Origin of the sequence: Flavihumibacter sp. ZG627 (genome assembly GCF_000814325.1) — a bacterium.
GTDB lineage: Bacteria > Bacteroidota > Bacteroidia > Chitinophagales > Chitinophagaceae > Flavihumibacter.
The window spans coordinates 1-57671 of sequence record NZ_JPHF01000009.1 but is presented as its reverse complement, the minus strand read 5'-3'; the positions used below and the strand labels follow the sequence as shown (position 1 = coordinate 57671).

Annotated in this window: 49 protein-coding genes (1 of these 49 running past the window's edge); 22 read left to right on the top strand and 27 right to left on the bottom strand. The window is 43.3% G+C overall.

The features are described 5' to 3' along the window. On the bottom strand, positions 1-523 hold the 5' portion of the coding sequence (ric, locus tag HY58_RS15315) for an iron-sulfur cluster repair di-iron protein (RefSeq protein ID WP_039133908.1). It extends 440 nt beyond the left edge of the window; only the first 523 of its 963 coding nucleotides appear in the window; its start codon is at positions 521-523; the stop codon falls past the left edge of the window. A gap of 172 nt (positions 524-695) precedes the next feature. Between ric and HY58_RS15310 the strand changes: the two genes are divergently transcribed. Continuing rightward, positions 696-1079 (top strand): SRPBCC domain-containing protein, encoded by a 384-nt coding sequence (locus tag HY58_RS15310; RefSeq protein WP_039133905.1) that lies wholly within the window; start codon positions 696-698, stop codon positions 1077-1079. A 5-nt stretch (positions 1080-1084) separates the two neighbouring features. On the opposite strand, the gene HY58_RS15305 is transcribed toward HY58_RS15310, so the two are convergent. Both HY58_RS15305 and HY58_RS15300 read right to left on the bottom strand, forming a co-directional pair. Then, positions 1085-1288, bottom strand: a complete 204-nt coding sequence (locus tag HY58_RS15305; protein ID WP_039133902.1) for a hypothetical protein — start codon at positions 1286-1288, stop codon at positions 1085-1087. 195 nt (positions 1289-1483) lie between these two features. After that, positions 1484-4339 (bottom strand): S8 family peptidase, encoded by a 2856-nt coding sequence (locus tag HY58_RS15300; protein WP_172644669.1) that lies wholly within the window; start codon positions 4337-4339, stop codon positions 1484-1486. A gap of 132 nt (positions 4340-4471) precedes the next feature. Between HY58_RS15300 and HY58_RS15295 the strand changes: the two genes are divergently transcribed. Next, positions 4472-5278 (top strand): M57 family metalloprotease, encoded by an 807-nt coding sequence (locus tag HY58_RS15295; RefSeq protein WP_039133897.1) that lies wholly within the window; start codon positions 4472-4474, stop codon positions 5276-5278. A gap of 130 nt (positions 5279-5408) precedes the next feature. On the opposite strand, the gene HY58_RS15290 is transcribed toward HY58_RS15295, so the two are convergent. The 5 genes from HY58_RS15290 to HY58_RS15270 all read right to left on the bottom strand — a co-directional run bounded on the left by HY58_RS15290 (position 5409) and on the right by HY58_RS15270 (position 9897). Further along, on the bottom strand, positions 5409-6716 hold the full coding sequence (locus tag HY58_RS15290) for an O-acetylhomoserine aminocarboxypropyltransferase/cysteine synthase family protein (protein ID WP_039133894.1): 1308 nt from the start codon (positions 6714-6716) through the stop codon (positions 5409-5411). A 66-nt stretch (positions 6717-6782) separates the two neighbouring features. Further along, positions 6783-7205 carry a hypothetical protein gene (locus HY58_RS15285; RefSeq protein WP_039133890.1) on the bottom strand — a complete coding sequence of 141 codons (423 nt, stop codon included), beginning with the start codon at positions 7203-7205 and terminating at the stop codon, positions 6783-6785. Between the two features lie 15 nt (positions 7206-7220). Continuing rightward, on the bottom strand, positions 7221-7802 hold the full coding sequence (locus HY58_RS15280) for a YceI family protein (protein WP_039133887.1): 582 nt from the start codon (positions 7800-7802) through the stop codon (positions 7221-7223). 92 nt (positions 7803-7894) lie between these two features. Further along, positions 7895-9250: a hypothetical protein gene (locus tag HY58_RS15275; RefSeq protein ID WP_052324190.1), complete on the bottom strand. Its 1356-nt coding sequence runs from the start codon at positions 9248-9250 to the stop codon at positions 7895-7897. Between the two features lie 44 nt (positions 9251-9294). After that, entirely contained in the window at positions 9295-9897 is a 603-nt protein-coding gene (locus tag HY58_RS15270) for a YceI family protein (protein ID WP_052324189.1), read from the bottom strand. Positions 9898-10166: 269 nt separating this feature from the next. Here HY58_RS15270 and HY58_RS15265 point away from each other — a divergent pair, with 269 nt between their 5' ends. After that, a complete protein-coding gene (locus HY58_RS15265) occupies positions 10167-10502 on the top strand; it encodes a four-helix bundle copper-binding protein (RefSeq protein ID WP_039133884.1) in 336 nt (111 codons plus the stop codon). Positions 10503-10829: 327 nt separating this feature from the next. On the opposite strand, the gene HY58_RS15260 is transcribed toward HY58_RS15265, so the two are convergent. Beyond that, a complete protein-coding gene (locus tag HY58_RS15260) occupies positions 10830-11036 on the bottom strand; it encodes a hypothetical protein (protein ID WP_039133881.1) in 207 nt (68 codons plus the stop codon). A 63-nt stretch (positions 11037-11099) separates the two neighbouring features. Continuing rightward, complete coding sequence (locus tag HY58_RS15255) at positions 11100-11750, bottom strand: YdcF family protein (protein WP_039133878.1); 651 nt, start codon at positions 11748-11750, stop codon at positions 11100-11102. A gap of 165 nt (positions 11751-11915) precedes the next feature. Between HY58_RS15255 and HY58_RS15250 the strand changes: the two genes are divergently transcribed. From HY58_RS15250 to HY58_RS15225, 6 genes are all read left to right on the top strand, one after another. Further along, positions 11916-12104: a hypothetical protein gene (locus tag HY58_RS15250; RefSeq protein ID WP_039133874.1), complete on the top strand. Its 189-nt coding sequence runs from the start codon at positions 11916-11918 to the stop codon at positions 12102-12104. A gap of 97 nt (positions 12105-12201) precedes the next feature. Further along, a complete protein-coding gene (locus HY58_RS15245) occupies positions 12202-13401 on the top strand; it encodes an ATP-binding protein (RefSeq protein ID WP_039133871.1) in 1200 nt (399 codons plus the stop codon). A gap of 1 nt (position 13402) precedes the next feature. Beyond that, complete coding sequence (locus HY58_RS15240) at positions 13403-17005, top strand: response regulator (protein ID WP_039133869.1); 3603 nt, start codon at positions 13403-13405, stop codon at positions 17003-17005. Between the two features lies 1 nt (position 17006). Further along, a complete protein-coding gene (locus HY58_RS15235) occupies positions 17007-17393 on the top strand; it encodes a response regulator (RefSeq protein ID WP_039133866.1) in 387 nt (128 codons plus the stop codon). Further along, positions 17380-18222 carry a protein-glutamate O-methyltransferase CheR gene (locus tag HY58_RS15230; protein WP_039133863.1) on the top strand — a complete coding sequence of 281 codons (843 nt, stop codon included), beginning with the start codon at positions 17380-17382 and terminating at the stop codon, positions 18220-18222. Before HY58_RS15235 ends, HY58_RS15230 begins: the two co-directional genes overlap by 14 nt. Then, positions 18195-18776, top strand: a complete 582-nt coding sequence (locus HY58_RS15225; RefSeq protein ID WP_039133861.1) for a chemotaxis protein CheB — start codon at positions 18195-18197, stop codon at positions 18774-18776. The genes HY58_RS15230 and HY58_RS15225 overlap by 28 nt, the downstream gene beginning before the upstream one ends. Here the strand turns inward: HY58_RS15225 and HY58_RS15220 are convergent. Both HY58_RS15220 and pta read right to left on the bottom strand, forming a co-directional pair. Further along, positions 18762-19994, bottom strand: a complete 1233-nt coding sequence (locus tag HY58_RS15220; protein WP_039133858.1) for an acetate/propionate family kinase — start codon at positions 19992-19994, stop codon at positions 18762-18764. The genes HY58_RS15225 and HY58_RS15220 overlap by 15 nt on opposite strands. Positions 19995-20011: 17 nt before the next feature. Further along, the gene (gene pta, locus HY58_RS15215; RefSeq protein WP_039133855.1) at positions 20012-22105 is read right to left on the bottom strand and encodes a phosphate acetyltransferase; all 2094 of its coding nucleotides are present in this window, start codon (positions 22103-22105) and stop codon (positions 20012-20014) included. A gap of 183 nt (positions 22106-22288) precedes the next feature. Here pta and HY58_RS15210 point away from each other — a divergent pair, with 183 nt between their 5' ends. Further along, the gene (locus HY58_RS15210; protein WP_082022194.1) at positions 22289-24577 is read left to right on the top strand and encodes a GH92 family glycosyl hydrolase; all 2289 of its coding nucleotides are present in this window, start codon (positions 22289-22291) and stop codon (positions 24575-24577) included. A gap of 37 nt (positions 24578-24614) precedes the next feature. Then, positions 24615-25328 carry a DUF92 domain-containing protein gene (locus HY58_RS15205; protein ID WP_039133853.1) on the top strand — a complete coding sequence of 238 codons (714 nt, stop codon included), beginning with the start codon at positions 24615-24617 and terminating at the stop codon, positions 25326-25328. A gap of 11 nt (positions 25329-25339) precedes the next feature. On the opposite strand, the gene HY58_RS15200 is transcribed toward HY58_RS15205, so the two are convergent. The 8 genes from HY58_RS15200 to HY58_RS15165 all read right to left on the bottom strand — a co-directional run bounded on the left by HY58_RS15200 (position 25340) and on the right by HY58_RS15165 (position 34638). Next, positions 25340-25525, bottom strand: coding sequence for a hypothetical protein (locus HY58_RS15200; RefSeq protein WP_156123717.1), 186 nt, complete (start codon positions 25523-25525; stop codon positions 25340-25342). 110 nt (positions 25526-25635) lie between these two features. Beyond that, entirely contained in the window at positions 25636-27780 is a 2145-nt protein-coding gene (locus HY58_RS15195) for a glycoside hydrolase family 97 protein (protein ID WP_052324206.1), read from the bottom strand. Positions 27781-27856: 76 nt separating this feature from the next. Next, positions 27857-28753 carry a DUF5777 family beta-barrel protein gene (locus HY58_RS15190; protein ID WP_039133847.1) on the bottom strand — a complete coding sequence of 299 codons (897 nt, stop codon included), beginning with the start codon at positions 28751-28753 and terminating at the stop codon, positions 27857-27859. A gap of 11 nt (positions 28754-28764) precedes the next feature. Then, positions 28765-29304, bottom strand: a complete 540-nt coding sequence (locus tag HY58_RS15185) for a YceI family protein (protein ID WP_039133843.1) — start codon at positions 29302-29304, stop codon at positions 28765-28767. Between the two features lie 4 nt (positions 29305-29308). Continuing rightward, positions 29309-29743: a hypothetical protein gene (locus HY58_RS15180; protein ID WP_082022193.1), complete on the bottom strand. Its 435-nt coding sequence runs from the start codon at positions 29741-29743 to the stop codon at positions 29309-29311. Positions 29744-29810: 67 nt separating this feature from the next. Next, a complete protein-coding gene (locus tag HY58_RS15175) occupies positions 29811-31031 on the bottom strand; it encodes a hypothetical protein (protein ID WP_156123716.1) in 1221 nt (406 codons plus the stop codon). Between the two features lie 70 nt (positions 31032-31101). Next, the gene (locus HY58_RS15170) at positions 31102-31704 is read right to left on the bottom strand and encodes an RNA polymerase sigma factor (RefSeq protein ID WP_039133834.1); all 603 of its coding nucleotides are present in this window, start codon (positions 31702-31704) and stop codon (positions 31102-31104) included. A 99-nt stretch (positions 31705-31803) separates the two neighbouring features. After that, positions 31804-34638 carry a PAS domain S-box protein gene (locus tag HY58_RS15165; RefSeq protein WP_039133831.1) on the bottom strand — a complete coding sequence of 945 codons (2835 nt, stop codon included), beginning with the start codon at positions 34636-34638 and terminating at the stop codon, positions 31804-31806. A 236-nt stretch (positions 34639-34874) separates the two neighbouring features. Between HY58_RS15165 and HY58_RS19550 the strand changes: the two genes are divergently transcribed. Beyond that, a complete protein-coding gene (locus HY58_RS19550; RefSeq protein ID WP_156123715.1) occupies positions 34875-35081 on the top strand; it encodes a hypothetical protein in 207 nt (68 codons plus the stop codon). A gap of 365 nt (positions 35082-35446) precedes the next feature. Here HY58_RS19550 and HY58_RS15160 read toward each other — a convergent pair whose 3' ends face one another. Together HY58_RS15160 and HY58_RS15155 are read right to left on the bottom strand one after the other, a co-directional pair. After that, positions 35447-37144 carry a GMC oxidoreductase gene (locus HY58_RS15160; protein ID WP_039133827.1) on the bottom strand — a complete coding sequence of 566 codons (1698 nt, stop codon included), beginning with the start codon at positions 37142-37144 and terminating at the stop codon, positions 35447-35449. Positions 37145-37171: 27 nt separating this feature from the next. Then, positions 37172-38095 (bottom strand): sugar phosphate isomerase/epimerase, encoded by a 924-nt coding sequence (locus HY58_RS15155; RefSeq protein ID WP_039134103.1) that lies wholly within the window; start codon positions 38093-38095, stop codon positions 37172-37174. 80 nt (positions 38096-38175) lie between these two features. Here HY58_RS15155 and HY58_RS15150 point away from each other — a divergent pair, with 80 nt between their 5' ends. From HY58_RS15150 to HY58_RS15135, 4 genes are all read left to right on the top strand, one after another. Then, positions 38176-39450 carry an ectonucleotide pyrophosphatase/phosphodiesterase gene (locus tag HY58_RS15150; RefSeq protein WP_156123714.1) on the top strand — a complete coding sequence of 425 codons (1275 nt, stop codon included), beginning with the start codon at positions 38176-38178 and terminating at the stop codon, positions 39448-39450. 47 nt (positions 39451-39497) lie between these two features. Then, the gene (gene cls / locus HY58_RS15145; protein ID WP_039133825.1) at positions 39498-40955 is read left to right on the top strand and encodes a cardiolipin synthase; all 1458 of its coding nucleotides are present in this window, start codon (positions 39498-39500) and stop codon (positions 40953-40955) included. 185 nt (positions 40956-41140) lie between these two features. Next, entirely contained in the window at positions 41141-41422 is a 282-nt protein-coding gene (locus HY58_RS15140) for a hypothetical protein (RefSeq protein WP_039133823.1), read from the top strand. Between the two features lie 180 nt (positions 41423-41602). Next, complete coding sequence (locus HY58_RS15135) at positions 41603-42124, top strand: pyridoxamine 5'-phosphate oxidase family protein (protein WP_072037638.1); 522 nt, start codon at positions 41603-41605, stop codon at positions 42122-42124. Here the strand turns inward: HY58_RS15135 and HY58_RS15130 are convergent. The 4 genes from HY58_RS15130 to HY58_RS19030 all read right to left on the bottom strand — a co-directional run bounded on the left by HY58_RS15130 (position 42121) and on the right by HY58_RS19030 (position 47556). Continuing rightward, on the bottom strand, positions 42121-44031 hold the full coding sequence (locus HY58_RS15130; RefSeq protein ID WP_039133821.1) for an IGHMBP2 family helicase: 1911 nt from the start codon (positions 44029-44031) through the stop codon (positions 42121-42123). The two genes, HY58_RS15135 and HY58_RS15130, sit on opposite strands and share 4 nt — an antisense overlap. Positions 44032-44289: 258 nt before the next feature. After that, positions 44290-45519, bottom strand: coding sequence for a hypothetical protein (locus HY58_RS15125; protein WP_172644668.1), 1230 nt, complete (start codon positions 45517-45519; stop codon positions 44290-44292). 157 nt (positions 45520-45676) lie between these two features. Next, positions 45677-46429 (bottom strand): LytTR family DNA-binding domain-containing protein, encoded by a 753-nt coding sequence (locus HY58_RS15120; protein WP_039133816.1) that lies wholly within the window; start codon positions 46427-46429, stop codon positions 45677-45679. 14 nt (positions 46430-46443) lie between these two features. After that, complete coding sequence (locus HY58_RS19030) at positions 46444-47556, bottom strand: sensor histidine kinase (protein WP_052324186.1); 1113 nt, start codon at positions 47554-47556, stop codon at positions 46444-46446. Positions 47557-47860: 304 nt separating this feature from the next. Here HY58_RS19030 and HY58_RS15110 point away from each other — a divergent pair, with 304 nt between their 5' ends. Further along, on the top strand, positions 47861-49003 hold the full coding sequence (locus HY58_RS15110) for a hypothetical protein (RefSeq protein ID WP_039133813.1): 1143 nt from the start codon (positions 47861-47863) through the stop codon (positions 49001-49003). 5 nt (positions 49004-49008) lie between these two features. Here HY58_RS15110 and HY58_RS19025 read toward each other — a convergent pair whose 3' ends face one another. Further along, positions 49009-51198, bottom strand: a complete 2190-nt coding sequence (locus tag HY58_RS19025) for an alpha/beta fold hydrolase (protein WP_052324185.1) — start codon at positions 51196-51198, stop codon at positions 49009-49011. Between the two features lie 84 nt (positions 51199-51282). Here HY58_RS19025 and HY58_RS15100 point away from each other — a divergent pair, with 84 nt between their 5' ends. From HY58_RS15100 to HY58_RS15080, 5 genes are all read left to right on the top strand, one after another. Beyond that, on the top strand, positions 51283-51714 hold the full coding sequence (locus HY58_RS15100; protein WP_039133810.1) for a hypothetical protein: 432 nt from the start codon (positions 51283-51285) through the stop codon (positions 51712-51714). 89 nt (positions 51715-51803) lie between these two features. Beyond that, a complete protein-coding gene (rhaT, locus tag HY58_RS15095; RefSeq protein WP_039133807.1) occupies positions 51804-52862 on the top strand; it encodes an L-rhamnose/proton symporter RhaT in 1059 nt (352 codons plus the stop codon). Between the two features lie 38 nt (positions 52863-52900). Further along, the gene (locus HY58_RS15090; protein WP_039133804.1) at positions 52901-55021 is read left to right on the top strand and encodes a bifunctional rhamnulose-1-phosphate aldolase/short-chain dehydrogenase; all 2121 of its coding nucleotides are present in this window, start codon (positions 52901-52903) and stop codon (positions 55019-55021) included. A gap of 24 nt (positions 55022-55045) precedes the next feature. Beyond that, positions 55046-56320 carry a sugar isomerase gene (locus tag HY58_RS15085; protein WP_039133801.1) on the top strand — a complete coding sequence of 425 codons (1275 nt, stop codon included), beginning with the start codon at positions 55046-55048 and terminating at the stop codon, positions 56318-56320. After that, a complete protein-coding gene (locus HY58_RS15080; protein ID WP_052324184.1) occupies positions 56320-57552 on the top strand; it encodes an FGGY-family carbohydrate kinase in 1233 nt (410 codons plus the stop codon). Before HY58_RS15085 ends, HY58_RS15080 begins: the two co-directional genes overlap by 1 nt. Positions 57553-57671 lie beyond the last annotated feature (119 nt).

Below are 57671 nucleotides of genomic sequence, written 5' to 3'. Positions count from 1 at the left end.
CCGGAAGGGTTTTAACGACATAGGAATGGTGCGTGTTTACAATATAATCTGCCAGGAAATCAATTGACCAGTCATTATAAGGCAATGGCCGTGATGTGGCAAGGTTCTGGTCTGCTGCCTGCAATTCCTGTTCAATTCTTGTTACATCCAGGCCTTTCTCGGCGCAGGCTTCTTTCACTGTCTTCTTGCCACCACAACAGAAATCAAGTCCGTATTTTTTGAATATCTGGGCCTTACGCAGATCTTTTGTCGCGATCTCTCCAAGGGTTTCCTCACCCTCATCATTCCTACGCTTACTTATTCTAACCTTCCACCACTCTGGGCCTTGCTCAAGATATTCCCAATTAAAGCAGTTGCCTCTTTCTCCCAGTAACTGATAGTATAAAGGTTTGGGGTCATGATCATTATGAATGGTTAAAGATTCTCCCGGCTCCAGTTCATCAAACCTCAAAAATATGGTTGGATGTTTTTGCCTTGGTTCAAGTTCTGTTACGTTAAGGATGTTTTCTTCGAGCGTTTGCATATCGAATATTTTAATGATTTATTCAGGGTCAAAAGTAAGAAATATTCTTTAATAAAAGTAATAAAGTACTTTTATACTGTATTATTTTACTTCCATATGACATTGGTGGAGGTAAGCTATTACTCAGAACAATTCCACGTGCTCCAATCACAGGAATTAGTAATTTCCCACCATGAAAGACTTCAAAAAGTATTATATCATCCCGGCATCACCGGTGGAGCTGTATGCTGCATTGACAAATCCGGCCACTATCCAGCTGTGGACCGGCGCACCGGCAATCATGACTACCGAGCCCGGATCAGAATTTTCCATGTGGGATGATAATATTGCCGGCAAAAACCTTGAGTTTGAGGAAGGAAAGAAGATTATTCAGCAGTGGTATTTCGGCGAAGAAGAAGAGCCCCCTTCGATAGTAACAATAAAATTACATGAGCATGCGCAAGGCAGTTCAGTAGAACTTAAGCATACCAATATCCCCGATGAGGCTTATGACGATATTACAGAAGGTTGGACAGATGTTTATTTTGCCGCGCTGTTGGAATTTTATACCCATTAGGCGATCTATTTCCGTTTTCCCCCTATAATTGGATCGCCATCCATACGAACAATAGTAGGAATAAACTTTCCAACAATATCCACTAATTGATGCTGGCTTTGCATCATCATTTCTTTATTCTTATAGGCATGAGGTACTTCATCCAGTCCCCCTCCGATCAATGTAACTTTGTGTGTATTATCCATTTCATTCCTGTCGATAATTGTCATGGCTTTACTTTAGTACTCCACCAATTGGAAGTCCATAACCCGAATGTGCATCGGGCAAAAGGGCTCCTGCAACAGTTATCGGCAACCTTGCGGCGAGGTACATGTGGTGCAAGGCAGCCTCCTCAATCTGATCCTTACCAAAAACTTCAAAGAGAGCAGCACTGCTGTTTCCCTTTCCTTTATAACCTTATCAAATCATTGTATCACGATCTTGCCAGTTCGTTGCATTATATTTCCCCCATGGATATGGTAAAAATAGATCCCTGCAGATAATCCGGCTGTATTGATATCCTGTATCCTCTCTGTTAATCTTATCTGTTTACAAATTCTTCCCTGTACATCATAGAGAGTCAATTCCAACTCATCAATTATATCTGTAAGAATGCGTAATGGTTGTCCTCTCCTTACCGGATTCGGGAATAGGAACAGGGGTTTCTCACTGAATTGGTAAACAGTTTCCGTATTAGTATAGAACTGCTGCCCATCATCGGTTATTATCACGCCCCGATAAAGATTTACACCATCACTGGCTGGAACAAAAAACCTGTTATCAGATAGAAAATTAGTCCCCGGATCAAAAATGGTTATGAAATCATTGCCATCAAATCTTTGTACCAGAATTTGTCGGACTCCATAAACGCTTCCAAGCGAAAAACTTATTATTGCTTCCCCAGGCTCGGATGCAATGGCTAGAAAGGATCGCAGGTAACATTCCAGCAACTGGTTCTTATAGTTTAATGTATAAGCTCTTCTTCCAACGATTCCATAAGGTAGAATAGGAGCTATAGTATAATATTCAGCGGGATTATTGATTTTGGGTAATACCAGAAAACTATCATTTACCACCCTGAAGGGCTGCATATACCTTCCCTCCAGCCGGAACAATTGGTATTGCTGAATATCAGGTGCTTTTTGCCAGTGTATCATAAATGAATCTGCACAATTAAAGCCTGTATTTATATGGAGTTCTCTTGAAAGACCAACCGTGTCTGAATAATATGCTTCAACTCCAGCCGTCATCCTTAACAGAATACTCCGATAAAGAGCCGGCGCTTCAAAGAAAAATTCTCCAGTGTTTATTGGTATATTATCCCCAATCCTTATCCACTGTTCCCCGCCATCAAAACTATATTCAAGTTGGCCACTTCCCTGAATAGATGATTCCCATCTGATCCTGTTTCTTGCACCACTTGTGAGGTTATCGCCACGTACAGGATATGTGAAGAGGAAAGAACCAGTTGTATCATGGTTCCACGAAAGTGCATAATCCTGTGACGAAGTTAAAAGCGAGTGCCCGCTTATCCTAATCTGGTAACTACCGGCAGGAGGTAACGGCAGTGATACCTGCTCTGAATTGTTTACACTATCACGACCCCTTATTGCGGCGCGCTCCAATGAATCAATTTTTGGTGCGGTGCTTAAAACCCACGACTGCCACAATTGCCCCGAAGCAATATTTATCAATTCAAGATCCAGATCATTCACCAACGCATGTGATGTGTTTTCTGCTGCGGCAGGGTCTGTCCAGCTAAGCGTAAGCTTCAGGTTCATTGCATTGGCAGGAACGGTGATTGTATGTGCCGATACACCATTCTTTGCAACAGTTCCCAGGAAATATTTCTCATCCTCCAGAATGCTGATCGCCTTTAGTGCATTTACGCTTCCAAACCCGGAACGGTAGTCTATGCCGGGTGCTCCAACATCATCCGCACTATTGAATAATATGGATCGTGTTAAAGAGGAAGGCGGCAACTCACCCTTACGCTTAGCATATTCCTGCTGAAGCAGAATGGATAATCCCGATACAATTGCTGCGGCGCCAGAACTTCCATCTTCCCCAAACGCAACAAGTTCAGGTTTAATGCGTCCGTCATGTGCCGGACCTTTTGAACTCTGCATAAGCACATTACCACTTGAATCCATGGCACCAATGCTGATACTGTTTTTACTCATTTTGAAGCTGCCTGTAAGATTTGCATAGCCGGCAATGCCTGCGTATATTCCTGTTGAAGAGCTGCTGTTCCCTGAATTTCCTGCGGAGAAAACATGTTGCAACCAGGGAATCGAAACAGATTGCTGGTCATATGCAGCAGCGTCGGCACCATAATAGTTCTCAATGCCTGTGCCATAGGAATGATTCTGGACAGTAATGCCAGTTTGCTGTATAGAATTGTTATTGTCAGGTAACAGATTCACAAAATCTGAAGAACTATAACCCGCAGCCCATGCCACACCTTTCCCGGTATAGAAACTGTTTCCGGCACCTGCTACAATGGTGGTCATGTTGGTGGCATGGGTGGAGGGTGTTGTTGCGGTTCCCTCACTTGCTACAAAACGATTGACAAGATCAAGGTCAGCGGTATCCATTAGATTTTCCTTAATGGACGCGATAAAGCCATTGCCGTTTAGATCGGGACGGTATCGATGCAAGGTATTTACCCTGTTGGCAGAGAGATCAAATCCTGTAAGCTCTCTTTCGGCATGGGGATGGTCTGCAATAGAGATGAAGGTTATATTGGCATCGGAGAGTGCCTGCTCACGGATCCACCGGAATGGAGCGACTAATACTATTGCATTCCCGAAAATTTTAATAAGCTTTATACCATTTGAAACTGGTTGCAGGTATCTGTCTCTGAATGCAGCCGTATCGCTAACCCTGAGCAATAACCTATTATTATAATTCTCCTTTGAATTTTGAAGAAAGCGCTCAAGCAGCGGTGGACTCATTTTCCAGTTGTCGTTAACCGGAAACACCAATCTTGCGTTTTCTTTTAGCTGGGCGTATTTTGCCTGGCTGCTGATAGATATTATAAAAATATCATGGGCTAGCTGACGAAGTACTGTTACTTCACCGGGAAGCTGGGATGACACCACAGCAAAATATTCCGTATCTGAATCAGTTAGCTGGGTATTTTTCGAGCCCTCAGCTATTTTTAAATAAGGAGCTAGAAGGGTTGTATCGGGTTTCTTCTTCTGTGCCAAAGTAGGGAAACAGTTGAAAACCAATAAGAACATGAGCGGGTAAGCCCGGGATGAAAATTTTAAAGCCATGGATCTGTTTACTATTCGACGCAACATTGTTGCATATTAGATTTGGAATATCAGTAAAAATAATATTAGTTTAATGGCGGAAAATAAGCTTTCCGGAATTTATCCACTTTCCAACTATTTAAACCAACACACATGTTAAAGCATTTTCGTACCATATCATCGGTTGCGTTACTGATGATGGTTTTTGTTTCCTGTAAAAAAGAAGCTGTCAACGAAACACAACAGCTGGAAGTTACTGATGAAGTTGTAGCCAGCATCAGTAAACTTGGTTTTTCTACCCATAATATTATGGCTGCTGAAGGTGGCTATGTTGTTGAGGGTGATATTTTCATTCCATCCAACGAGTTGAACCGCAGCCTTACTGGTGCAATTGTTCGCGTTGGTGAATCGGAGCAGTACCGCACTACTAATCTCGTTACGGGCTTACCAAGAGTAATCACTGTTTCGGTTGATTCCAAATTAAGTTCCAAATATGTAAATGCAACAGATCAAGCTATTTTAAGGTATAATGGTGAAAATTTGCAAATTACTTTTCAGCGTGTTGCCAGTGGAGGAAACATAGTTATTAAGTCAGCACCACGAAGTGCTCAGTACTTGGCATCAGCAGGGTTCCCAACTGCACAGGGAAATCCGCATAATTCAATTTTAGTAAATAACTGGTATATGGACCGTAATGGATGGGATGGCGGCACATTAGTGAGTGTGCTTGCTCATGAAATAGGCCATTGCATCGGCTTCCGTCACACAGATTATATGGACCGTTCTTATAGTTGCGGTGGTGGTCCCTCTAATGAAGGTGCTTCTACAGTGGGGGCGATACACATTCCAGGCACACCAACAGATCAGGATCCAAAGTCATGGATGCTGGCTTGTATTGGTAAAGGCGTAGATCGTCCATTTAATAACAACGACATAATTGCACTCAGTTATCTCTATTAATATCCCTAAGCTTATTTACCAGGCCGGCTCCTTTAGCCGGCTTTTTTTATAGAAAAGGTTCAGGTAAATCACCGGAATCTTTCATATGTTAACGCATTATTGTAAGCGAAATCATTCCAATTGCAAACTCTTAAGCACCTGCGGTTTTAAAAGCAGATTCTATATCATCCTTAATATCTTCAATATGCTCAATTCCTAAGGAAATTCGTAGCAGTCCCGGCTCCACACCAGCCGATTTCTGCTCCGCCTCAGTCAATTGTTCGTGTGTAGTAGTAGCCGGGTGAATTATTAGCGTTTTTGCATCTCCCACATTTGCCAGATGACTTATAAGCTCCAGGTTATTTACGAATTTGTCCGCCGCATCTTTTCCTCCCTTGATCTTAAACGACAATACTCCGCCAAATCCATTTCTCAGGTATTTTTTAGCCAATTCATGGTATTTACTGCTCTTCAATCCGGGATAATTCACATACTCCACCTGCGGATGTTTCTCAAGCCATTCAGCAAGTTCCAATGCATTGTCAACAGTTCGTTGTACACGAAGGCTTAGCGTTTCCAGTCCCTGCAGGAAAAGAAATGAATTGAATGGACTTACAGCCGGTCCTATACTGCGGAGCCCCGTTACCCTTGCACGAATTATAAAGGCGATGTTTCCAAATGGTCCATCCGTTCCAAATATGTCCCAGAACTTCATACCATGATAAGCTTCATCAGGCTCTGTGAAATATGGGAATTTGCCATTACCCCAGTTGAAGTTTCCACCATCAATTATGATTCCCCCGATACTGTTGCCATGACCGCCAATCCATTTAGTGGCAGATTCAACAATCACATTTGCGCCGAAATCTATCGGCCGGCAGAGAAAACCTGCTGCGCCAAAAGTGTTGTCAACAATAAGTGGAATATTATTCTTCTTAGCGATGTCAGATAATTTCTCAAAGTCAGGAATACTGAAACCAGGGTTGCCTATGGTTTCAACGTATAGTGCTTTGGTTCGCGCATCGATCTTGCTTTCAAAGTCAGCAGGATCATCTCCATTGGCAAACCTAACCTCAAAGCCTAACCGCTTGAAGGTTACCTTGAACTGGTTATAGGTTCCACCATATAGATAAGAGGAAGAAACAATATTATCGCCCTGCAGAAGTATGTTCTGTAATGCAATGAACTGCGCCGATTGTCCCGATGCCATGGCCAGGCCGGCAACACCTCCCTCAAGCGCCGCTACCCGTTTTTCAAACACATCAGTAGTGGGGTTCATCAGACGCGTATAAATATTACCAAACTCGCGAAGGCCAAATAGGTTTGCCGCATGTTCAGAACTGTCAAACACATATGAACTGGTCTGGTAAATTGGAACTGTCCTCGATTTGGTTACCGGGTCTGGTACCTGTCCTGCATGTACCTGCAGTGTCTCAAAACGTAAATTTTGCTTTGACATCTGAAATTGATTTTGCTTGATTTGTAGAAGGGAGGATCAATGTCTACAAATATAGTAGGAAAAATATCAACAGTCGAGTTTGGCAAATACAAAACCAGCTACAAATGCCTGGATAAAACCGTAAAGCAACCAGGTAAGGATCATCCTTACAGAAACATCTATGGCACTGAAAGTCAACCACAGAACCGGGATCAGGGCTACAATGCCATATACCAGCGCCACTTCGAAGGCCCTCAATAAGCAGGGGCCTGTAAATATTTCCTTATACCGTTCCCAGAACCAGAGCAGCGCAATGCTAATTACAATGGGGTGGCCATAATAGAGCCAGTCCATCCTGCCGGCCGGACGAAAAACCGGGCTGAGGTATTCCATCGTTACACCCGGGAATAAATAAATTGAGAGTTTCAACATTACAAAACTCATCACCAGCAATGCAATGGAAGAAATTGCAAGTGATATCAGTACTTTTTTCCAGTGTAGTTTGAACATGACTATGGGTGTTTATTAACCGGCCGCCCGAAGGCTTATTTTGAATTTTACCATTATATCTTCCTCTACTTTTATTAATCCCGCAAGTTTATTTGGAGGCTTTAACCTGAAATCGGAAAAACTGAGCTTCCTGATTCCGGAAAAACTAAGGTTATTGGGCGATGGATTACCCACCTCAAAAAGGATCTCAAATCGCTTAGTCACACCTGCCAGTTCCACTTCCACCACTCCCAATACTTTTTCGCCACTTTTTTTAAACCTGCCTACCTGGATCAGGTTGATTTTCATCTCCGGCTTTTCCTTTTCACGAAGCGTCCGCCACATTTCCTTTGTCATCACCTGCTGCTCACAATCAAACCAGCGGATCATTACTTTAAGTCCGCCTCCAAATGTGAATGCCGTATTCGGATTGTTATCCCGAAATATGGTTATAGTATCGCGATTGAGATATTGAACGGTCTGGCATTTAAAAGGAGCAACATTCGATTTTCCCTCAATGGTAAATACACTATTCTTGTCAATGATCCATCTTTCTGCAACCGGCTTTGATTCCGGAGTGAAGAATAAGTGGAACAATATGAAAAGAAGATTTGACATTAACTTGTCTTGTTGAATGTACCTGTTAAAAATAGGAAATGCCGGGTGATTCTACTACCCGGCATTTTTCCAAACACACATCAGAGAAAATATTAGAATCCGATTACTGCTTCAATTACATATCCATTGAATTTACCACCGTCCAGAATATCTCCTTCTTTCCAACCTTTGTACTTCTGGTTAACGATCTCACCTTTCAACAGGATGTTCTTAGTCAGGAACCAACCACCACCGAAAGCGGTACGATTGATCTTCACATTATCATCATATCCTGGAAGTTCTGAACTTACATTGTTGAATCTTGCACCGAGGAAAACATTCTCGCTCTTGCCTATGCGGTAGATAACATCAAGGGCAGTCTGGTTCATTTTACGCTTATCAGGGTCAGCAGCAGTTGCAGCATTGCCTTTTGCAGTTTCATAAGTACCAAACAGTTCCAGTCCTTTGTATTTACCAAATCCGTTCAGCATGATGGCGCGTACATTTCTGGTGAAACCAGGAGCGAAACGACCAGAACTGAATTTAGCTTTCAGGTCAGCACCTTTTGCTTCCATAACAGCCCAGTAGTTTGAACCTGTACGGTCACCTGCATAGAGAACGTTACGCTGACTCCTGTTGTTTATATAATATGAACCACTACCACGCAATCTGAAATCTTCAGTTACCTGCTTGTCAAATCCACCTTTCAGGAAAAGGGCAGGAAATTTTTTAGAATTATCATCAATATCAGTTGCCTGCTTGTTGATGGATGAGTTGATGGTACCGTTGGTAACACCCACCATACCGAACCAACCATTCTTCTTCAGGTAAACTTCTGCACCGATCTCCGTAGAGAACGCATCAACTATAAGGTTCTCGATGAAAGGGTTATAGATTGCATTACCACCATCTGTTCTGCGGAAATGCTGATCACCATAGTTGATCTCAAAGTGACCGATCTTGATTGTAGTGATATCCATCAAGTCACTCCAGAACTTACCTTTGAAAGGCAGCTTGTCGAACTGGATATAACCACCCTTAACCCAGAATTCATTGTGGTGACGTGATGACATATAATTTTCAAGAGCAACCCGGATACCATCTGCCAGTTGAAAGTCAATATTAAGGTTGGCTTGCGCAAGGTTGAAGCCAGGGCCCATTTGATAAAGAGGAATTTCACCTTTTGAGGCATTTTCATGGTTAAGGTTCTGGTACTGTTGTGTAAAACCTGCACCAAAACGTACACGTGGTCCTTCAAATGCTATGCTGTCTTCTTTAGAAGTTTCAAACCTGTTGATACCACGTTTATCATATGGCCTCCAGTTTGAAGGACGCCCATAGAATTCTTTTACTTCTTTGCCTGGTTCTTTAGTTGCTTCTTGTGTATCCTGGCCAAAGCTTATAATGGGAGCTGAAAGAAGAGCCGCGATGGCTATGATTTTTACTCTTCTGGCTGATAAAAGTTTCATAAGTAGTTACTTAAAAAATTTAATAAAGTATGTGTATGTTTTGTTTAGGGGGCTTTTAATACGAGATTGTATTTTACTGTTATACCATCGCCGGTTTTAATGGTTCCGAACACTGCGGTTGGGGGTTGAACTTTATAGTCTGTCATCTTCAGTGTATGCGCACCGGTAAAACTGATACTCTTGTCGGCATTCATTTTACCATGTGACACGAGTTCAACATCTTTTGATACACCGGAAATGGTCAGCTTACCCTTTGAAGTAATAATGAAGCCATTACCATTGGGTTTAATGCTGGATGAATTTGAGCTAAAACTGATATTTGGGTTTTTCGTTGTGTTAAGGGCTTTATATGTGTTTTTGTCCATCTGGTTGTGCTCACTCTTCAGGCTTTCTGCAGGAAGTACAAAACTAATAGCTCCAATTTCTTTAACACTAGCGCCATCCAGTGTAACGGTTGCGGTAACCTTTCCCTTTTGAGATTCCATCTTCCAGTCATGGATATTCGAGGTTCCTTCGATCACTGTTTTACTCATTGATCCCTGGTAGCTTGACTGGCCATTCACAGAAGAAAAAATCGACATTGAGGTGATAAATAAACCCAGCGGAAGCACCGCTTTCCTGATCAGGGTTTTTGTTAAGGCGTTCATTTTAATTCGTTTTATTCGTAATGCTTAATTGCTGGAACAAATCTATCCCAAGATTAATCCACCAGTTATGACAAGCAACCCCTGAGGATGTGACAGTTATCACTTAATTTCCTGATTATTGTTAGATAAGGTTATGACAGGGGGCTTTTGTTTTAATTGTGTACTTGATACACAAATAGTTATAAATCTGAAATTCCTGCCTTCTATTCACATACCGACTCCATCCAGTGGCATGGTTTCTGAATAATTTTCAAAAAAAACCATCAATTATGTCACATCAACAATACCAGCAATGCATTGAAGCTTGCCAGAACTGCGCAGTTGTATGTAATCATTGTGCTGTTTCCTGTTTACAGGAGGAAAATGTAAAGCATCTTACCGAGTGTATTGAACTCGATCTGGAATGTGCTATGATCTGTACAGCCGCTGCCCAGGTTATGAGCGTTAACGGTGTAATGTCTGAAGAACTTTGCAGGATCTGCGCCGATATCTGTAATCGTTGTGCCGATGAATGTGAGAAACATGCTGCCATGGGTATGGAGCATTGTAAGGAATGTGCAGCAGCCTGCAGGCGCTGCGCTGAAATCTGCATGGAAATGGCATAATAATAATACACTTATATATACGCAGGAGGTCGCCAAATATCAATTGGACGACCTCCTGTTTTATAGCCCTTGTCTATACTTTATACAATGTTTGGGTAAAAATTGCATCATCCTTGGGTTATTTTAGGCTATTGCTAGGGTTATCCTAGGCTTTTAAGTATCAAAAACCCTAGGATAACCCTAGGAAAACCCTAGGAAAGATAACAATTGTAACAACCAATGAACAGCTATTGGGTTGATAAGTGATGCTGTTTGAAAACAAAAGGGCCGACTCATACTGAATGAGACGGCCCTTTGTTAAGGGTGCAATTTGCTGACCCCTGTTATTTACCCAACATGTGTGCGGGGAGACATTGACTTAACGCCATTTTCAGATGTATTTCTAAATGGGTTGATTTGTTCAACCAGGCTTCTTCCCTTATCCTTAAGATCCTTAACCATTTTATCCTTATCCTGCTGGTTCATTCTTGAATACTTGTAGTAAGCATAGGCTGCGAGTCCCGCCAAAAGGAGGGAGGTATTACTTCTTCTCATGATTTAAATTTTAAAGTGAATAAAGTTTCAATCTATCACAGGAATTAAAATACCATGCCAGCGCTAATCTCGCATCAGGTGCTTATCAAACCCTCTTTCTACCAGTTGCTGGTATGCATCCCATATATCATCCGGGATGGGCTGTGGTACCTGGAAGCCTCTATCCGGGTAATACTTTATCCGCTGCAGGTCACCCACCATAATATGAATTACTTTTTCAAGGGGAAACTCTGTATTATGGTATTCATCAAATGATAATTGTGGGGAAGTGACCAGCAGATCTTTATCGGGCCAGTGCTTTTTAAAAGTAGCATAGCTCCGCCTTTCCATATATGGCTTCTGCACAACAATAAAGCTTTGTGGATCGAGTCCATTTTCTACTAACAGTCTTTTTGAAAACTGGATATTCTCACCAGTATTTGTTGATTTATTTTCAATAAGTATGGCCGAGGCAGGGACTCCACGACTCATTGCAATAGCTGCAAACTTATCAGCTTCCGGCTCAGTCCATATGCCCTGGGTGAGATTGCCGAGTCCCCCGGAGAACACGATAAACGGAGCCCATCCCTCTTCATAAAGATCACAGGCCCGGTCAGCAACCCTTAAGTCGTGGCTTCCCAAAGCCAGTATACAATCCGATTTAACCATTATATGGTTCAGCTGGTGGTAGTTCCACACCTTGCGGGCCAGTTCAAGTACTTCATCATTTATCATGGTTTAAACATAACAATACATTCGCTTAATTCCGCAATTGGTAAAGGATGGCCTGATAGAATTTTTGTGTTGATATAGTTTTGCCTTTAAATCTTATCGAGATGAGAATTAATATACTCTTATTGGGATTTATCCTGTAACAGATAATTGGTCATACCGATTCGGATGCAGGTGCTGAAGAAAATATTACTTTATCATGTAACCGTGGCTGGCGTTCAGAAAGCTCTTCAGGAGCAAAATGAAAATGATGGTTCAAGGTTAGAGTCGGATGGTAAAGGAGAAACAGTTAGGGTGGGGGAGAACTTAACCCGTGAGGACCGTGCTAAGAACAAGCTGGTGGAGTTTATTAAATGATAGATTGGTGTATGTACGAATAAAATACAATCCGCAGCCATAAAAAAAATCATGGCTGTCCATTAGCTTGGCCTTTTGCTTTATTTTCACACCATTAATGATATTGATTGTAGACGATAAGCAGGAGAACCTTTTTTCACTAAAGACGCTGCTTCAGATCCATGGATTTGAAGCGGATACGGCTGTTTCGGGAGAAGAAGCCCTGAGAAAGATTTTAAAAACAGAATATGAGCTTATCATATTAGACGTGCAGATGCCTGATATGGATGGCTTTGAAGTGGCGGAAGCTGTTAGCGGCTCAAGTAAGTACCGGGAAATTCCCATACTATTTCTTTCTGCTGTAAGCATCGATAAGCGTTTTATTATGAAAGGTTACCAATCGGGGGGAGTTGATTATGTAACAAAACCATTTGATCCGGATCTTCTCCTGCTGAAGGTTAAAACTTTCTGCCGGCTGTATCAGCAATCAAAGCTCCTGAATGATGCGCAGGCAACCCTTGAACATAAGGTTGAAGAGCGCACAAAGGAATTGGTAAGGATCAACAATGAACTTGAATTAAGAAATGCTGAATTACAGCAGTATGCATTCATTGCCTCTCATGACCTGCAGGAGCCTCTCCGGAAAATACAAACCTTCACAAGATTGGTAAAGGAGCAGGTTTCTGACCGCCGCGAATCGGTTCAATACCTGGAGAGGATCATAAATGCATCGGGTCGCATGCGCAATCTCATTGATGATCTCCTGAATTATTCACGGCTATCGGCGTTGCCGGTATTCTCCGAAATAGACCTTAATATGGTCCTGAATGATACTATCGCCGACCTCGAAGTATTGATCACCGAAAAGGGAGCAACCATCTATAAAGATAATCTCGTACATGCTGAAGTTAATCCGGGCCAGATGCGCCAGCTATTCCAGAACCTGCTGACCAACGCGCTTAAGTTTTCTAATCCAGGTACCCCGCCAGTTATAAATATTCGTTCCCAACTGGTTAATAGCCTTTCATTTGATGCGGTTCCCAATGAGAACGGTGAGTATATAAGGCTTACCATTGAAGACAATGGGATCGGCTTTGATGAGCAGTACCTTGGCAAGATCTTTACCATTTTCCAACGGCTCCATACAAAAGATCAGTATGATGGTACGGGCATTGGACTGGCCATTGTAAAGAAGATCGTGGAAAAACATAATGGTATTATCACGGCAACAAGTGATGAGGGGAAAGGCTCTGCTTTTATTATTATCATCCCACTGGTACAGCAAAAAATTAATAACGAATTAGCGGAGAATTTATAATATGACACTAATCCAATCTACTTTCAAGCGTAACCTGCTGATAGGCTTTGGCATTTCATTACTGCTGCTGGCCGTCAGTTCAATTGCATCTTTTATCAGTATCCGAAACCTGATGGACAGTGCCCGGCAGGTGGCACACACAAACCAGGTGCGGAAAACTATTGATGAAGTACTTATTGCTGCAAAAGAAGGAGAAGCCGGACAAAGAGGTTACCTGCTAACAGACGATAGCCGTTACATGAACCCTTACCGCGGGGCGCATGATCGGGCAAAGGATGCGTTACGCCGACTGGCTATTCTCATTTCAGATAACCCTGATCAGAAAGCAGAATTAGAAAAACTAAAGTCCCTGGCTGAAGAACGCTTTTCAAGGATGGAAATGGTCATTGATAAAAAACTGAAAACCGGTATTGTGCCAACTGATCTCTTCAAAGGGATGGTAATAATGGAAGAAATGGCAAGTGTTGTTCAGGTGATGAAAGACAGGGAGCAGGCATTGCTCGATGAGCGTACCAATAAAATGAATCGGTTTGCTGCGGCAACCCCGATGCTGATCATCGTTGCGGCAAGTCTTGCCATATTCGTCACAATATTTTCATTCTACCGGGTAATAAGTGATTTTGATTCGAGGGTGCAGATGCAGCAGGAGCTTATTAATAAAGACCAGGAAACAACTGAGAGGCTGGGTTTGATACAGGGCATTGCGGAAAAAATATCGGCAGGGAATTATACAGTGCGTGTTAATGGAGAGGGCCGCGACCTCCTTGGAAGCATATCGGGTTCACTGAATAAAATGGCTGAATCCCTTGAGTTCTCTTTTTCAAAATTGTCACAGAAAGAATGGCTTCAAAGGGGGATAGGTGAATTAAATGAAAAGCTGATTGGCGAAAAAGACCTGAATAATCTTTCTCATAATGTACTCGACTTCCTTTCATCTTATACTGATTCGCAGGTAGGGGCTTTTTACCTGGTAAATTCACAGGACAGCCTCTCCCTGGTAGCAAGCATGGGACTTAACCAGCAAGGCGTTCAACAGACAGTACAATTTGGAGAGGGCGTTGTGGGTATTGCCGCCCAGTCGGGTAAGATGCAGGTCATATCCGGACTGCAGGATTCTGAGATAGTGATAAGTTCTACATCAGCAAGCTTCCATCCCAACACAATTATAGCTTTCCCTGTTTATCATGAACAAAAGCTAAAAGCAGTCATTGAATTAGCTGCCATTAAAGAGTATCCCGAAGTAGTTAAAGAATTCCTGGGGGTTGCTCCTTTTAATATTGGGATGGCTATACATAGTGTACGTGACCATCTGAGGGTTCAGGAACTTCTTCACGAAACTCAAACCCAAGCCGAAGAGTTGCAGAGTCAGCATAGTGAATTGGAAAATATCAATGCCGAACTCCATGCACAATCAGAGAAACTGCAGGCTTCCGATGAAGAGTTGCGAGTTCAGCAGGAAGAGTTACAACAGGCCAACCTTGAATTGGAAGAGAGGAGCCGGTTGCTGGAGGAGAAGAATGAAATGATCATGGAGCGCAATATCGAAATTCAAATGAAGGCCGAGGAACTGGCAACAAGCTCAAGATATAAATCCGAATTTCTTGCCAATATGAGTCATGAATTGCGTACGCCACTTAACTCTATTCTGCTACTCTCCCGATTGCTTTCTGAAAATCATGAAGATAACCTATCTCCCGACCAGGTTGAATATGCAAAGGTGATACAATCATCAGGCAATGGTTTGCTTACTTTGATTGATGAGATCCTTGATCTTAGTAAGATCGAGTCAGGTAAAATGGAACTTGAGTATAATGATGTGAACATAAATGATCTGGTGGAGGATGTCAGTTCTATGTTTTCGACTTCGGCAACTGAGAAGGGTATCAGCTTTGACGTGAAAATCAATCCGGGTACGCCTTCATTGATAGAAACGGACCGGCTGCGTGTAGAACAGGTGCTTCGTAACCTGATCTCAAATGCCATGAAGTTTACCGCCTCAGGAGGCATCACTGTGGATGTATCTTCTTTTGACTCATCCATACTTTTTCGTGTGATTGATACCGGTATAGGTATACCAAAGGAAAAACAGGATACGATCTTTGAGGCCTTCCAGCAGGCCGACGGCTCTACCAGGCGCAAATTCGGAGGAACGGGGCTGGGACTATCCATAAGCCGCCAGCTTGCACGATTACTGGGAGGAGATGTAACAGTATCAAGTGAAGAAGGTAAGGGTAGTACTTTTAGCTTTATTGTTCCCCTTAAGAAAATGGAGAATAAAGAGCAAAGCAGGGATGAAAATGATTTTGCAATTCCGGCATACCATGAGCAAGCCAGTGAACCGGTTTCTTTTAAAGAGAAGGATGAGTTTATTGCCGATACAATACCCCAGGCTGTTCCCGATGATAGAAACAATATCAAAAAGGATGATCGTGTAATTCTGATAATAGAAGACGATACTGCATTCGCCAAATCCTTACTTGATTTCGCAAGGCGTAATAAATACAAAGCTATTGTTGCAGTTAGAGGAGATGAGGGTGTAGCGATGGCCAAAAAATATCTGCCGCTGGGAATATTACTTGATCTTCAATTACCCGTTAAAAGTGGCTGGGAAGTTATGGAAGAACTGAAATCAGACCCTGCAACAAGGCCCATCCCGGTTCACATGATGAGTTCATACCAGATGAAGACAAAAAGCATTTCTAAGGGCGCCATTGATTTCATAAACAAGCCCGTTGCCTTTGAAAAGATGAGTGATATCTTTAAAAAGATCGAACAGGCCCTTTCGCGCGAACCGAAAAAGGTTTTGATAGTTGAAGAGAACCATAAGCATGCAGAGGCACTTGCCTATTTTCTGGATACTTTTAACGTTGCATCTGAAATAAAGGACAGCATTGATGATGGAATCAAGGCATTGAATAACGATGATGTTGATTGTGTGATACTGGATATGGGCATACCATCCCGCCAATCGTATGAGACCCTGGAAGAAATAAAAAATTCGCCGGGTATGGAGCATCTTCCTATAATAATATTTACGGGCAAGAATCTGTCACATAGGGAGGAAATGCGGATCCGTCAATATGCCGATTCTATAGTTGTGAAAACAGCCCATTCGTACCAACGTATATTGGATGAGGTAACTCTTTTCCTGCACCTTGTAGACCAGAATAACAAGGAGGAAAAGCGCCCCAGGTACAGAAAAATGGGTGCGCTTGCAGATGTGCTGAAGGGGAAAAAAGTTTTGGTGGCTGATGATGACGTACGTAATATTTTCTCCCTTAGTAAATCATTAGAGCAATACGGGATGGAAGTGATTTCTGCGATTGATGGCAAGGAAGCGATGAAACAGCTTGAATCAAATGAAAAGATTGATATTGTGCTGATGGATATGATGATGCCCGAAATGGATGGCTATGAAACAACCCGGGCCATCAGGGAAAGAAAAGAATTCAGTAACCTTCCCGTTATTGCCGTTACAGCCAAGGCCATGACGGGCGATAGAGAAAAATGTATAGAAGCAGGGGCTTCTGATTATATCACCAAGCCGGTAGATGTTGATCAATTGGTATCACTCCTAAGGGTTTGGCTTTACACAAGTAGTTAAGATGAATAAAAAGCTTCAGGGCATTCTTATTATTGATGATGATAGCAGAAATATTTTTGCACTTTCTGCTGTTTTAAAAGCCCGTGGATATACATGCTATTCAGCCGCTGGTATGCAGGAGGGTTTCAATGTGCTGGCACAGAATGACTCCATTAAGATCATCCTTATGGATATGATGATGCCTGAAATGGATGGCTATGAAGCCATTCCCCGATTACGTGCAAACGCTGATTATGCTCATCTTCCTATTATTGCCGTTACAGCACAGGCAATGGCAGGCGATCGTGAGAAATGCCTTGCCGCGGGTGCCGATGACTATCTGTCAAAGCCAGTTAACATTGAGCATCTCGAGCATCTCTTAAATAAATACCTGGATGCGCGGCCTTAACAAGCATATTATTGGTGATGAGGAACTGGAGCAATTATTAAACGAATTGTTTCTTACTCATGGGTATGATTTCACTAATTACGCCCAGGCTTCCCTACGCAGGAGAGTCAATCGGCTGTTCATTGTTGACCGGATATCAAGTTTCGCAGAATTGTTCTATAAGGTGAAGACCGACAAACATTATGTTACGCATTTGGTTGAGGAGTTAACGGTGAATGTTACAGAGATGTTTCGCGACCCGCATGTTTACAAGATCCTGAGGGAGAAGATCATACCCGTACTGGCAACGCATCCGGTGATCCGTATCTGGCATGCAGGATGTTCTACCGGTGAAGAGGTCTATTCCATGGCCATATTATTGGATGAAGCCAATCTTTTGCATAAAAGCCTTTTATATGCCACCGATGTAAATCCTTCTGTGATCGAAAATATCCGAAAGGGTGTTTTCCCCCTTCACCATATGAAGCAATATTCGGAGAATTATATTCAGTCAGGAGGCAAACGTGATTTTTCTTCCTATTATACAGCAAAATATGATTGGGCCATATTTGACCAGAAGTTTAAAGCAAGAATGATCCCGGCAACGCATAACCTTGTATCAGATCGTTCTTTCAATGAGTTCCAGGTGATATTCTGCCGAAATGTTTTAATATATTTTGATAAAGACCTTCAGAATAAAGTGCTTGATCTTTTTGATGAGAGCCTTGAAAAGCTCGGTTACCTGGTTCTTGGCTCAAAGGAGAATATCAGGTTCTCACCTATTGTTTCTAAGTATGGTCAGACCGACCCACATGAAAAAATATGGAGGAAGCTAAAATCAGAAAAGTAGACGCCATCGTAATTGGTGGATCAGCAGGAAGCCTTGAGGTTATCCTGGCAATTGTTGCTGCTCTGCCTGCATCCACCAAAACAATCATTATCATTATTGTTCATCGCAAAAATGATGCTGAATCGCTATTGGAAAACCTTATTAAAAGCCGCACTTCCTTAAGAGTTCGGGAGGTAGAAGATAAAGACCCATTGCGGTATTCTACAATCTATATTGCACCTCCTGATTACCATCTTTTGTTTGAAAGCAGGAAGGAGTTTAGCCTCGACATGACTGCAAAAGTGCAGTATAGCCGACCCTCTATTGATGTGAGCTTTGAATCAGCGGCCACAATATTTAAGGATTCACTTGCCGGATTACTTCTCTCAGGTGCCAATGCAGACGGCACTGCTGGATTAATATCCATTGCTTCTAATGGCGGCATTGTTCTGGTGCAGGATCCTTCCTCCGCTGAAGTGGATTATATGCCACAACATGCCCTGGCAAATGCAAAAGTGGATTTTGTTGTAACCGCTAATGATCTTCCGGCTTTTATTGCCTCAATTTGCAAGTAAGAATGCTTTGGAGGCATTTTCTCCTGTTAGCAATTCATAACACTGCTTTACAATTTCCAGTTCTTCATTAGTAGGGATCACCATGATCTTTACCCTTGCATTTTCTTTATTGATTTCCCTGATTCCAGCCTGGGGCATTTCGTTTTTAACCTCATCCAAATCTATTCCAAGGAAATCGAGATTGCTGCATATCCTCTTTCTTATCTCGGTATCGTTTTCACCTACACCCGCAGTAAATACCAGCGCATCGAGGCCATTCAATACAGCCACATAGGCGCCTATCATTTTTTTGATGCGATAGGCATAAAGGTCATAGGCGAGGTCGGCTTCTTTATTACCAGCAGTTATTGACTTTCGGATATCCCGCATATCACTAAAGCCGGTCAATCCGAGCATGCCACTGGATTTATTCAGCAGGTTACTGACTTCCTGTGCACTGAATCCTAGTTGTTCAATAAGATGAAATATCACCGATGCATCAATATCACCCGAACGTGTTCCCATGATAAGTCCGCTTACCGGACCAAAACCCATGCTGGTATCAACCGATCGCCCTGATTCAACGGCGGACATGCTACATCCGTTGCCCAGATGAATAGTGATGATCTTTGCTGCCGGGTTGTTCAGCTTCTTCATGGCCTGCTCACTCACATACTTATGCGAAGTTCCGTGGAAGCCATAGGCACGTATTCTCTTCTCAGTATAGAATTTCGCGGGGATGGCATACCTGTAGGCCTTTTCAGGCATGGTCTGATGAAAGGCTGTATCAAAAACAGCGATCTGTTTTGCATTGGGAAAGATTTTTTCAGCCACTTCAATGCCAAGGTAATTGGCCGGATTATGCAAGGGAGCAAGGGAGAATAATTCTTTGATCTTTTCTTTTATGGGTTCTGAAATAATAGTGGTGGCCTTGAAGCTTTCTCCTCCATGTACTACCCTGTGCCCTACTGCATCGATCTCTTCAGGATTTGCAATAACACCGATCTGCGGGTCGGTCAGTAGTCGTGCAACTTCGTGTAAGCCAGCCTGGTGATCTGCCAGTGTGAGTGATTCCTTAGTAACCAACTCCTGCCCATGTTTCCATGTTTTATGTGTAATGGATGAGCCTTCGAGACCGATTCTTTCTACCAGCCCACTACAAACCGGATTCTCCTGGGGCATCCTGAATAATTGATATTTGATGGAACTACTACCTGAATTGATCACAAATATGTTCATCTTATTTACTTTATAATTTATACTTCCTGCGCCTGGATTGCGGTAATGATGACAGTGTTGAAAATATCATCTACTGTACAACCGCGGCTCAGATCATTGATGGGTTTATTCAGTCCCTGCAGCATTGGACCAATAGCCAATGCGCCTGTTTCCCTTTGAACAGCCTTATAGGTATTATTGCCCGTATTCAAATCGGGGAAGATCAGTACACTTGCCTGTCCGGCTACTTCAGAACCCGGTAGCTTCTGCCTGCCCACGCTGGGGTCCACCGCGGCATCATATTGGATTGGACCCTCCACTTTAAGGTCGGGCCGTTTCTGTTTAACTATAGCCGTCGCCTGTCTTACTTTCTCCACATCCGCGCCTTCACCCGAACTTCCTGATGAATAAGACAGCATGGCAATTCTTGGTTCGATCCCAAACCGCTGGCTGCTCTCTGCAGAGGAGATGGCTATCTCAGCAAGTTGCTCGGCAGTGGGATCAGGGTTAACAGCACAATCCCCAAATACAGAAACCCGGTCGGGCAGGCACATAAAAAATACGGATGATACAGTTGAGATGCCCGGCTTGGTTTTTACAAATTGCAAAGCGGGCCTGATAGTATGCTGGGTAGTGTGGATGGCTCCCGATACCATGCCATCGGCATGCCCTTTATACACCATCATCGTTCCGAAATAGGAAACATCGGTCATGAGATCATGGGCCATCTCCATGGTTACATTCTTGTTCTTACGCAATTCATAAAGTGTTTCTACATAACCTTCATAATGCTCTGAATGTGCTGGATTAATTATACGGATCTTTTGCAGATCAAGCGTTAATCCTAATCGCTTTACCGTTGCCGCAATCTCAGCAGGATCTCCCAGAATGGTGAGCTCTACCAGTTCCTGGTTGATTAATCTTGCAGCAGCTTTAATGATACGGTCATCATTTCCTTCCGGTAAAACAATATGTTTGATCTTGCTTTTGGCCCGTTTCGCAAGCTGGTACTGGAACATATGTGGTGTGATACCTTCGGGCTTGAAGGTGATGATCTTTTCATCAAGCGCCTTCACATCCACGTATTTTTCAAATGTGCTGATGGCCAACTGGATCTTCTTCTTATTGTCGGCCGTGATCCTTGAATTGATAGAACCAAGTTGAGTGGTTGTGCCAAATGTTCCTGTTTGTACTGATATGATGGGAAGTACTGATGGCAGGCCTTCCACAAGGCGAAGAACAGGTTTGTCGGGCTCAATACCAGCAGTTAGTACTATTCCCGCGATCTTTGGATAGTTCGCTGAGAGGTTTGCCTGGATGGCGCCTATAATTATGTCGCCCCGGTCGCCCGGTGTCACAATAAGGCAATTCTCGGTTATATAATTCAGGAAACTCGGTAGCTGCATCGCACCTGTTACAAAATTATCAACCTGATTATTAAGTTCGTTTTCACCCAGTATAAGTTTGCCCCCTATCTGTTCATAGATCTCTTTCATGGTTGGATTCTGCAGGTCCTTGTTTTCTGGTATCACTGCAAGAATGGTATCCTGGTTCAACTGTGTTGAAAGGAGATCATGTATATCATCAACCATTTCTTTTTTAACCTTATTGGCAACAACTGCCAGTACCTGAATGTCGCGGGTACGGAAATTCCGAAGGACTGTTTGAACCGAATTAATAAATTGTGCGGTGGATTTTCCTGATCCGGAAACAACGATGATCACTGCGGCATTGAGGTTCTTGGCTATGGTGATATTTGTTTCGAATTCAAAGGCCGTGCCTTCACCGAGGTAATCGCTTCCCTCAATAACGGTGAAATCATATCGCTCCTCCAGCTTCTTCACTTTGCGGATAACAGTCTCAATCAGCTCTCCTCTCGATTCGCTCTCCATCTGCCGCATGGCCTGCTGCCGGGTGAACGCATAGGTATCTTCATAAGGGATCTGTAATCCGAAATGATTAACCAGTGTTTCAATATCTATATCTTTCTTTTCTTTGGGATCATCATTAATGATCGGTTTAAAATATCCCACCTTACGGGCCTTGCCTAATAACATGTTCACCACCCCAAGGGCTACTATCGATTTTCCGCTATAGGGTTCTGCCGTAGCAATGAAAATTGTTCTGGTCATAAGTTATACCGTGGTATTTTGTGCAAAATTAATGTCGCTACACCGGTAAATTATCTAACATTCATCATGTGAGGAAATGAATAATGTTTGTGTTCGGATGTGGTGCACTGTTTTTAATCAGGTTTTTTATAGCGGGGTAGCTGTAATTTTCCGGTTTGGATAAGAGGTAAGAAAAATTTTCATATGAATCATCTGGTTGTATCAAGGGTCTTTAAATGGTCCTGTTTGCTAATAATGCTTGTATTTCTGTGCATTTCTATATCGGCACAAAATGGTTCCAAGTCAAATCTTTTACAACATGTCGATCCTTTTATCGGAACAGCCGGTCATGGCCATGTTTTTCTGGGTGCTAATATTCCCTATGGCGCTGTTCAGTTGGGTCCTTCCAATATTATGCAAACATGGGACAAATTCAACGGCTGGGATTGGTGCAGCGGATACAATTATATAAGTAAGGAGATTCTTGGCTTTACCCATACCCATCTCAGCGGAACCGGCATCGGTGATCTGAATGATATCCTGGTACTTCCCGCCAATGGGAAAGCCATGTTAAGGCCCGCCAGGTTCAATGACATGAATAGTGGTTATGGATCAGGTTTCTCCCACGAAAAGGAAAAATGCAGTCCCGGTTTCTATAGTGTTCATCTGGATAAATACAATGTAGATGCTCGTCTTACAACATCGGCAAGAGTCGGATTTCATGAGTACCGTTTCGGAAAAACAGATAATGCCCACCTCCTCGTTGATCTATCGTTCGGTATGGGATGGGATGCGGCAACTGATACTTATTTCCGTCAGCTGGATGACTCAACATTTCTGGGATATCGGTTTTCGAGTGGTTGGGCCAAAGACCAGCGGGTATTTTTTGCAATAAGGCTTTCAACAGGAGTTAAGCGTATGGAGCTTTATGAGGATACCCTAAAACTGGAGGAAACTGAGGTGCAAAGCAAGCGTTTGAAAGCATTGCTCTACCTGGATCTATCCAAAGATGCCATCGTGAAACTTAAAGTAGGATTGTCGCCGGTAAGCCCAGAAAATGCGCTAGCAAACATAGAGGTAGAGATTCCTCATTGGGATTTTGATAAAGCCCTCTCAGCAGCAGAAGAAAAATGGAATGGCGAGTTAAGTAAAATCGTTATAGACGCTGATGAGCCTGTAAAGAAGATATTTTACACATCGCTTTATCACACCCTTTTCTTTCCTGCAGTTTTTAATGATGTGACAAGAGAATACCGGGGGGCTGATAAAAAAGTTTATACCGATCCGGGATTCGATTATCATACCATTTATTCATTGTGGGATACCTACCGCGGATTGCATCCGCTCATGACCATCATTCATCCGGAGAAGGTGAATGATCAGATCCGCAGCTTCCTTGCAATTTACAAGCAACAGGGCAAGTTGCCTATATGGCACCTTCAGAGCAACGAAACCAATACCATGGTTGGATATCCGGCCGTGCCCATTATCGTTGATGCATACCGGAAAGGTTACCGCAATTATGATATCAATCTGGCCTATGAAGCCGTACGCCATTCAGCCATGCAACAAAGTGATGGTATTCAGTATGTGCAAAAGATGCAGTTTATTCCCGCCGATAGTGTTGTAGAATCTGTAGCCAAGGCACAGGAATACGCCATTTCAGATTGGTGTATTGCACAGATGGCAAAGGATATGGGAAAAATGGATGATCACAAATATTTCTGTGAACGCTCAAAATTATATACGCAGTATTTCGACCGTTCCACAGGCCATATGAGGGGAAGGCTATCCCTGGATCAGTGGCGAACTCCCTTTAATCCCTTTAATGCAGCGCACAGGCAGAATGATTACTGTGAGGGAAATGGCTGGCAATACACCTGGCTGGTGCCGCATGATGTATCCGGACTGATCAGTTTATTTGGAGGCGACAAACCTTTCCTGAATAAGTTGGATTCATTGTTCACGGTTCCGGCAGCAGGCCTTAATGCAGATGCTTCTCCTGATATTTCAGGAATGATCGGACAGTATGCACATGGTAACGAACCGAATCATCATATCCCTTATATGTATAATTATGCGGGGTACCCATGGAAGGGAGCAGATCGGATAAGACAGGTGATGGATACCTTTTATACCGACAAGCCCGATGGTATATGTGGTAATGAAGACGCTGGTGAGATGTCGGCCTGGTATGTACTTTCTGCTATTGGATTTTATCCTGTAAACCCAGCCAACGGGCAGTATGTATTTGGCTCACCCATCATTAAGGAAGCTACCATCAATGTTGGCCAGAACCGCCAATTCAATATCCGGGTATTAAACCAGGGCAGGAAAAATAACTATATTCAAAAGATACTGCTTAATGGCAGGCCGTATACAAAATCATATATACTTCACCGTGATATTGTTGCTGGAGGTAGTATGACCATCGAAATGGGCACAAGGCCATCAAAAACATTCGGACTCGCTGTTTCAGACCGGCCGAAGTAAAGCAAAACCGCCTCCGGGTATTAATGTAACATGCTATATGAATACGGAGATCATCATTTTCATTGCTGTATTATGTGCGGGTGTAATTGGATCTGTAGTATTCAGAAAACTTACGTTGCCGGCAGCCTCGACAGGTGCTGCAATTGCGGGCTGCATATTTGCAGGGGTAGGGTGGACAGGCATTTTCATAATGGGGAGTTTTTTTGTGCTGGCAGTGCTTGCAACATCCTGGAATCAGGATTTTAAGCAATCATTAGGGGTAGCAGAAAAAATACAGGGCCTAAGGACAATCTCGCAGGTTGCTGCTAATGGATTGGTTGCAGGGTTGCTTGGATTGATGGCATTTTGGATGGAAGAGTACCGTCCTCTATTACAACTATTGATTGCCGGTAGTTTTTCTTCCGCTACCGCCGATACCATTTCTTCAGAATTGGGCACGGTGTATGGGAAGAAATTCTATAATATACTATCGTTACGCAAAGATAAGCGAGGGGAGAACGGCGTAGTGAGTATCGAAGGGCTTGTATTCGGAATTATTGGCAGTAATATCATTGCGGCATTGTATGTAGCCAGCTTTGGCTGGAGTATCCATTTCCTTTGGATTATTATTGCAGGCACCCTGGGTAATCTCACTGATTCCATTCTGGGGGCTGCCCTTGAAAGAAGATCACTGATAGGAAATAACGCGGTCAATTTCCTCAATACAGTTGTTGGGGCTCTTACTGCAATGGTATTGTATTTGGCAAGTTAAGTCGGATGCTGTCAGAATTGTTCTTCCAGGGCCTTCAGGTTCTGGATGATAGCCATAAGTTGTGATTGTTCTTTGCGCAGGTTTTTCTTTCCCAGGTATAGATAGGCAAACAGCATCCATGCAGCATAAACAGCTACAAAAGTAATAATAATCATGACCGGCCTGCCCCTGAATATCTCAATGAAGTACATGCCCATTGCCAGCTTTAGTGCAATAAAGTATAGTGGCCAATTCCATTTAAGTTGCTTTTTCTGAAAGGCATAATGCCACCTGTAGGGGCGGCATCGGACTCAGCTAAACTGCTTAATCAATTCCGTCTTCTTTTTTTAAGATTGTTTATCTCTTCCCTGCTCGCTTTCTTAATGCTTATAGCAAAACCACCACTGGCAGCCATCTTTTGCTGCAGCTTTACCTTATTAGTTACAGCTAGTTTGCGGATATTATATTTCTGCGGATTGGTAATGTAATGGGCATCCTTCCCATCCTCATAAATGGTAGCAATATAATTTTCATTGGAGTCCAGAAAACCTAGCTCCACATTGGATGTCCTGGGGTTTTCATCTGTGATGCCACCAATGAACCAATCATCTTTTCCTTTTGCTTTTCTGGCTATAATAATATGATCACCTGGCTCCGCACTTAATATCCTGGTATCATCCCAATCGGCAGCCACGTCCTTGATGAACTGAAATGCATCCGGGAAACGCTCATAGTTCTCAATGATATCTGCCGCCATCTGCAGAGGACTATACATGGTAACATATAAAGCCATCTGTTTCACCAGGGTCGTCTTCACATAACGGGTATCGCCGGGCTGGTAATAGTCAAGACGGGTTTGGAAGATTCCGGGCGTATAGTCCATCGGGCCACCCATTAATCTCGTAAATGGAAGGATAGTGGTGTGGTCGGGATTATTACCGCCGAATGTTTCATATTCAGTGCCCCTTGCAGCCTCTGCGGCAATAGCATTGGGCCAGGTCCTGTTCAAACCCGTCGGGTGAACTGATTCGTGTGAATTCACCATGATTCCATATTGTGCTGCCTTGGTAATTGCCCTGTTGAAATGATCGATCATCCATTGGCTGTAATGGTGTTCACCCCGTGGAATAATATTGCCAACATACCCACTTTTCACCGCATTGTAACCATGGTTCACCATGAAACGATATGCAGTATCCATCCAGCGCTCATAATTGGTTACAGAGGAAGAGGTTTCGTGGTGCATAATGAGTCTCACTCCCTTTTGCTGCGCATAGGAATTGAGCAACGTTGGATTAAAATCAGGATAGGGAGTAACAAAGTCGAATACAAACTCCTTTGATTTGCCAAACCAGTCTTCCCAACCCTCATTCCATCCTTCAACCAACACCGCGTCAAAACCATGACGGGCCGCGAAGTCTATGTATTTTTTTACATTGGTATTATTGGCGGCATGTGTTTTATTGGGAGGTAAATTTTTGTAATCTGTGATTCCCAGGTGAACATTGTCAATGTCAGTGTAACTCCATGAACCCTGCCCGGGACAAAACATCTGCCACCATACCCCCACATATTTAACCGGTTTGATCCAATCTGTGTTTGCAATCTTGGATGGTTCATTCAGGTTGAGAATTAATTTGGAGGCAAGAATCTTTTCCGCCTTATCAGCCACAATTATAGTGCGCCATGGGGTGTTGAACGGAGTCTGTATATACCCTTTATTTCCTTGTGCATCAGGGGTGAGGTGCGATTTTAAGGTATAGCTTTTTGGATCAAGCTCAACATGCATGGCTGCATATCCAATAAGGGCCGCTTCATGAATATTGATATAAACACCATCACCTGATTTAAGCATCAGTGGTGTTTGTAATGCCATCGGAACAATAGTTTGAGAAGCATTGCCATCATAGCTTTTATCAAATAATGACGGAACTTCTGAAAGCTGGGAAGTTGTGTAATTATATTCCTCGGTGTCATAGTCGCCGGGTATCCACCATGCTTTATGGTCACCATTAAGCGAGAAACTTGTTTCCTCATCCTTAATTACGAAATAGTTGAGGTTTTTCTGCTGCGGAAATTCATAGCGGAAGCCAAGCCCATCATTAAAAAGCCGGAAGCGAACCAGCATTTCACGGTTATGCCTAGGTTGTGAAAGTTTAACGGATAACTCAGTATAGTTGTTAAGAATGGATTTTACCTCACCTAGCACCGGATTCCAGGTTTCGCTAAAACTGGAAGTTTGCTGATCCTTGCTTATAAATCCTGTCATAAAAGAAGGGCCATTTGCAATGGTCAATCCTAGTTTACTACTGTAGAGAACGGGTTTGCCCTTATAGGTAAGTGAATAGTAGGGGATGCTATCTTTTAATTCAAAAATACATTGTAACTGTCCATCAGGTGATTGAATAGTTTGGGCAAAAATATTGGTGATTAGCAACAGGGTTATTGCTAATAGGGCAAGTGTTTTTTTCATTTTAGCCATTTTATCCGGTGAGCAAAGGTTGAATGGCTAAGGTACATAGAATGTGTATTGGATACACTAAGCCTGCTTAATTTCTTCCTGTCTGGAACATTCTGCTTAGGTTAAAGCCGAACCGGATTTCGCCTTTCCAGAAATCATCTGTTGTGTCAGCCAGGTAAGCGCGTTCGTTCATCCCCAAAGCATTGCTGAAATGTAATTGGAAAACATGTCCGCCGGTTTCAATATCCAGCCCTATGCCCAGGGGTTGGTAATAGTCCTCTGCCTTCGAAAAATTGTGGTTGTAATCCAGTGTAAGCGCAAGTCGCTTTGTTAGTTTTAAACGGGCTCCTGCACCGAGAGCATAGATTGTATTGTCCATTATTCCATCATTCACATAATTCATATGCAGAAGGGTTTGGATTAGCTGTAATGAAAACCTGTTGCTGAATTTCCTGCCTAATAGTAGCTGCCCGTAATAAGACAAGCGATCACCTGCGTCAGCCTTATACCCGCTCAGGCTGATCTCGTCTGCAGTCCGGATCATTGCCCCGCCTGCAAGTACCAGCGAAAATGGGATGTTCTTATTACCGACCTGCTGTTGTACCGGCCGAAGCTTTAACAGAAGATCATACTCTTTGCGAAAGCTGCTTCTGCCAACCCCGATGGTAAAATTATCGGTTATTCCAAAGTCAAGCCCCATTCGCATGGATGCGTCATCAAGTCCAAAGAATTCCTTGATGCCATTGTTTACCTGGCCGAAACGATGAAGTATTCTCACATCGAAATTTCCTTTGTGTAACATTTCTACAGACTGTGATTGGATTACTCTTGTTGAATAGAATGCCTGGCTTATTTTTTCATTCTGCGGGATACTGTCAATCAATTCATCGATGGGAGAAATTTGATCCTGTGCCATCAGAATAGTATTGGTAGCCGGAAAGAGCACCAGTGATAAAATGAGCAGGAAGGCATTAATTGTTTTCATGTTTGTTGCAGTTAATGTAGATCGCCGGTATGAATATCTATCCTGATATTCTTATTAATATTATCGGCCACCAGGGCGGGAATACGGATCTTATAATCATCCACATTGATGGAAAATTCCGCCTGTGCTGAAACAATTCCTTTGTTTACCCTGATGCTGGCCGGTAATCTCACAGTTCTTGTTTCTCCGTGAATTGTGAGGGTTCCTTCCAGCTGCACATCATAATTTCCATCGGTTGTCCATTGTGGTGATCCGCTGCTGATTTTCCCTTTAAACTGTGCCTTCGGATAGCGATGACTTTCCACATAATTTTCATTGAAATGTTCCTGCATGAGCGTTTTCCTGAACTCGAAACCTCTCATTAGCACTGCAGCTTCAATTGTATTGTTGTCTATATCCAACAGGCAAACTCCCTGCCTGTTGGTTGCGGTTATCTTTTCGAGAGGCGCATCCGAATAAAAACCTATACTCGCGGTTCGGGTTATTAGTTTTTGACCATTCACCCAAAAGCTATTAAGGCATATGCATACGATAGTAGCTAATTGTTTCATGAGGTCAGTTTTTGTTTATTATAACACCATTGTTTAACTGAACATCAAGGAGATATCCAGTACAAACACCGCGTATTACAACATTTGCTTTTGTACCTTCATTGAGAATAAGTTTTTCACCTCCGGGTTTCAATGCGCAGCTTATCATCACAGGGTAGCTGGAATCACCTAGGATCATCAGATATTCTTCACTATTTATTTCTTTGACCGGACCCGAAACCTCGAGGATCTTACCCGTATAATTTTGCTCGGCCAGGGCTTCATTAAGATGGAATTCTTCTGCCAGTTTTTTAGCGCTCATCGAAAAATCTGCTTTCCTTTCAGTAAGGTCGGCTGGTAATTTTCTGTATTCGTATAATATATATCCCGCACCAATGGCAATAGCCATTAGCAATGGTATCATTATGGAAAGAAAGATTCGGGATCTGGGTTTTTGCATGAACGCTATTTCTGCTAATCCAATCGTATCAATAAACGATTGGGTTGCCTTGTCTCAAAAAAATCCTTTATTTAAATAGATCAAAATTATAACGTAATCCTGCCTGTAAACCTGCTGAACTAATCTCCACGCGGCCTTCCCCAATTCCATTTAAAGGAAAATTGTAGTATGGATTTAATTGGAGGACCAGCCTTGAGTTAATTTTTCTCTGATATCCCACTGATATTCCTGCACCTGTAACCGGATCAAATGATTTTGTGCGATATGTATATTCGGATTCAGCCGGAACGCCATACCGGGTATATTGGTATTTGTAGAATTCCTTTTGCATTATAGATGCCGTTATTCCCGCCATAATGAATATCGTATTGCGTTTTCGCTGAATAATATTCATGCCTATCTGTAGTGGGATCTCTATAATATTACAGTCGGCTTCAACATACTGAATCTTGAGGTTTTCATTATCATAATAAGATCCTGGTTTCGGATAATAATTTGAACCATCCGCACTATAAACTTTGTTTGTATTAATAACACCGGCTTGTATGAACATACTTCTTGATAGTTTCATTCCGATTCCCATGCCCATGCCGAACCGGAGCTTCCCTTTTCCATTAACCCCTGACACTTCAGGTGCTATACTTCCAAATAAATAAAATGGAAAGGCCTTTTGTGGCGCCTGCTTAGTTTTATCTGTTTTTTGGGAAAAAATATTTATGCCTGGGCCACCATTTATTTTTTCCGGGTATTCTATTGAGGATTTTTTTGAAAATGGTGTATACAATGTTACTGATGATGATATTATGGTTGAAAATTCATTATTAAATTGAGTATGTCTCAATTGAATATTATCGGTTGCTTCTGTTATTGCACGGTGATCAATTTCTCCAGGATTTCTTTTACCTGCTTGCTGAAATGTTATGTCTGTATTGGTCCTGTTTGATATCCCGAATTTTTTTCCATCATTAATTTTTGGCTCAAGTATAGCGTTGGCCTGCTTATACTCAGTTCCATTTATTGGACTTTCAGCTTGTTCTGGTTGGATCACACTATCAACATTCATTTTTCTTTTCTCTATTCCACTTATTTCCGTTGTCTCAGGATCTGTCTTTAATTTATCGGAATGAATTTTAGTATATGATTTAATGTCTGTAGAATCTTTTAAAGGAGTTGGTATTCCTGTTCTATAAAAGTATCCGCCTAATGCTATGCCAACTAAAACAGGGATCCACCACCAGAAAAAGAGCCTGCGCCTCTTTTTGTCCTCCGCTTCCAGGAGGGCATTCATTTTCTCCCACGCCTCGGGAGAGGCGGGTGGACCAGGTGATTCAGCGGCCTGGCGGAAAAGTTCGTCCATCTTATATTGCTCTTCTGCCATACGCGTCCTCTAACTTTTTTTCTTTAATGATCATCTTTTGAAGGTTCACCCTCGCTTTTGCAAGATTTGATTTGGAAGTTCCGGGTGATATATGCAGCAGTGCTCCAATCTCCTCATGAGTATATCCATCAATAACAAACAAGTTGAATACGAGGCGGTATGCTGTACTCAGCCTGCTTACCATAGCCATTAATTCTTTGTGTGATAAATTATGCATTGCAGTAGCCGGAACTGAGCCGCCATTCTGTAAACTGGTTACATCATTCAATTCAGTTGTAATCAGCCTTTGCCTACGTAGGTGGTCGATCGACGTGTTGATGAAAATTCTTCGGATCCATGCTTTCAGGGAATCGGTCAGGGTTTTATGCATGGGTTTGAAATGCCGGATCTCCCTGAATATTTTCAGAAATCCGTCATTGATCACTTCTACGGTCTCTTCTTCCTGTGATATAAAGCGGTGGCATACTGTAAACGCATAGCCATAGAATTGTTCGTAGAAACATTTCTGACTTTGGCGCTCCAGTGCAATACAACCCTTTATGAGGTCTTGTAAGAATTGCTCCGGTGTGTCGGCTAAATCCATGCTTGTAAAATATCAATACGGATCAAGCGATCATAGGGTTGCCTTCCTGTAAAATTAATATTTATTAGCAGATGCCGCCCCTTCTGACATTATAACTGCTTATGCCCGCTTGGTAATTGGCAGCAGGATATGAAAACATGTAAAGTGGCCGGGAACAGACTCCACGAAGATTGTCCCGTTGTGATTGGTAATGATTCGTCTGCAAATGGATAGTCCGATACCTGATCCCTGGTACACATCGCGTGCATGCAGTTTCCGGAATACTTCAAAAATCTGGTCGCGATATTCTGGTTCTATGCCAATTCCGTTGTCAATGAATCGAAAATGATGAAAGTTTTCATAAAATAATTCACTGCCCGTTAGTTCTTCTGCTTCCTTTCGCCCGGTGATTTCAGCAGTTATCGAAATCTCAGGAATACGGTTGGAAACTGTAAATTTTAAGGCATTACTGAACAAATTGTAAAACAGTTGATTCATTTGCAATCCTATAGCCTCTATTACCGGAAGTTTTCCTACCCGAACAATTGCATTCTTTTCAGAGATGGCCAGTTCAAAGTCGGTTATGACTTTATCAAGGGTGGACTGGATATCCACCCGTTGCATTAAATTGTCTGATTTGAGAAGACGGGAAAATTCAAGTAGGCTCTGGATCAGTGTCGACATCCTTTCTGCTGAATTATTGATCTTCTCGATCACGATACGCTGATCTTCGGGCGATCTTGTTTTATTTTTAAGCATATCGCTAAAGAGACGGATCTTCCTTAGTGGTTCCTGAAGATCATGGCTTGCAACATAGGCATATTGAGCCAGTTCTTCATTTGAACGCGATAACTGTATATTGGATTCAGCCAGATCCTCATTTGTTGCCTGGAGTTCCTCTATTGCTGCTGCCAGTTCTTCTGTTCGCTGGTATACCTCTGCCTCCAGGCTCCCCTGGATATCCCGCTGTCGGGTAACATCCTGGGCAGTTCCGGTAATTTTTAAAGCTTCGCCTACATCATTGAAAATTGTTTTTCCCTGGGCATGAAGAATCCTCCTCTCCCCGGTGATCCGGTTTAAAACCTGGTACTCATCCTCAAATAATCCACCCGATTCCTTACTAAGGGCAATGCCAATCCCTTTGATGATCCTCTCCTTATCTTCTTCTGCCACCGAATCAAAAGCCCGGGTTGCATTTATTTCCCTTTCATAGCCCATCCATACAGCTAACCTTTCCGACAAAAGGAAACTATTACTCATCACGTCAAAACTCCAGGTGCCTAAATCGGCCAGCTCTACGGCGCCTCTTAAAGCCATCTCGGCCTCTTCTACTTTCCTGCGGGCAAGAAATTGTTCAGTGATGTCTACTGCCATATTCAAAATTGCATAGACCTCACCCTGGATATTCTTCAAAGGCTTGTAGGTGAAATTGAAGTAGAAGCTGCTGAGTACTCCGTTCACTATCAGGTCGGCACGCTGCTCCTGTGCATGATAGGCTATTCCGGTAGACAGTACATTTTGTAGAAGATCAAAGAATGGTTGTCCCTCAAGTTCGGGTAGTGCAATGTCAAGAGGCATTCCGATGACAGACTTGCTTTTTCCCCAAAGCTGTATCATCTCATCATTGGCCATATCTATAATAAGCTCTCTTCCTCTGTAAACAGCAGTAGCAAAGGGAGCTTCTTCAATGAGTCCGCGAAATTTAGCTTCACTCTCTTCGATCGATTTCTTGGCCATTACCTGGCGGGTAACATCTGTGGCCAAAACCATAACACCTGTTATATTATTGAAAACATCCCGAATGGGTGTATATACAAAATCGAAATAGGATGCCTCTAAAATTCCTTTTCTTTCCAGCATTGCCAGAACACTGTACCCATAATAGGGTTCGCCGCTATCATATACATGTTGCAGCAGTTCCATGAATCCTTGTTCACGGATCTCAGGCAATGCATCCAGTAATTCAGTTCCCATTATCTTCCTGTCCTTACCCCAAACTTCCAGGATCCGCTCATTACAGATCTCTACGATCATTTCTCTTCCTTTCAACAGGCCGATAGCCATTGGTGCCTGCTCTACTATACTTCGAAACCTCGACTCACTCTGTTTTACTGCATCCCGCCCGCTGATCAGTTCATTGAGATCCATACAATATCCTACAAAACCAGCGTACTCACCATTATGCTGATAATACGGGTCGCCTGCAGCCCGGCACCAGATTATATTTCCATCTCCTTTCTTAATGCGGAAGGAAGCTTCATAGTGACTTCTATTGGTTACAGCATAATCAAATGCAACTGCAGTCTTGTCACGGTCTTCTTCAATGATAGCATTTGCCCAGCCATTACCCAGCAAATCTTTCATTTCCATTCCTGTCCATTCCTGCAGGGTCCTGTTGAGAAAAATTATATCACCGTCTTCGTCCGATAACCATAAGCCTGTTGGGGAACTGTCAAGGATGGCCACAAAAATAGAATCACGCTGCGCCAGCGTTTTACGGAGATCAGCTGATCCCTGATCGGAGACGTGTGTAGGAAAATATTTGTGCGGCTCCGGCTCAGGAATTTCAAAAACTACACCCGAAAACTCACTCACTTTTCCATCAGTATCAAATTTTATTTTGCCCCTCAGCTCCAGCATACATCTTTTCTGATCCTCTTTGCATTTCTCTGCGTATAATTGGAAATGAAAAATGTTGCTGCCATTCTGCGTGCAGAATTTTTCAAGTGTATCCTGAAATGCTTGGCGATAGCCGTGCTCAATAAGTAAAAGAAATTTTTCTATTGAAAGATCAACCCGAAAGGCCTGTCCAAATAAAACCGCGGCTTCGGAATTCAAAAGGATTACCCTATCACCGGGGTGATATTTCCATAAGCCTATTCCTCCTCCCGACAAAGCATTTTCAATAGTATCTATTTGAAACAATGCTTCCTGCTTTCCGCTCTCTTTATCCATACAACTATCCGAAACTTAAATTGGGTATATTATTATTTATGCAATATAGTCCAAATTATTACCACCAGTAATACAGTCCCTCCAGCCTGCCTGCTATAGATAAATAGGGCGACTCCTCTCAGAATAGCGGCTTAAGGAAACCTGAAAATATTTTCCCTGATTTAATAATTTTATTATCTCGGATATATCAAATATGGATATGTCAATTAAAAAAAAAGAGGATAATAAGCTGAACAGTGAGATTTTTACAGTATAGACAGGCCATCAGGGCATACAGGCAATACGCACAGAATCAGGTCAGGGATAATGGATTTGACATTATGATTGACCAGAGGCTGGTGATGAAATCATTGCTGGAGAATCCGGTCATCAAGCAGCAAGACCTGGCAGAAAGTGTCTTCAAAGACAATGCCTCCGTTACAAGGAACATTGAATTGTTGTAAAGAACGGATATCTCGAAAGGTCTGTTCACCAGACCGACTGGCGGATGACCCAAATAACAATTACTGCAAAAGGGGAAGAAGTGCTGAAAGCCTTACAACCGATAGTAGCTGGTAATAGAAGGAAAAGCCCTTCAGCATCTTGATGATTCGGCAATTGAACAAGCGAAGGTGTTGCTTGATAAGATAGCCGAAAACTGTAAACAATAAACCATGGTTCTTCGCGTTTGGAAAATCTGCTTATACCACGGAATCTTGTATAGTTATAAATAGTACAGCTAATTCAATCAATGACCGGCTAATTTCTCAAGAAGAGAAAGCATCTGAATCTCTGGTCGGCCAAATGGTAACTGTTTTAATTTAAATTTCTAAATATTTCGCTTCTTTAGCTCGCTTAATGCATAATCGCAGGCCCTTGCCGTTAGGGCCATATAGGTTAGGGAGGGGTTCACACAAGAGCCTGAACTCATGCAGGAACCATCTGTAATAAATACATTAGGAAGCTCGTGCATCTGGTTGAACGCATTTAAAACAGAACTGCGGGGATCGTGACCCATCCTAGCAGTACCCATTTCATGATTTGCATTCCCTGGAAAGGAAATGCTTCCATTCACTTTTACGTTGTAAAATCCAGCCATTTCCATCATCTCCTTTCCCCTCTCGCGAATATCAGCATGCATTTTATTTTCATTTTCCCTGAAGTTGCAGTCTATCGCAATCATGGGTCTTCCAAAACGGTCCTTGGTAGAATGATCAAGAGTGATACGGTTATCCTCATAAGGTAAACATTCGCCAAAAGCATAAAGACTCAACTGCCATCCTCCCGGAACCGACAAACTTTCTTTTAATTCCGCTCCTATTCCATCCGCTGCGCCTCTTCCCCGGTAAGCCCCACCACCAAAATGATATCCCCGCAGGAAATTCTTATTTTCTTCTGTGGCATTGCTGAAGCGGGGTATATAAATGCTCGTGGGCCTTCTGCCTGCATAATAACTATCCTCAAATCCCTCTATTGAACCAACTATGGAAATGCCCTTATGATGATCCATAAGGTTGCGACCAACCTGGTCACTGCCATTTCCCAGACCATTGGGAAAGCGACTTGAAATTGAATTCAAAAGTATAGCGGTGGTGGCTACTGTTGCTGCATTCAGGAAAATGATGCGCGCAGAAAACTCTTCAACGCTTCCGGTGTTCGTATCAATAACTTCCACACCACGCGCTCTTTGTTTTTTATCATCATAAACTACTTTGTTCACCAATGAAAAAGGCCTGATTGTTAGATTTCCTGTAGCATGCGCCGCAGGCAGAGTACTGGCATTGGTGCTGAAATAGGCGCCGTAGGGGCAACCGCGGTGGCAAAGATTCCTGGCCTGGCAAATACCCCTTCCCTTTACTGCCTGGGTAAGATTAGCCGTTCTGCCAATGATTACTTTTCTGTTTTTAAACCTGGCTTCTGTTTTCTCTTTAAAATACTTCTCCACCTTATTCATTTCAAATGGTGGTTGAAACGGTCCGTCGGGTAAATGCGGGATGCCATCACGATTTCCGCTCACGCCTATAAATGATTCAACATAATCATACCATGGCGCCAGGTCGGCATACCGTATTGGCCAGTCAACTCCATACCCATCCTTCGCATTGGCTTCAAAATCGAGGTCACTCCATCTGTAGCAGGCCCTCGCCCACAGCAACGACCGTCCTCCTATAATATCACCCCTGATCCAATCAAAGCGCTTGATTTCCTTATAGGGATTCTCTTTATCGTTAATGTAAAAATGTTTGTTGTCTTCCCTGATAGAATAATGTCGGCTCTGTATAGAATGTATTTCTTTATCGGCCGGCGTTAATTGTCCGCGGTGTGCAAAATCCCAGGGATCTTTGGTTGCCGTTGGATAATTTGGATGTTCAACCGGACTGCCCCGCTCAAGTAATAATACTTTTAGTCCTTTTTCGCAGAGCTCTTTTGCCGCCCAGCCCCCGCTGATGCCGGATCCTACAATGATGGCATCATAGCTGTTTTGAACTTTGCTCTTTGTATTGAGGTATAATGAATCTCCAGGCATAATTAATAGGGAAGATGATAAAATTTATTATTTGAAATGCTTCTTCATAACTACGGGATAATCAGCAAGAGCAAGCTCGGGCTCGGCAATTTCAGGATGCCATAACTTCTCCCACTCAAAACTGTAAAAACCATCATATCCATCCTTCTCCAAAATGGTGATGGCTGGTAATATTGGCACATCCCCCTTTCCCAGGAAAGTATACTGCAGTTTGGCTCCATCAAGTTTAGCATCCTTTACATGAACATGGCGGATATAAGGTTTCAATTCTTTATATACAACGGCAGGCGCTTCTTTGGTAATGGTCCACATATTGGAAACATCCCAAACCAAACCTGCATTTGGATTGTCCACCGCTTTCATTATGCGAACCAGATCGTTTGTACGCACAAGGTCGCCATGGGTTTCCATCAATACAGTAACCCCGCTACCAGCCGCATATTCTGCCAGTTCCTTTAATCCACCGCTGATCAATTTCATTGTTGCTTCATATTCCTGGTGCTTCGGGAAATTATTAGGAAATACCCTCACATATGGGCAATCAATTTGTGCCGCAAGATCAATGAATCTTCTCCCATCATCAAGCTGCTTTTTCCTCTCCGCCAAATCCGCATAATGCATAGTAGAGGAACTACCCAGTCCAACAAAACGCAGCCCCTTTTCCTTCATCCTGGCAAGTGTAGCAGCTCTTTTTACCGCAGTATTGAATATAGAACTCCTAACCAGGTCCATCTCCCTCTGTATACCCCTTACTTCAATTCCTGTATAGCCATGTGAGTGTGCGAAATCCGTGATCTTATTGAAATCCCAATCCGGGCAGCCCAAGGTTGAAAAGGCAAGTTTCGGTTGCTTTTTTCCACTGGCAAATAATGGTAGCGCCAGTGATCCCGCTAAAAGGCTAAGCCCTGTCCGGAGAAAGCGTTTTCGTGTATATCGTTGTTGTATGATCATATCACCCCGGTTTTGCTGAACCATAATGTTACTTAAATTGGCTGAAGGAGGGTACATTTGAACCTATATATTTTACAAATATGTCCGCTTCAATAAAGGGCCTCTTTATTTTGGGTCTGTATTCTCTGCTTTACACCTCACTTCTGGCGCAGGATACAGTGCAGCAGGTTGTACAGGGTCGTAGAAATTCCCCTGAAACTATCAATAAACCTTATCTCATTATTATTTCCGCAGATGGTTTCCGGTGGGATTATGCCCGTAAATACAATTGCGTCAACTTATTGGCACTTGCTGCTAAAGGCGTGGAAGCAAAATCAATGCAACCTGTCTATCCCTCCCTCACCTTTCCCAATCACTATTCTATAATAACAGGTATGTATCCCGTACATCATGGACTGGTGGATAATTCATTTTATGACTGTAAGAAACTAAAAATATATTCGGTAGGAAATAAAAAAGAAGTACGTGACAGCTCATGGTACTATGGCATCCCGCTATGGGAACTTGCAGAAAGAAATGGAATGCTTTCTGCAAGCTTCTATTGGGTGGGTTCCGAAAGTAGAATTAATGGGGTTGGACCAACCTATTTTTACAATTACAATGAAGCAATCCCGATTGACAGGCGTATTGAAGTGCTGCATGAGTGGCTTCTGCTGCCAGAAGATAAAAGACCACATTTGATCAGTTTTTATTTTCCGCAGGTCGATCATTATTCGCATTTGTATGGGATAGACTCAAAAGAGGCAATTGATGCAGTGAAATTCGTGGATGAATCAGTTGGAAAGATTGTTTCAACCTGCACAAACACCGGACTCGCAATCAATTTCATATTTGTTTCGGACCATGGCATGACAAATACAGATACGGCAAATGCGTTGCCCATACCCGCGAAGATTGATACATCCAGGTTTATTGTGCCAAGGGGAGATGCACTGGTGCATATATATTCAAAAAACGGTGACCGTACGGAGATTCGGAAACTTTACAAAAACCTGAAAAGGAATGCTTCAAAATTCACTGTATACCTGCCCAATAAAACACCCAAACACTGGCATTATCGTTCTGCTTCCGATCAGCACAACAGGCTCGGCGATATCCTTCTTGTTCCTCATCCTCCTTTAATGTTCAGCTTTACAGGAAGAACAACGATCGGTAAACATGGTTATGATATTCGCAACAGCGATATGCAGGCGAGTTTTTATGCATGGGGACCCGCATTTCGGAAAGGATTGACCATCCCTTCTTTTTCCAATGTACATGTATATCCCATGGCTGCCGAATTGTTGGGTTTGCCGGTTAGCCATAGTATTGATGGGCGGCTTAGGGTTTTAAAATCTATCCTCAATTCTCCCTGATCGCGCAGAGTTTGCGCGAATTGATTGATATTCATGAAAACATTTCCATGGATTGGTTGCTCCTTGCCCAAATCGTATATGTTCTCATACTGATCGTTGTTTGCGGAAAGATCATCTATGATACCCGAAGCAATGTTAAGACCCTGGCTTACCTGCTGGTTGCGATCTTTATTCCCATTATAGGTATGCTTTTCTATTTTACTATCGGCATCAATTACCGCAAGCACAAAATGTACAGCAAAAAGATCCTTGATGATAATGATCTTGCCAAACACCTTAAAGAGGATATCCTGCAAATATCAGAGAAGGCTTTTGCAAAAGGAGGTTCCGCCGTTCGGGATAATAAAGAACTTGCCGTACTTCTTCTTTCCGATATCAACAGCGCACTAACAGAAGGCAACCATGTAAAATTATTGGTGAATGGAGAAAAGAAATTCCCGGAAGTGATCAGTGCGCTTAAAGAAGCAAAGCACCATATCCATATTGAATATTATATCTATGATGATGATACTATCGGCAGGGAGATCGAACAGCTGCTGATTCAAAAGGCTAAAGAAGGAGTTGATGTAAGATTTATTTATGACGATTTTGGAAGTCGCTCCCTACGTAAAGGTATGGTGGGAAGGCTGGAAGAGGCGGGCGTAAAATCTTTCCCTTTTTACCGGATCCGGTTTATAGCACTGGCTAACCGGATCAACTACCGTAATCACAGGAAGATCATTGTGATTGATGGACAAACAGCCTTTATCGGTGGAATAAATGTCAGTGATAAGTATATCAATCAAAATGGAAATGGTAATACACTTTTCTGGCGCGATACCCATTTACGCATAGATGGTCCGGGTGTTTATTACCTGCAATATTTATTTCTTTGCGACTGGAATTTTTGCGCCGGTAGCAGACTTAAACCAGATACCAGTTTTTTCCCTTCTATGGATTCATTTCCCAAAAAAGGTAAGAAATTGGTGCAGATCGCTGCAAGCGGGCCCGATTCAGATATGCCCACCATTTTATTCTCGTTATTGCAGGCCATAAACCTGGCCGAAGAAGAGATCCTGATTACCACACCCTATTTTATTCCAGGTGAAAGCCTCATGGATGCCTTATGCATTGCTTCTTTGGGAGGATTATCTGTTAAGTTGCTTGTGCCGGGTGTTTCAGATTCCAAACTGGTGAATGCGGCTTCCAGTTCCTATTATGAGGAATTGCTGCATGCGGGGGTGGAGATCTATCTCTACCAAAAAGGCTTTGTACATGCCAAAACTTTGGTGGCCGATCGTAAAGTAGCAATTATTGGTACTGCAAATATGGATACCCGTAGCTTCGATCTTAACTTTGAGGTTAACGCGGTAGTGTATGATGAAGAACTCGCTAATGAACTGGCCGATGTATTTTACGATGACCTTAAAGATGCAGAGAAGATTGAGAAGGAATCCTGGAACCAACGGGGCAGAATAAAAAAACTTTCAGAACGAACTGCCCGGCTGGTGTCGCCCCTCTTATAAACTATCTGTTGATCAGATTAGGCGCAGCCATTGCATTCAATCAACGATACATTCAGTATGCTGCCGGTCCTACCATTGGCGGACTCTATTATGTAGCAATCACAGTAGATGGCTTGCTGAACAAGTAATCTGGATGGATTAGGCCGGGCCTGATTATTGTATTTCCATTTAAAAAATACTGGTTTATGAAAAATTCAAATTGGAAATACATTTTCGCCAGTACTGCACTGGCCTTAATTAGCTCCGGCCTTTTTGCGCAAGAGGTAGAAATTGATGCCGTAGAAGTTGAATCATTCTTTGAGCGCAACTGGATGTGGATAACAGCAGGTGTAGTTGCACTTCTGCTGATCATCTGGGCGGCTTCAAGTGGTAAAAAACCAACGAAAAAGACCACTACCACCACCACGGTTGAAAAAGATGATCTTGGAAACGTTACGCGGGTCGAAAAAACAACCGAAGTGAGATAATTCCTCGGGGTAATGCAGAATACGTCTGGTTTGATTAATGGTGGAATTAAATCAACAAATATTTAACCTGGTTTCCCTTTGAAAGCAACAATTCTGTATAATTAACTGGCATGAATATTTAAACAATTGGGTACCCGTCTAATGGGTGCCCAATTGTTTTATATATTAAAATCATTCTGTATGAGCAAGAATCAAATGGACAGTTTTGAAAACCTTTCTGACCAGGAAGCCCTGGTAAAACTGAAGGAAATTGCAGAAGACTGCCGTATGTGCATGTTTGTAACAAATCTTTCTTCTGTGCCTGCAGCATCACGTCCTATGAGTATTCAGGAAGTGGATGAAGAAGGTGCAATCTGGTTCATATCATCCGCCGACAGTGATAAGAATAAAGAAATTGCTACCGATAACAGGGTCCAACTCTACTTCCAGAATAATGGCAGTTCAGAATATCTTTCCATATATGGAGAAGCTTCCGTATTTACGGATAAAGCCACAATAGACAAATATTGGACTGAATTTGCCAATGCATGGTTCACAGGGAAAGATGATCCGAAAGTGACTATCATAAAGATAAGACCGGTCGATTGTTATTATTGGGATACAAAGAATGGAAAGTTTATTGCCTTCATGAAAAGATCTCTCGCAGCATTGACAGGTGCAGATGTGGATGATGATGGAATTGAAGGTAAACTTAAGATCTAAAATTCCCATGCACTCACATAGGCATTTTGTTCCTGCGTATAGTTGATCAAATCAGCATAAAAGGGAAAGCTTGCAAGAGTGGCACTATCGCCCACTATTACAAGTTTTTTCTTAGCTCTTGTCATCGCAACATTCATACGCCGCACTTCTGAAAGGAAACCAATAACAGATTCGGCATTAGACCTGGCCAGACTGATATAAATGATATCTCTTTCCTGTCCCTGGAAACTATCAATTGTGCTTATTGTCAACCTTTGAGAATAAGATGATAATATGCCGGATGAAGCTATCTGCTCCTTCAAAATTTCAACCTGATGCCTATACGGAGAAATTATTCCTATGCTCGGATAGGATGATTTTTTATAATACACATTCATCTCCTGGATATATAATGATAAATGTTTTACGACGAATGCAGCTTCTTCCGGATTAGAAATATTATTTCCTTCTTTACTCTCTTCAAACCCGCAGCCCGCCGTATCAATAAACTGCATCGGATTATCTCCCCGAAATAATATCTCCGAAGCAACTGAATCATCTGCTTCCAGTTTGTTGTCATAGAATTCTTTTGAAGGAAACCCTGCTATAGTTGCATGCATACGGTATTGCTTTTGCAGCAGTACCACTGCCTCAGAATGTATTTCTACTACCTTTTCCATCAATGTTGTATTCAGTCCATTTGATAGTTGTACCAACTTAATGGTTGGCGGCAACTGGTTATGATCACCCGCCATAACCAGTTTTTGTGCTTTCAGTATTGGTATCCAACAGGCGGGCTCAATTGCCTGTGCCGCCTCATCTATCACCACCGTTTGAAAGCGCCTTGACCGTATTGTGTAATGCGATGCTCCAACCAGCGTAGCAGTAATTACTTCAGCTTTTGATAGCAGGTCATCCGAAATATATTCTTCTAATCGTTCTATCTCCTGCTGAATAGCTCTTGCTTCTGAAAACAAAGCCTTCCGCTGTTCGCGTTCAGCCGCTCCAAAACTGCGCTTATAGGTATGTGCCATATCACGGTACTCAGCAGCCTGCTTTCGTAAGCGTTTAATATCACGACTACTATTGTGGGTGGCAATTTTTTCATCAAGCGTCAACCGGAGTAGTTTTTCCTGTACACGGGCAGGATTTCCGATTCTAACAATATTCAATCCCTCGTCTGAGAGTTTCTCACTTATCAGATCAACCGCCGCATTGCTCGGTGCCACAACCAGTACCTGCCCATTTTCACCCCTGGCCAGTGCCCTTATTGCCTGCACCAGGGTAGTGGTCTTACCCGTTCCGGGCGGACCATGAACAACTGCAATATCTCTGGCGGAAAGGATCTTCTCTACTGCCTTCAACTGGAATTCATTCAACCTACCGCTAAGTTTTGCCAGCAGTACGCCAAATTCAGGATCATGATGATATTCCGGCTGCTCCAATCCCATAAGTATACGAACCAGGCGACCCTCTTTATGCTTTTCCGACAACAGACTCGCCTGCTTCAGGGCCTGCTGCATTTCCTTATAGCTGTTCTCGTCAAATATGGCATCAATTCCCAGCTTCCCATCCCGGCTCCAATCGGGAAGCTCATCCACCCTTAAGGCTACCTTCATCCGGTTGCCGCTGATATAGGAAATGATGCCCTCCATCCGGTCATTTTGCACATCGTGATTGGAGAAAAACGCTACTGACATTCCAAAACGGAATTGGTGCTGGAGTTCCTGGTGCGATGTGCGCTCGATCTCAATAGTCAGGTAATCTCCCCTGCCCGGCTCAGTTCCTCTTAAAGCAATCGGAAACCATGTCATGCCATTCTCCCGCTTTTCGCTGATCCGCATATGCCGGGTTAGGGCTTCAAACTGCACACGATCTTCCTCCCGCTCATTGTCCAGCAATGCCTGCAACTGCCTGAAATATTCCATGCCCGCAATTTAAGGTGTCTGACACATGTTCGGAGGATGTTCGAACATGTTTCGTGTCCATTCTGCACTATTTCTGGTGAGCATACAGTTTACAGGAATATCGGATTTGCACTCCGTTCAAAGAATTCAGTGCCACAAATTGAAAATACGTTCAGGGGAGACCAAGTATATGCCTTATTCTTTTAGTGTGTAAATATGAATGGCGTATCCTAACGGGTACGCCCTTATCGCTTTAATAATCTAAACATTCCTTCCTCTTTATCTCTGGAAAAACCCAAAGGGAATGGATGCAAGTGCAATAAATATCCTCAATTGTTCGGGCGTCAATTCATGATAAGCATAAGCCTTAACCGGCCCGTCTTTTCCGATGGTCATCAATGCCGGGTATTCTTCGATGTAAAACATCTTTGCCTGCATTTCAGAAGATCCCTGCATCCGGAACTGTTTATCCTTCGTCCTGCCCCAAATGGTTAAACCGGTCCCCGCAGAGAAGTTTTTCCATTTATCATTTAACACCCCAATACTACTGCTGTCTTTTCCATTCCAGTATTGCGTCTGATTCTGGTGGCTTTTTGTTGACGGTTCATAGGAAAGAGTAAACCAGCCTATAGTATCCCGCCCAACCATGATAAACTGATTTTCATTGGGATCGGTATATCTTTCAGGAGCACCATATTCACCCGCTTCTGTAGATACAGATTGCGATCCGTCATCGTTCCTTGTTTTCTCCACTGTTCTATCTGCCGTTACAGTCTCCCTGTAATCAATAACACACTTTACTGTATCACTCCCTGCTATAAAGGGGAAAATAGCCCTGTAATCTGCCGACTTCGATTTGCTGATACCAACCCCTGTTATCAGGCTTATGGCACCAGAGGCAACATTACCGCCTCGGTTGGGCCGACGCCGCGTTTGTATTATCTTTTGGGGCAAAGCAGTTAATTCAAAGGAATCCAATTCTCTTATGACCCCGGCCGGAATTCCTTTTGCTGAATACATACAGGCTGGTTCAAGATAAAGTTCACGTAGAGCTATGTCCGCAGGCTGAAAAATCCATGATGCAATGCTGTCAAATGCGCTGATATATACTGCAGGGTGGGCCGGTAGTCTGGTAAGTATAATCTGTCCCGCGGATGCCTTATCGCGGTGAATATCTACTGTAAATGTTTTATCAAGGAGGGCGGATCCATTTACCCCATCCAGGATCCTGCACTTGATCTCTATGCTACTGGATTGAACAATATCGTTATCATTAAGACCGGGATGGAACTGGAAGCGTTCAAAAATCTGAAGAAAAAGATAAAGAGATGTTGGACTTTTCTCCGCTAACTCGGTTTTGAACTTTGGATACTCCTGGAAGGGATTCAATTTCTTAATGGTAAGGTTAAAAGCCGTCCTCCTGATCTGGTATTGATTCGTAATTGCTTTCGCAAAAATGCTTTCCACATGCTTCCTATAAGTTTCTTCCTGCAAGAGTATAACCGGCATTGAAGCGGGATTCTTGGCCCAATAATACTCAAATCGTTGAACCTTCATATTTCGTTCCTGCGCAATAATCGGGGATGTACTGCACAAAAACCAATAGAGAATGAAACAGTAAGAGTTAGCTATTAACCTTTGTGAGTAAGAATATGAGCTGCGCATATCAAAATTTTTTTAGTCCAAGTTTTTCAAGCAGATTATCTTTCTTCGACTTACTTACCGCAAGCTTTTCGCCGGTTCTTAAAACAACATTCCCCCCGTCGGTCCTAAGAAATTGCAGGATATAATTCAGATTAACCAGGGTTGAATGATGTATGCGTTGAAATATCTCAGCGGGCAGCAACTCTTCAATATCTCCCAATGTTTTGGAGATCAGCATGGCCTTCTTGTCTGCTATAAAAATCTTTGTATAGGCTCCTTCTGCATAGCAGTATACGATCGAAGATATATCTACAAATTCATAACCCTCCCGCTGCGGAAGCGCAATTTTTTGATTGCCCGAGGGCTTACGTATATTCTCCAGGAATGTATTTATATGCTGTAAACCATTCCCCGAATTCATTTTGTTTTCAACCTTTTTTACGGCTTCCTGTAAATCGGTAGAATCAATTGGTTTCAATAAGTAATCAATGGCACTTATCCGGAACGCCTTTGCCGCAAATTCATCGTGGGCAGTGGTGAAAATGATAGAGAAATTAACCTCCTCCAATATCTCCAGCATTTCAAATCCACTCATCCACGGCATCTGTACATCCAGAAAAACAAGATCAGGATGATGTTTTTTGATTGATAATATACCCTCCTTTCCGTTTGAACAGATGTCCACAATGGTCACTGATGGACAATATTTTTTCAAATCGTTCTGAAGCGATTTAAGGCAGTGTTGCTCATCATCTATAAGTATTGATCGTATCATTCTGATGGGTGCTATTATTCTTCTGCAAAGGATAAGACAACTTTGGTCCCTTCACTTTTGCCAGCCGCAGTTTCTTTGTCAGTAATACTGAGTCCACCTTTCCGGTGCTTCAATAAATTATCCAGTTTCAAACGAGAAGCTGTTAAGGCAATACCTTTACTCGTATGGGTGCCATTAGAAGGGGCTATATTTTGCGTGGATAATTTTCTCCCAATGCCATCATCCTCTACAATTATCTCTACTTCGTTGTTATTCTTCTCTACCTTCAAACTTATATGACCCTTGTTGTTTTTTGGAATTATACCATGCCAGATTGCGTTCTCAATAAAAGGCTGAATAATCAGCGCGGGTACCTGCACCGATTTGAGATCTATATTTTCCGCCACTTTCACTTCATAGGTAAATTTCTCATCAAACCGCATCGACTCAAGCTGGAGATAAAGCTTACAGGTTTCGATCTCATCATACAACGTGATCTCCTTCTTGTCAGCATTGTTGATCAACGTGCGCATCAGTTTTGAAAAAGTGGTCAGGTAAACGATACTTTCCTCTATGCGGTTTTCCTGTATAAGAGCTTTGATAGAATTCATGCTGTTAAAGATGAAATGTGGGTTCATCTGTGCACGCAATGCTTTGGATTCCTGTTCTGCCTTCTTCAGCTTATAGGCAGTTTTTAAACGCTCCTCTTTCCGCACCCTTCTTACATAATGAAAGAGAAAATAGATCAGCGTCCAACCTGATAAGGTCAGTAGTACCAGGAAAAGATTAAAGAAGAATTCTTCATTCAATTTTGGTAACCAGAACCCTTCCCCTCTTTTTTTGATGATCCATAGACCGATATTCACCATTATGGTCATCCACAGACCGGTTCCAATAATTGATACAGTAATATTGATTAATGCTAATTGTATAAGTTGCCTGGAGAACTTGTTTTTGAAAATGCCAAACGACTTAATGATTGTTTTAATAAGGTTGGTAGTGAGAATCCCTAATAAAATAACTGTTACTGCAATGGGGGAAAAATATTTACTGTCGTGGTAGATCCTGTCGTTAAAGAAGAAAAGTACCGCTGTAAATACGATCCAGCCTGTAAGCTGGTATTTCCAATAGAAGGATAATCTTTTCATGCCCTTATTAAGTTAGCAAGATTTACTGATTTGACCATTTCTCTCTTCAAGGTAATATTTACAATACCCTATGATACTATCCACTTGGTGGATATACATTCCGGGTTGATAATTGTCTCTTAAAGCATGATAACTGGATAACCACTCTCGTAAAACTTCCATTTCACCAATTCCCAATCCATCCGAGTGAGTTGTGTAATGAGGCTATCAGGCCGCTAACTGCTGCTTGACTTCCGCTTCTCCTGAACTTAGATTTGACTTCATCACCTGGTTTCTTATTTCATAACTCCTTAAACCTCCAACGATGAAATCGATACTATCAGTGCTGCTATTGCTCCTTCTGGAACCAGGATATGCACAAACATTGACTTCCGAAATGCCTCCCTGTAAAATTGAGCTGATCACCACCAGCGGAAATCGTTTCGTGGGATGGATAATAGTGGTGGAGGATAGTTTACTCCATGCTGATCCCTGTAAAAAGCGGGATAATAAAGGAGGTAATTCAAAGAAGCCAGCGAGCTTTTATTTTCATAGGATTAAAAGCATTAAAATCCTGCAGAAAAATGAAAAGTTTATTATCAATGGTGATCTTAAATCATTTGGCAAATTCAGGGACAGAATTTCAATGTTGCCCCCCGCCATAAGTTCCTCGGATTACCGCAGGAGATTGAATTTTATCGTATCGCCCCGAATGAAGAAAATTGATCCTTCATTCCTGAGCTTCCAGATGCAGGTAAGGTTGATGCGGATCTTTCATGGAAATAAACTTTACCTGGTTACCGCAGCCAGCTCAGCCAATGCTGTTAAAAAGATAAAAGCCACCCTGGATAAGGAGAAAGCAATGATCGGGAATATCTGGTTCGACAGTCATGGCAAATATGCCAGTCGGAAATCATTATTCTCTATTGGGCAGGAAGATTTTACTTATGCAGCAATCAAGGATAGCTTGGCCACCCACCATCTGAAAGAACTATCTCCCTATTGCGACACCACCACACAGGTTGGTATCGGTTCCTGCTACGGGGGTGCCAGTTTTACGCTCCCCGCCATAGAAGATTTCCCCGCGCACAAAATGAATGGCGACTCACTGATGATCGGTTTGAGCAGGCTCCTTGGCAATGCAACGGTATATGCCTGTGAAAGTTTTGTGATGACCGGACCGGGCCTCCTTAATGTCAACTACTCCTTATGCGGCACTCCTGCCCGGAAAAAATACAAAGACCCTCTTTACCGGCCTGTTTGGGAAAGGGCAGGCGAATGGAACAGGTATTCAGGTAAGAGTCGCAGTTTTGGTGAACCCGTATCAGTAACCCTTCGGCAGGATGGCACCATCGGTATTAAAGACCATCGTTACCTTCAGATTAAAAAGAATAAAGAGAAACTTACTAAAAAGCTTAAAAAATTTAGATCCGGAAATTATAATATAGCGCTGCTTTACAGGAATTAAGTTCATTACTGCCCCATCAATCTCTTCAACGCGGCAATCACAATTTCAGGTTTCTCGCGCTGTATAAAATGCCCTGACTCAACTACCTGCGCACGAACATTTGGCTGCTGCTTTGACCATTTCTGTAGTTCGGAAATCCATATCTTTTTGAGTGGCGTTTCGGATGCCGACCATTCCCTTAAACTACCCGCAATCAAAAGCTCGGTTTTCCCCTTATACAACTTATCCGACCTGGATGCCTGGTTCATCGCAGGCATCATCGCATCAAACTCATCCTGTGCAGCAATGTTGATGGCACTCCGGGTTATGACCAATCGCGTGAATTCATCGGGGTATTTCAAAGCCATCTGTGCATAACTTTCTTTTGTAGCAGGGTCCACCAGCAACAAACCCTTCGTTTCTGCAGGATACAACGCGGCAAAGGCCCGGGCAAATGCGCCACCCCAACTCCAACCCCCTACAATATATGGCCCACTAATGCCAGATTTGTTGAGTGCCTGGTGCAGTTCCTCCGCCACTCGGTTTGCAGTACGGCTCTGCGAACAGGCTTCCGAATCGCGGTAACCCGGTCGGTCATAGGTTATTACAATGGCCACCTTTGACAACTCCGGAACAATGCTGCTCCAGCAGCTATGATCACTGTTTCCGCCAGCCTCAAGCACTACCACCGGTCCCTTGTTACCCGTTTTATATAGTACCATCACATGGCCATCTATCTTAACCCTTAAAGTATCTGGCCGGTAAGTAAAGGCATCGATAATTCCCTGTATACGGCGCTTATGACTGGAGTCAATTTCAAGTGATTTTTTGTAATTCTCAGCAGCTGCCTCGTACTTGCCAATTCTTCCCAGCGCCTCCCCATAACTATCAAATACATTGGAAGAGTGAGGGAATAATTTCGTATTCAGTTCAAATAACTTCAACGCGCCCCCAGCATCCTTTTGTTCGCGCAGTCGTTCATATCCCCAGCGATTCAACAGGTACTCCGCAACCGCCATATCATACTCATTCCTCTGTGTTTCTGTAAGTGCCATAAAGCTATCACATGCAGCAATAACCGAACTCGCCCTTATCTGCTTACGTACAGCATTGGCAAATGTTTTCTTCTTAGACTCAAGCGGTAAATCATAAAGTACAGCAATGATATCACGGAAAAGGGGAGTAGTAGCACCCGTTGTATTATCCAGTACAACTATAAAATTATGCTCCTCCGGAAATCTTGCCAGTTCAGTGAGGAAACCATTGATTCCTCCGCTATGCCAGATCATGTTAATGAACTTAGAACTATCCTGCGTAGGGATCTTCTCAATAAACCAGCCATAACCCGATTTCATGCTTCCACCCATAGGAAGATATCCCATAAACATTTTCTGCTTGAGTGAATCACCCAACAATTTATTGCTATAAAGTGCCTGGTTCCATAGATGGAGATCTTCCACCGTTGAATAAAGCGAACCTGCTGAATAAGGCAGGGCCATATTCAGGAAAGCGGCATTCCTATAACCTTCCAGTTTCTGTTCATATCCACTTGCCCTGGCCTCAATCAGGTACTCATGCATGTCGTAACCGGTATTTTTCATACCCACAACATCCAGGACCTTTACCTGCAGCTGCTTCTCATAACTATTACCACTAACCGCTTCTATAATAGCCCCCAATATGAAGTATCCCGAATTACTGTAATTGAACCGGCTTCCTGGTTCAAATTCAAGGTCGCCACTGCAATAGGTTTTAATAAAGTCATGCACCCTGTAATATTTTCCTGAATTGGGAAAGAAGCTGTCATCGTCAGTATAATTCGGTATTCCCGATCCATGTGATAACAAATGGTGAATGGTTACCTTCTCACCCGTTTCTCTTCGGTAGTTGGGAAGATAATCTGTGATCTTTCCATCCAGTCGAACCTTTCCTTCTTCCACCAACTGCATGATCAGCATTGCAGTGAATTGCTTGGTTATAGATCCCAGCCTGAACCTTGTATTCGTGGTATTTGGAACATTCCATTCAAAGTTGGCCATTCCCACGGCCCCTTTGTAGATCACCTCATCTTTCTGCGCCACCAATACAGAACCATTAAATAGTCCCTCGTCAGAATAATATTTTACCAGTGCTGCGATTTTTTCCGGCTTCGATTGTGCTCTAATGGTTGATATAATGCTAATCGAAAGAAAGAAGAGGAGAAGAGTCTGTTTCATATTAGGGTTTAAAATAACGCATTTGAGAAGATAGAGCAACTACTGTGGTATATTTATTGAAGTATTGATCTTAAAATCTTTTGTATGAAGAATGTTATTTTCATTTTATCAGCCTTAGTTTTTTTCTCCTGCACTGAGCCTTCAACAAAGGACACGGCCGACAAAAAAATTGAAGAGGGACTTGAACAGATCAAAGAAGGGCTTGAAATGAAAGCCGATTCTGCCGGAGCATACCTGGAATCACAAAAGGCTAAAGCTGAAGCAGAGATCAATGCGCGGATGAAAGAATTGGATGCCCGGATCAACAAACTTGAAAAAGATGGTAGTAAGAAAAGCCGGGAAGCACGCGAAGAACTGGAAGAGGATCGCACTGAACTGGAAAAGAAACTCGATGAAATAAAGAACAGCTCTGAAACAACCTGGGAAAAAACAAAACAAAGTCTTGATACAACTTTCCGTAAGGCCGACAATAAATGGAAGGAGATAAAGGCCGATTTCAAGGATCTGTTCAATTAATCCGCAACAGCATTTCACCTGCACATCGTATTGGTTTTACCATATTGATTAACTTCCATGGTAGTACGCTTTACAATTAAACCAAAACGATGCAGGCTATTTTTGGAATTCTCTTTCATTTTATCGGGGGCTTCGCCTCAGGAAGTTTTTATGTTCCTTTTAAAAAAGTCCGCCAATGGTCATGGGAATCTTACTGGATCATCGGCGGACTTTTCTCCTGGCTTATAGTACCTCCCCTCGCAGCTCTGCTTACCGTACCTGGATTTGGTTCAATCATCAAAGAGGCAAGTTCGTCTACGCTGGGCTGGACTTATTTCTGGGGTGTACTCTGGGGTGTTGGCGGACTCACCTATGGTCTGGGAATCCGTTACCTTGGCATGTCGCTGGGTAACTCTGTTCTGCTTGGATTAACCGCTGCCCTCGGTTCTCTGCTCCCCGCCATTTATTACAACTACGCCCCAACTGAAGGCAAGATCACCTTCTCGCAGATGCTTGCTTCAAATGGCGGACAACTGGTACTTCTCGGAGTGCTGGTATGCCTCATAGGTATCGCCATCTGCGGTTATGCCGGAAGACGCAAGGAACTGAAGGCCTCTCTCGCCACCCGTGTTGAATCGCAGAAAGAATTCAACCTGAAAAAAGGACTCACCTTCGCCATCATTTCCGGAATACTCAGCGCCTGCTTCAACTACGGAATCGAAGCCGGTGATGAACTCTCTAAACTCTCCGTCAGCCGGGGTTTCAATCCTCTGTTCCAGAATAATGCTGCCTATGTGGTACTGCTATGGGGCGGACTCACCACCAATCTCATCTGGTGTGTATACCTGAATTTCAAAAACCGATCCTTTAAAGACTATACCGATAAATCTTCACCACTGGCCAATAACTACCTGTTCTCTGCACTGGCAGGAACTACCTGGTACCTTCAGTTCTTTTTCTATGGTATGGGCGAAAGCAAACTTGGTAATGGAGCCTCCTCCTGGATCCTTCATATGGCGTTCATAATCCTGGTCTCTAATTTCTGGGGACTGGCACTGAAAGAATGGAAAGGAGTGGATAAGAAAGTACTCGGGATTTTTGTCCTGGGTTTGCTGACCATCTTCCTTTCGGTAATACTGGTAGGTATTGGAAACTCCATGTCGGTGTGATGATTTTTATTTTAATAACTGATTGATAATTGAATATTATGGCAGAAGTTCTTAGGTCTTTCAAATACGTAAGTTATTTGTGGGAAGATGCAATAGCCGCTACCATGGAAGGTGATGAAGTCGCCTTACTGGTGTATCGTTCCAATCTCCTTGGCGCCGATCTTCGGCTCACTAACTATGGCGGAGGCAATACCTCTTGTAAAGCGATGGCTGCTGATCCACTCACGGGCAAACAGGTGGAAGTGATGTGGGTGAAAGGTTCGGGTGGTGACCTCGGTACCATGAAACGGAACGGACTGGCAGCACTTTACGTGGACCGCCTCCGCAGTTTAAAAGCTATCTATAAAGGCATTGAGCAAGAAGATGAAATGGTGGAACTGTTCAACCATTGTATCTATGACCTAAGCTCTAGGGCCCCATCCATCGATACCCCGCTTCATGGGTTTCTTCCCTTCAAGCATATTGATCACCTTCACCCCGATGCGGCTATTGCCATCGCCGCTGCAAAAGATGGTAAGCGGATAACACACGAACTATTTGGCGGAACCATCGGCTGGGTTGATTGGCAAAGGCCGGGTTTTGACCTTGGACTGAAATTAAAACAATGCCTCGATGAGAACCCGGGAATCAGGGGAATCATGTTGGGCTCTCATGGGCTTTTCACCTGGGGTGATACCGCCTACGAGAGTTATATCAATACCCTCGAAGTGATCGAACGTTGTTCTGAGTACATTGATTCCACCATTAAAAACCAAACTGCAGTGTTTGGCGGAGAAAGGATAGTATCACTCCCACCAGCTCAACGCAAGACCATTGCGGTAGCCATAGCGCCCATCCTGCGAGGACTATGTTCTTCCATGAACAGGATGATCGGTCATTTTACGGATGACGACAGAGTTCTCCAATTTATCAATAGTCATCACCTGAGCCGGCTGGCACCGATGGGAACCAGCTGTCCCGACCATTTTCTTAGAACCAAGATATCACCCCTGGTGCTGGAATTGTCGGGTGATGATTTTCACTCCCCCGCAGAGGAAATTAAGCATCGGATAACTCCTCATTTTGAAGATTACCGGCAGAAATATGCTGAGTACTACAACAGCTGCAAGCATGCTGATAGTCCCGCCATGCGCGACCCCACCCCTGTTGTCATCCTGGTTCCCGGCGTGGGCATGTTCACCTTTGCAAAAGACAAGCAGACCGCCCGCGTGGCCTCCGAATTTTATATCAATGCCATCAATGTAATGCGTGGTGCCGAAGCCATATCTGAATATACATCCCTGCCACACCAGGAAGCTTTCAATATTGAATACTGGCTTCTCGAAGAGGCAAAACTTCAGCGGATGCCCAGGCCTAAACCCCTCAGCGGAAAGATCGCCCTCGTAACGGGAAGTGCCGGAGGCATCGGAAAAGCCATCGCCAGAAAGTTTGCTGCCGAAGGCGCCTGCGTCATTCTCAACGATATCAACCAGGAAAGGCTTGATGGTGCAATAGCAGAATTCAATCGTGAATTTGGAAAAGATAATGTGGCATCCTGCACTTTGAATGTGACCGACGAAAATTCTATTGCAGCAGCCTTTGATGCTGCATCCCTCGCTTTCTGTGGGGTCGACATCGTGGTTAATAATGCTGGCATCAGCATCTCTAAACCAATAGAAGAGCATACCATCCAGGACCTCGACAGACTTTATGATATCCTTATAAAAGGCCAGTTTCTTGTTTCAAGGGCTGCACTTGCCGTTATGCGAAAACAGGAGATGGGAGGCGATATCATCAATGTGGTTTCTAAGAATGGGATCCTGGCAGGGCCAAATAATGCCGGTTACGGCAGCGCCAAAGCTGCACAGGCACACCTAAGCCGGTTGATGGCCGCTGAATTGGGTAAAGACAAGATCCGCGTTAATACGGTAAACCCCGATGCGGTGATCTCCGACAGTAATATCTGGAGTGGCGGATGGGCAGAAGGAAGGGCCAAAGCCTACGGCATCACCGTTGAAGAACTGCCGGCTTATTATGCCAAACGCACCTTGCTGAACGAAACCATCCTGCCCGATGATATCGCTAATGCCTGCTTTGCTTTTGTTGGTGGACTACTGAATAAGTCCACCGGTAACACACTGAATGTTGATGGCGGGGTAGCTGCCGCCTTCATACGTTGACCACAATATAAAAAGAACGATTCTATGCACTTAGATCTATCCCGCATCCAGGAATTGAACCAACCCCTGCTCGCGGAACATAAACGAAAATTCGAATTTCATGCGGCGGGCGCTGCCGGTATTGAAACTGTTATCCAAAAGCTAATGGCGTTCAATGTGGCTATCCCATCATGGGCGCTGGGAACAGGTGGCACCCGCTTTGGTAGATTCTCTGGTGCCGGTGAACCCGGAAACCTTGAAGAAAAACTGGATGATATCGGTTTGCTTCATGCCCTCAACCGAAGCAGCGGCGCCGTTTCACTTCATATCCCCTGGGATATTCCGGAAGATTATGCTGCTATCCGCACCAAAGCTGCCCAACTGGATCTCGCCTTCGATGCCGTCAACTCCAACACATTCCAGGACCAACCCGGCCAATCGCTCAGTTATAAGTTCGGCTCACTGCAGCATGTGGATGCCGCCGTAAGAAGACAGGCCATCGACCATAATATTGAAGTGATCCGCCATGGAATTGAGTTAGGCTCTAAGGCACTGACCGTTTGGCTCAGCGACGGAAGCTGCTTCCCCGGTCAACTGAACTTCCGACGGGCCTTCCAGAATACACTGGAGAGTCTTCAGGAGATCTATAAACAACTGCCGGCCGACTGGAAACTTTTTGTGGAATACAAAGCTTTTGAGCCGAATTTTTATTCGATGACAGTGGGCGACTGGGGCCAATCCCTGCTCTTCGCCAATAAATTGGGTCCACAGGCTTATACGCTGGTTGACCTTGGGCATCATCTTCCCAATGCCAATATCGAACAGATAGTGGCACTGCTCCTGATGGAAGGTAAACTTGCCGGCTTCCATTTCAACGACAGTAAATATGGTGATGATGACCTTACGGTTGGAAGTATCAGGCCCTACCAGCTCTTCCTTATTTTCAATGAACTGGTGGAGGGGATGGATGCCCGTGGAATGGACCATGCATCCGAACTGGGATGGATGATCGACGCTTCACACAATGTAAAGGACCCGCTGGAAGACCTGCTTCAATCAGTGGAAGCTATCCTCATTGCATATGCGCAGGCGCTGATACTTGACCGTAAAAAACTGGAGGAAGCACAGCAATCCAATGATGTGGTGAGAGCCCAGGAAATTTTGCAGCAGAGCTTCCGAACTGATGTGCGCCCGATAGTGGCGGAGGCGCGTTTTCGCAGTGGTGGCGCACTTGATCCGCTCGAAAGCTTCAGATCACTTAATATCAGGAAGGAACTGATCCGTGAAAGAGGTAGTAAAACCGTTGCAACCGGATTATAATGGAGGCGAAAGAAGTAATAGCAGTTTTAGATATCGGGAAGACCAACAAAAAGTTGATCCTGTTTGACCGTGACTACCAGCTTGTTTGGGAAAGGGAGGAACAACTGAAAGAAACAACCGATGCAGATGGTTTTCCCTGCGAAGATATCAAAGCATTATCCGGTTGGATGCTCTCATCATTGCAATCAATCCTGGATAATCCCGGTTATAATTTGCGGGCAATAAATTGCGCGGCCTATGGTGCCAGTTTCGTTTTGCTTGACGAGTCTGGACAGGTAATTGCACCCCTGTATAATTACCTGAAACCTTATCCTGAAGAATTACTTCAACAGTTTTATGATATCTATGGTGGCAGGTCAGAACTCTGCCGGGCAACAGCGTCACCGCCACTTGGAAGCCTGAACTCCGGTCTACAGCTTTACCGGCTTAAAATGGAAGATCCGGAATTGTTCAGCAGGCTGCATTATGCCCTGCATCTTCCACAGTATCTCGCATACCTTCTTACAGGCCATGCCTTTTCTGACATTACCAGCATTGGCTGCCATACACATCTCTGGAACTTTGATAAATCCGATTACCACAATTGGGTGTACCGCGAAGGCATAGATAAAAAGCTGGCACCAATTCATCAAAGCAGTGGAATTGCTGGTTATTACCAGGCGAAAATCCCTGTGGGAGTTGGACTACATGATAGTTCAGCTGCCCTTGTTCCATACCTGCAGACCTTACAGGAACCATTTGTTTTATTGTCGACCGGTACCTGGTGTATCAGTCTCAACCCCTTTAATGACAAGCCACTTACTGATGCGGAGCTGCAAAAGGACTGTCTTTGTTACCTTAGTTATGAAGGCCGGCAGGTTAAAGCTAGCAGGCTGTTCTTAGGTTACGAACACGAACAGGAGGTAAAAAAACTTGCCGCACAATTTGATAAACCTTTTGACCATTATAAGCATCTCCGATTTGATCCTGCACCAGATGGAGGCTATGAAAAAGCCTATCATCGGTTGGTGGGGGACATGGTACATAAACAAGTGGAAAGCACAAGCCTTGTTATTCAGGAGGGTAACGTTAATCGGATCTTTGTAGACGGCGGGTTCAGTGGAAACGACGTATATATGAAAATGCTGGCAGCAGCATTCTCTGCATATGAATTACGTACAGCGGAGGTAGCACAGGCCTCGGCCTTAGGTGCTGCAATGACTATGCATGATCATTGGAACACAACTCGGTAAGCCTCGATTTTTAGGTAGGGAATAAAGGACAGATGAATTAGGGCTGAAAAAGAATCTTCACGTTTGGCGAGTCTGAAAGATTGTGTGTTGTAGTGCCCTTCATCTGCTGCAAGAGCACC

Bases quoted from the DNA above. Each gene is read 5' to 3' on its own strand.
- HY58_RS15310 (WP_039133905.1), top strand. From the start codon at position 696: ATGAAAGACTTCAAAAAGTATTATATCATCCCGGCATCACCGGTGGAG.
- HY58_RS15305 (WP_039133902.1), bottom strand. From the start codon at position 1,288: ATGACAATTATCGACAGGAATGAAATGGATAATACACACAAAGTTACA.
- HY58_RS15300 (WP_172644669.1), bottom strand. From the start codon at position 4,339: ATGGCTTTAAAATTTTCATCCCGGGCTTACCCGCTCATGTTCTTATTG.
- HY58_RS15295 (WP_039133897.1), top strand. From the start codon at position 4,472: ATGTTAAAGCATTTTCGTACCATATCATCGGTTGCGTTACTGATGATG.
- HY58_RS15290 (WP_039133894.1), bottom strand. From the start codon at position 6,716: ATGTCAAAGCAAAATTTACGTTTTGAGACACTGCAGGTACATGCAGGA.
- HY58_RS15285 (WP_039133890.1), bottom strand. From the start codon at position 7,205: ATGTTCAAACTACACTGGAAAAAAGTACTGATATCACTTGCAATTTCT.
- HY58_RS15280 (WP_039133887.1), bottom strand. From the start codon at position 7,802: ATGTCAAATCTTCTTTTCATATTGTTCCACTTATTCTTCACTCCGGAA.
- HY58_RS15275 (WP_052324190.1), bottom strand. From the start codon at position 9,250: ATGAAACTTTTATCAGCCAGAAGAGTAAAAATCATAGCCATCGCGGCT.
- HY58_RS15270 (WP_052324189.1), bottom strand. From the start codon at position 9,897: ATGAACGCCTTAACAAAAACCCTGATCAGGAAAGCGGTGCTTCCGCTG.
- HY58_RS15265 (WP_039133884.1), top strand. From the start codon at position 10,167: ATGTCACATCAACAATACCAGCAATGCATTGAAGCTTGCCAGAACTGC.
- HY58_RS15260 (WP_039133881.1), bottom strand. From the start codon at position 11,036: ATGAGAAGAAGTAATACCTCCCTCCTTTTGGCGGGACTCGCAGCCTAT.
- HY58_RS15255 (WP_039133878.1), bottom strand. From the start codon at position 11,750: ATGATAAATGATGAAGTACTTGAACTGGCCCGCAAGGTGTGGAACTAC.
- HY58_RS15250 (WP_039133874.1), top strand. From the start codon at position 11,916: ATGCAGGTGCTGAAGAAAATATTACTTTATCATGTAACCGTGGCTGGC.
- HY58_RS15245 (WP_039133871.1), top strand. From the start codon at position 12,202: ATGATATTGATTGTAGACGATAAGCAGGAGAACCTTTTTTCACTAAAG.
- HY58_RS15240 (WP_039133869.1), top strand. From the start codon at position 13,403: ATGACACTAATCCAATCTACTTTCAAGCGTAACCTGCTGATAGGCTTT.
- HY58_RS15235 (WP_039133866.1), top strand. From the start codon at position 17,007: ATGAATAAAAAGCTTCAGGGCATTCTTATTATTGATGATGATAGCAGA.
- HY58_RS15230 (WP_039133863.1), top strand. From the start codon at position 17,380: ATGCGCGGCCTTAACAAGCATATTATTGGTGATGAGGAACTGGAGCAA.
- HY58_RS15225 (WP_039133861.1), top strand. From the start codon at position 18,195: ATGGAGGAAGCTAAAATCAGAAAAGTAGACGCCATCGTAATTGGTGGA.
- HY58_RS15220 (WP_039133858.1), bottom strand. From the start codon at position 19,994: ATGAACATATTTGTGATCAATTCAGGTAGTAGTTCCATCAAATATCAA.
- pta (WP_039133855.1), bottom strand. From the start codon at position 22,105: ATGACCAGAACAATTTTCATTGCTACGGCAGAACCCTATAGCGGAAAA.
- HY58_RS15210 (WP_082022194.1), top strand. From the start codon at position 22,289: ATGAATCATCTGGTTGTATCAAGGGTCTTTAAATGGTCCTGTTTGCTA.
- HY58_RS15205 (WP_039133853.1), top strand. From the start codon at position 24,615: ATGAATACGGAGATCATCATTTTCATTGCTGTATTATGTGCGGGTGTA.
- HY58_RS15200 (WP_156123717.1), bottom strand. From the start codon at position 25,525: ATGGGCATGTACTTCATTGAGATATTCAGGGGCAGGCCGGTCATGATT.
- HY58_RS15195 (WP_052324206.1), bottom strand. From the start codon at position 27,780: ATGAAAAAAACACTTGCCCTATTAGCAATAACCCTGTTGCTAATCACC.
- HY58_RS15190 (WP_039133847.1), bottom strand. From the start codon at position 28,753: ATGAAAACAATTAATGCCTTCCTGCTCATTTTATCACTGGTGCTCTTT.
- HY58_RS15185 (WP_039133843.1), bottom strand. From the start codon at position 29,304: ATGAAACAATTAGCTACTATCGTATGCATATGCCTTAATAGCTTTTGG.
- HY58_RS15180 (WP_082022193.1), bottom strand. From the start codon at position 29,743: ATGCAAAAACCCAGATCCCGAATCTTTCTTTCCATAATGATACCATTG.
- HY58_RS15175 (WP_156123716.1), bottom strand. From the start codon at position 31,031: ATGAATGCCCTCCTGGAAGCGGAGGACAAAAAGAGGCGCAGGCTCTTT.
- HY58_RS15170 (WP_039133834.1), bottom strand. From the start codon at position 31,704: ATGGATTTAGCCGACACACCGGAGCAATTCTTACAAGACCTCATAAAG.
- HY58_RS15165 (WP_039133831.1), bottom strand. From the start codon at position 34,638: ATGGATAAAGAGAGCGGAAAGCAGGAAGCATTGTTTCAAATAGATACT.
- HY58_RS15160 (WP_039133827.1), bottom strand. From the start codon at position 37,144: ATGCCTGGAGATTCATTATACCTCAATACAAAGAGCAAAGTTCAAAAC.
- HY58_RS15155 (WP_039134103.1), bottom strand. From the start codon at position 38,095: ATGATCATACAACAACGATATACACGAAAACGCTTTCTCCGGACAGGG.
- HY58_RS15150 (WP_156123714.1), top strand. From the start codon at position 38,176: ATGTCCGCTTCAATAAAGGGCCTCTTTATTTTGGGTCTGTATTCTCTG.
- cls (WP_039133825.1), top strand. From the start codon at position 39,498: ATGGATTGGTTGCTCCTTGCCCAAATCGTATATGTTCTCATACTGATC.
- HY58_RS15140 (WP_039133823.1), top strand. From the start codon at position 41,141: ATGAAAAATTCAAATTGGAAATACATTTTCGCCAGTACTGCACTGGCC.
- HY58_RS15135 (WP_072037638.1), top strand. From the start codon at position 41,603: ATGAGCAAGAATCAAATGGACAGTTTTGAAAACCTTTCTGACCAGGAA.
- HY58_RS15130 (WP_039133821.1), bottom strand. From the start codon at position 44,031: ATGGAATATTTCAGGCAGTTGCAGGCATTGCTGGACAATGAGCGGGAG.
- HY58_RS15125 (WP_172644668.1), bottom strand. From the start codon at position 45,519: ATGCCGGTTATACTCTTGCAGGAAGAAACTTATAGGAAGCATGTGGAA.
- HY58_RS15120 (WP_039133816.1), bottom strand. From the start codon at position 46,429: ATGATACGATCAATACTTATAGATGATGAGCAACACTGCCTTAAATCG.
- HY58_RS19030 (WP_052324186.1), bottom strand. From the start codon at position 47,556: ATGAAAAGATTATCCTTCTATTGGAAATACCAGCTTACAGGCTGGATC.
- HY58_RS15110 (WP_039133813.1), top strand. From the start codon at position 47,861: ATGAAATCGATACTATCAGTGCTGCTATTGCTCCTTCTGGAACCAGGA.
- HY58_RS19025 (WP_052324185.1), bottom strand. From the start codon at position 51,198: ATGAAACAGACTCTTCTCCTCTTCTTTCTTTCGATTAGCATTATATCA.
- HY58_RS15100 (WP_039133810.1), top strand. From the start codon at position 51,283: ATGAAGAATGTTATTTTCATTTTATCAGCCTTAGTTTTTTTCTCCTGC.
- rhaT (WP_039133807.1), top strand. From the start codon at position 51,804: ATGCAGGCTATTTTTGGAATTCTCTTTCATTTTATCGGGGGCTTCGCC.
- HY58_RS15090 (WP_039133804.1), top strand. From the start codon at position 52,901: ATGGCAGAAGTTCTTAGGTCTTTCAAATACGTAAGTTATTTGTGGGAA.
- HY58_RS15085 (WP_039133801.1), top strand. From the start codon at position 55,046: ATGCACTTAGATCTATCCCGCATCCAGGAATTGAACCAACCCCTGCTC.
- HY58_RS15080 (WP_052324184.1), top strand. From the start codon at position 56,320: ATGGAGGCGAAAGAAGTAATAGCAGTTTTAGATATCGGGAAGACCAAC.